Origin of the sequence: Flavobacterium anhuiense (genome assembly GCF_050990855.1) — a bacterium.
Taxonomy (GTDB): Bacteria; Bacteroidota; Bacteroidia; order Flavobacteriales; family Flavobacteriaceae; genus Flavobacterium; species Flavobacterium anhuiense_C.
Map to the genome: position 1 here is coordinate 5,210,390 of NZ_CP158861.1, position 57,671 is coordinate 5,268,060.

At 33.7% G+C, this 57,671-nt stretch carries 55 protein-coding genes (2 of these 55 running past the window's edge); 39 read left to right on the top strand and 16 right to left on the bottom strand.

What is annotated here, in order from left to right; all coding sequences use genetic code 11:
- The 23 genes from ABTV69_RS22345 to ABTV69_RS22455 form a co-directional block, all read left to right on the top strand.
- Nucleotides 1-690 carry the 3' end of an MBL fold metallo-hydrolase gene (locus ABTV69_RS22345; RefSeq protein ID WP_433832821.1) on the top strand. The gene continues 726 nt to the left of window position 1, outside the view, so the window shows 690 of its 1,416 coding nt (coding positions 727-1,416); the start codon falls outside the window, past its left edge; it ends in the stop codon at nt 688-690.
- Between the two features lie 87 nt (nt 691-777).
- On the top strand, nt 778-1,341 hold the full coding sequence (locus ABTV69_RS22350; protein WP_433832823.1) for a YeeE/YedE family protein: 564 nt from the start codon (nt 778-780) through the stop codon (nt 1,339-1,341).
- 10 nt (nt 1,342-1,351) lie between these two features.
- Nucleotides 1,352-1,828, top strand: coding sequence for a DUF6691 family protein (locus tag ABTV69_RS22355; protein WP_433832825.1), 477 nt, complete (start codon nt 1,352-1,354; stop codon nt 1,826-1,828).
- A 493-nt stretch (nt 1,829-2,321) separates the two neighbouring features.
- Nucleotides 2,322-3,938, top strand: a complete 1,617-nt coding sequence (locus ABTV69_RS22360) for an FAD-dependent oxidoreductase (RefSeq protein WP_433832827.1) — start codon at nt 2,322-2,324, stop codon at nt 3,936-3,938.
- A 250-nt stretch (nt 3,939-4,188) separates the two neighbouring features.
- The gene (locus ABTV69_RS22365; protein ID WP_433832829.1) at nt 4,189-4,647 is read left to right on the top strand and encodes a MarR family winged helix-turn-helix transcriptional regulator; all 459 of its coding nucleotides are present in this window, start codon (nt 4,189-4,191) and stop codon (nt 4,645-4,647) included.
- 14 nt (nt 4,648-4,661) lie between these two features.
- Nucleotides 4,662-5,294: an NAD(P)H-dependent oxidoreductase gene (locus ABTV69_RS22370; RefSeq protein ID WP_433832831.1), complete on the top strand. Its 633-nt coding sequence runs from the start codon at nt 4,662-4,664 to the stop codon at nt 5,292-5,294.
- A 39-nt stretch (nt 5,295-5,333) separates the two neighbouring features.
- Nucleotides 5,334-5,900: a YceI family protein gene (locus ABTV69_RS22375; protein WP_433832833.1), complete on the top strand. Its 567-nt coding sequence runs from the start codon at nt 5,334-5,336 to the stop codon at nt 5,898-5,900.
- Between the two features lie 207 nt (nt 5,901-6,107).
- Nucleotides 6,108-7,388 (top strand): hypothetical protein, encoded by a 1,281-nt coding sequence (locus tag ABTV69_RS22380; RefSeq protein ID WP_433832835.1) that lies wholly within the window; start codon nt 6,108-6,110, stop codon nt 7,386-7,388.
- Between the two features lie 297 nt (nt 7,389-7,685).
- The gene (locus tag ABTV69_RS22385) at nt 7,686-9,086 is read left to right on the top strand and encodes an anthranilate synthase component I family protein (protein ID WP_433832837.1); all 1,401 of its coding nucleotides are present in this window, start codon (nt 7,686-7,688) and stop codon (nt 9,084-9,086) included.
- Between the two features lie 122 nt (nt 9,087-9,208).
- Nucleotides 9,209-9,652, top strand: a complete 444-nt coding sequence (locus tag ABTV69_RS22390) for a hypothetical protein (protein WP_433832839.1) — start codon at nt 9,209-9,211, stop codon at nt 9,650-9,652.
- 119 nt (nt 9,653-9,771) lie between these two features.
- Complete coding sequence (locus ABTV69_RS22395; protein ID WP_433832841.1) at nt 9,772-10,338, top strand: anthranilate synthase component II; 567 nt, start codon at nt 9,772-9,774, stop codon at nt 10,336-10,338.
- A 148-nt stretch (nt 10,339-10,486) separates the two neighbouring features.
- Nucleotides 10,487-11,479, top strand: a complete 993-nt coding sequence (trpD, locus tag ABTV69_RS22400; RefSeq protein WP_433832843.1) for an anthranilate phosphoribosyltransferase — start codon at nt 10,487-10,489, stop codon at nt 11,477-11,479.
- Nucleotides 11,480-11,559: 80 nt separating this feature from the next.
- The gene (gene trpC, locus ABTV69_RS22405; protein WP_433832845.1) at nt 11,560-12,339 is read left to right on the top strand and encodes an indole-3-glycerol phosphate synthase TrpC; all 780 of its coding nucleotides are present in this window, start codon (nt 11,560-11,562) and stop codon (nt 12,337-12,339) included.
- 165 nt (nt 12,340-12,504) lie between these two features.
- Complete coding sequence (locus ABTV69_RS22410; RefSeq protein WP_433832847.1) at nt 12,505-13,137, top strand: phosphoribosylanthranilate isomerase; 633 nt, start codon at nt 12,505-12,507, stop codon at nt 13,135-13,137.
- Between the two features lie 12 nt (nt 13,138-13,149).
- Entirely contained in the window at nt 13,150-14,331 is a 1,182-nt protein-coding gene (gene trpB / locus ABTV69_RS22415) for a tryptophan synthase subunit beta (RefSeq protein WP_354589310.1), read from the top strand.
- 126 nt (nt 14,332-14,457) lie between these two features.
- Complete coding sequence (locus ABTV69_RS22420) at nt 14,458-14,778, top strand: gamma-glutamylcyclotransferase family protein (RefSeq protein WP_433832850.1); 321 nt, start codon at nt 14,458-14,460, stop codon at nt 14,776-14,778.
- A gap of 6 nt (nt 14,779-14,784) precedes the next feature.
- Entirely contained in the window at nt 14,785-15,522 is a 738-nt protein-coding gene (locus ABTV69_RS22425; RefSeq protein WP_433832852.1) for a carbon-nitrogen hydrolase family protein, read from the top strand.
- A 193-nt stretch (nt 15,523-15,715) separates the two neighbouring features.
- Complete coding sequence (gene trpA / locus ABTV69_RS22430) at nt 15,716-16,477, top strand: tryptophan synthase subunit alpha (RefSeq protein ID WP_433832854.1); 762 nt, start codon at nt 15,716-15,718, stop codon at nt 16,475-16,477.
- Nucleotides 16,478-16,570: 93 nt separating this feature from the next.
- On the top strand, nt 16,571-18,193 hold the full coding sequence (locus ABTV69_RS22435) for a M1 family metallopeptidase (protein WP_433832856.1): 1,623 nt from the start codon (nt 16,571-16,573) through the stop codon (nt 18,191-18,193).
- A 133-nt stretch (nt 18,194-18,326) separates the two neighbouring features.
- Complete coding sequence (locus ABTV69_RS22440; protein WP_433832858.1) at nt 18,327-18,956, top strand: TetR/AcrR family transcriptional regulator; 630 nt, start codon at nt 18,327-18,329, stop codon at nt 18,954-18,956.
- The gene (locus tag ABTV69_RS22445; RefSeq protein ID WP_433832860.1) at nt 18,946-20,265 is read left to right on the top strand and encodes a TolC family protein; all 1,320 of its coding nucleotides are present in this window, start codon (nt 18,946-18,948) and stop codon (nt 20,263-20,265) included. The genes ABTV69_RS22440 and ABTV69_RS22445 overlap by 11 nt, the downstream gene beginning before the upstream one ends.
- A 12-nt stretch (nt 20,266-20,277) precedes the next feature.
- Nucleotides 20,278-21,357 carry an HlyD family secretion protein gene (locus tag ABTV69_RS22450; protein WP_433832862.1) on the top strand — a complete coding sequence of 360 codons (1,080 nt, stop codon included), beginning with the start codon at nt 20,278-20,280 and terminating at the stop codon, nt 21,355-21,357.
- 4 nt (nt 21,358-21,361) lie between these two features.
- Nucleotides 21,362-22,948, top strand: a complete 1,587-nt coding sequence (locus tag ABTV69_RS22455; protein ID WP_433832864.1) for an MDR family MFS transporter — start codon at nt 21,362-21,364, stop codon at nt 22,946-22,948.
- 353 nt (nt 22,949-23,301) lie between these two features.
- On the opposite strand, the gene yaaA is transcribed toward ABTV69_RS22455, so the two are convergent.
- Nucleotides 23,302-24,060: a peroxide stress protein YaaA gene (yaaA, locus tag ABTV69_RS22460; protein WP_433832866.1), complete on the bottom strand. Its 759-nt coding sequence runs from the start codon at nt 24,058-24,060 to the stop codon at nt 23,302-23,304.
- Nucleotides 24,061-24,508: 448 nt separating this feature from the next.
- On the opposite strand from yaaA, the gene ABTV69_RS22465 reads away from it, so the two are divergent.
- Nucleotides 24,509-25,972, top strand: a complete 1,464-nt coding sequence (locus tag ABTV69_RS22465) for a CCA tRNA nucleotidyltransferase (RefSeq protein ID WP_433832868.1) — start codon at nt 24,509-24,511, stop codon at nt 25,970-25,972.
- 15 nt (nt 25,973-25,987) lie between these two features.
- Nucleotides 25,988-27,013, top strand: coding sequence for a COX15/CtaA family protein (locus tag ABTV69_RS22470; RefSeq protein WP_433832870.1), 1,026 nt, complete (start codon nt 25,988-25,990; stop codon nt 27,011-27,013).
- A 227-nt stretch (nt 27,014-27,240) separates the two neighbouring features.
- On the opposite strand, the gene ABTV69_RS22475 is transcribed toward ABTV69_RS22470, so the two are convergent.
- From ABTV69_RS22475 to ABTV69_RS22515, 9 genes are all read right to left on the bottom strand, one after another.
- Complete coding sequence (locus ABTV69_RS22475; protein ID WP_433832872.1) at nt 27,241-28,008, bottom strand: LytR/AlgR family response regulator transcription factor; 768 nt, start codon at nt 28,006-28,008, stop codon at nt 27,241-27,243.
- Nucleotides 28,009-28,047: 39 nt separating this feature from the next.
- Nucleotides 28,048-28,428, bottom strand: coding sequence for a 2TM domain-containing protein (locus ABTV69_RS22480; RefSeq protein ID WP_433832874.1), 381 nt, complete (start codon nt 28,426-28,428; stop codon nt 28,048-28,050).
- Between the two features lie 14 nt (nt 28,429-28,442).
- On the bottom strand, nt 28,443-28,760 hold the full coding sequence (locus ABTV69_RS22485; protein ID WP_433832876.1) for a 2TM domain-containing protein: 318 nt from the start codon (nt 28,758-28,760) through the stop codon (nt 28,443-28,445).
- Entirely contained in the window at nt 28,751-29,080 is a 330-nt protein-coding gene (locus tag ABTV69_RS22490) for a 2TM domain-containing protein (protein ID WP_433832878.1), read from the bottom strand. The genes ABTV69_RS22485 and ABTV69_RS22490 overlap by 10 nt, the downstream gene beginning before the upstream one ends.
- On the bottom strand, nt 29,061-29,384 hold the full coding sequence (locus tag ABTV69_RS22495; protein ID WP_433832880.1) for a 2TM domain-containing protein: 324 nt from the start codon (nt 29,382-29,384) through the stop codon (nt 29,061-29,063). Before ABTV69_RS22495 ends, ABTV69_RS22490 begins: the two co-directional genes overlap by 20 nt.
- Nucleotides 29,384-30,721, bottom strand: a complete 1,338-nt coding sequence (locus tag ABTV69_RS22500; protein WP_433832882.1) for a 2TM domain-containing protein — start codon at nt 30,719-30,721, stop codon at nt 29,384-29,386. The genes ABTV69_RS22495 and ABTV69_RS22500 overlap by 1 nt, the downstream gene beginning before the upstream one ends.
- Before the next feature lie 20 nt (nt 30,722-30,741).
- Entirely contained in the window at nt 30,742-31,362 is a 621-nt protein-coding gene (locus ABTV69_RS22505) for a hypothetical protein (RefSeq protein WP_433832884.1), read from the bottom strand.
- A gap of 43 nt (nt 31,363-31,405) precedes the next feature.
- On the bottom strand, nt 31,406-31,813 hold the full coding sequence (locus ABTV69_RS22510) for a DUF2141 domain-containing protein (RefSeq protein ID WP_433832886.1): 408 nt from the start codon (nt 31,811-31,813) through the stop codon (nt 31,406-31,408).
- 365 nt (nt 31,814-32,178) lie between these two features.
- On the bottom strand, nt 32,179-34,344 hold the full coding sequence (locus ABTV69_RS22515) for a TonB-dependent receptor (RefSeq protein ID WP_433832888.1): 2,166 nt from the start codon (nt 34,342-34,344) through the stop codon (nt 32,179-32,181).
- 141 nt (nt 34,345-34,485) lie between these two features.
- On the opposite strand from ABTV69_RS22515, the gene ABTV69_RS22520 reads away from it, so the two are divergent.
- The 9 genes from ABTV69_RS22520 to ABTV69_RS22560 all read left to right on the top strand — a co-directional run bounded on the left by ABTV69_RS22520 (nt 34,486) and on the right by ABTV69_RS22560 (nt 40,907).
- A complete protein-coding gene (locus ABTV69_RS22520) occupies nt 34,486-34,944 on the top strand; it encodes a DinB family protein (RefSeq protein ID WP_433832890.1) in 459 nt (152 codons plus the stop codon).
- A gap of 12 nt (nt 34,945-34,956) precedes the next feature.
- Entirely contained in the window at nt 34,957-35,415 is a 459-nt protein-coding gene (locus ABTV69_RS22525) for a YciI family protein (protein WP_433832892.1), read from the top strand.
- Nucleotides 35,416-35,417: 2 nt separating this feature from the next.
- Nucleotides 35,418-35,993: a sugar O-acetyltransferase gene (locus ABTV69_RS22530; RefSeq protein ID WP_433832894.1), complete on the top strand. Its 576-nt coding sequence runs from the start codon at nt 35,418-35,420 to the stop codon at nt 35,991-35,993.
- On the top strand, nt 35,993-36,382 hold the full coding sequence (gene gloA2 / locus ABTV69_RS22535; RefSeq protein WP_433832896.1) for an SMU1112c/YaeR family gloxylase I-like metalloprotein: 390 nt from the start codon (nt 35,993-35,995) through the stop codon (nt 36,380-36,382). The genes ABTV69_RS22530 and gloA2 overlap by 1 nt, the downstream gene beginning before the upstream one ends.
- Before the next feature lie 227 nt (nt 36,383-36,609).
- The gene (locus ABTV69_RS22540) at nt 36,610-37,914 is read left to right on the top strand and encodes a chloride channel protein (protein WP_433832898.1); all 1,305 of its coding nucleotides are present in this window, start codon (nt 36,610-36,612) and stop codon (nt 37,912-37,914) included.
- Between the two features lie 84 nt (nt 37,915-37,998).
- Nucleotides 37,999-38,598 carry an HPP family protein gene (locus ABTV69_RS22545; protein WP_433832900.1) on the top strand — a complete coding sequence of 200 codons (600 nt, stop codon included), beginning with the start codon at nt 37,999-38,001 and terminating at the stop codon, nt 38,596-38,598.
- 211 nt (nt 38,599-38,809) lie between these two features.
- A complete protein-coding gene (locus tag ABTV69_RS22550; RefSeq protein WP_125719847.1) occupies nt 38,810-39,352 on the top strand; it encodes an IS1096 element passenger TnpR family protein in 543 nt (180 codons plus the stop codon).
- Between the two features lie 92 nt (nt 39,353-39,444).
- Entirely contained in the window at nt 39,445-39,804 is a 360-nt protein-coding gene (locus tag ABTV69_RS22555) for a four helix bundle protein (protein WP_433832902.1), read from the top strand.
- A 44-nt stretch (nt 39,805-39,848) separates the two neighbouring features.
- Nucleotides 39,849-40,907, top strand: coding sequence for a nucleoid-associated protein (locus ABTV69_RS22560; protein WP_433832904.1), 1,059 nt, complete (start codon nt 39,849-39,851; stop codon nt 40,905-40,907).
- Between the two features lie 85 nt (nt 40,908-40,992).
- Here the strand turns inward: ABTV69_RS22560 and ABTV69_RS22565 are convergent, their stop codons facing one another.
- Together ABTV69_RS22565 and ABTV69_RS22570 are read right to left on the bottom strand one after the other, a co-directional pair.
- Complete coding sequence (locus tag ABTV69_RS22565; protein ID WP_433832906.1) at nt 40,993-41,574, bottom strand: TetR/AcrR family transcriptional regulator; 582 nt, start codon at nt 41,572-41,574, stop codon at nt 40,993-40,995.
- A 71-nt stretch (nt 41,575-41,645) separates the two neighbouring features.
- A complete protein-coding gene (locus ABTV69_RS22570) occupies nt 41,646-42,398 on the bottom strand; it encodes an SDR family oxidoreductase (protein ID WP_433832908.1) in 753 nt (250 codons plus the stop codon).
- A gap of 228 nt (nt 42,399-42,626) precedes the next feature.
- Between ABTV69_RS22570 and ABTV69_RS22575 the strand changes: the two genes are divergently transcribed.
- The gene (locus ABTV69_RS22575; protein WP_433832910.1) at nt 42,627-44,996 is read left to right on the top strand and encodes a GAF domain-containing protein; all 2,370 of its coding nucleotides are present in this window, start codon (nt 42,627-42,629) and stop codon (nt 44,994-44,996) included.
- 213 nt (nt 44,997-45,209) lie between these two features.
- Here the strand turns inward: ABTV69_RS22575 and ABTV69_RS22580 are convergent, their stop codons facing one another.
- On the bottom strand, nt 45,210-46,397 hold the full coding sequence (locus ABTV69_RS22580) for a Pycsar system effector family protein (RefSeq protein WP_433832912.1): 1,188 nt from the start codon (nt 46,395-46,397) through the stop codon (nt 45,210-45,212).
- 26 nt (nt 46,398-46,423) lie between these two features.
- On the opposite strand from ABTV69_RS22580, the gene ABTV69_RS22585 reads away from it, so the two are divergent.
- Nucleotides 46,424-50,155 carry a metallophosphoesterase gene (locus tag ABTV69_RS22585; RefSeq protein ID WP_433832914.1) on the top strand — a complete coding sequence of 1,244 codons (3,732 nt, stop codon included), beginning with the start codon at nt 46,424-46,426 and terminating at the stop codon, nt 50,153-50,155.
- 115 nt (nt 50,156-50,270) lie between these two features.
- On the opposite strand, the gene ABTV69_RS22590 is transcribed toward ABTV69_RS22585, so the two are convergent.
- Nucleotides 50,271-51,137 (bottom strand): hypothetical protein, encoded by an 867-nt coding sequence (locus tag ABTV69_RS22590; protein ID WP_433832916.1) that lies wholly within the window; start codon nt 51,135-51,137, stop codon nt 50,271-50,273.
- 89 nt (nt 51,138-51,226) lie between these two features.
- A complete protein-coding gene (locus tag ABTV69_RS22595) occupies nt 51,227-52,279 on the bottom strand; it encodes a hypothetical protein (protein WP_433832918.1) in 1,053 nt (350 codons plus the stop codon).
- Between the two features lie 107 nt (nt 52,280-52,386).
- On the opposite strand from ABTV69_RS22595, the gene ABTV69_RS22600 reads away from it, so the two are divergent.
- From ABTV69_RS22600 to ABTV69_RS22610, 3 genes are read left to right on the top strand one after another with little or no spacing between them, the layout of a single operon-like run.
- Complete coding sequence (locus tag ABTV69_RS22600) at nt 52,387-53,298, top strand: ABC transporter ATP-binding protein (RefSeq protein ID WP_433832920.1); 912 nt, start codon at nt 52,387-52,389, stop codon at nt 53,296-53,298.
- Nucleotides 53,299-53,301: 3 nt separating this feature from the next.
- The gene (locus tag ABTV69_RS22605; RefSeq protein ID WP_433832922.1) at nt 53,302-54,138 is read left to right on the top strand and encodes an ABC transporter permease; all 837 of its coding nucleotides are present in this window, start codon (nt 53,302-53,304) and stop codon (nt 54,136-54,138) included.
- A gap of 13 nt (nt 54,139-54,151) precedes the next feature.
- A complete protein-coding gene (locus tag ABTV69_RS22610; protein ID WP_433832924.1) occupies nt 54,152-56,500 on the top strand; it encodes a choice-of-anchor L domain-containing protein in 2,349 nt (782 codons plus the stop codon).
- Nucleotides 56,501-56,614: 114 nt separating this feature from the next.
- Here ABTV69_RS22610 and typA read toward each other — a convergent pair whose 3' ends face one another.
- Nucleotides 56,615-57,671, bottom strand: partial view of a translational GTPase TypA gene (typA, locus tag ABTV69_RS22615; protein WP_091492101.1) — the 3' portion only. The gene runs 740 nt beyond the window's last position; 1,057 of the gene's 1,797 nt are visible here — the last part of the coding sequence; its start codon lies off the right edge, out of view — the gene reads right to left on this strand; its stop codon occupies nt 56,615-56,617.

The following is a 57,671-nucleotide window of genomic DNA, read 5'->3' on the forward strand; positions in this document are numbered from 1 at the left end:
CAAGGTTACGAAAGCTTTGAAACGGTTTTACACAACGGAATGAAAGCTATAAACGTAAAAGAATTCGAATCAGTTGCAGAAGAAACAGGAGCTTTAATTCTAGACACAAGAAGCGCCGCAGATTTCAGTAAAGGATTTATCCCACAATCTATTAATATAGGTATCAATGGAGATTTTGCCCCTTGGGTTGGAACTTTGATTGCTAATGTAAAACAGCCTATTGTTTTGGTTACGGCAGCTGGCATGGAAGAAGAAACGGTAACTCGTTTAAGCCGTGTTGGATTTGATACGATTATAGGACATTTAGAAGGCGGTTTTGAAGCTTGGCAAAATGCAGGTTTCGAAATTGATTCTGTAAATAGAATTACAGCGGAACAATTTGCCAACGAATTTAAATTCGGAGAAGATAAAGTTGTCGATATTCGTAAAGAAACAGAATACGAAGCAGAGCATATTGATGAAGCTTATAGCAAACCTCTAGCTTATATTAATGACTGGGTAAAAGATATTGATCCCAATGAACATTTTTATCTACATTGCGCTGGCGGTTACAGAAGTATGATTGCGGCTTCTATTCTTCAAGCAAGAGGTTTCAGAAATTTCTCTGAAGTGGAAGGCGGTTTTGGAGCAATTTCGAAAACAACTGTTCCAAAATCAGATTTTGTTTGTCAAAGTAAAGTATTAAAATAAATAAAGATGCTGAGTTGCTAAGATTCTAAGGTTCTAAGTTTTAACCTTAGCAACTTAGTATCTTAGCCACTTAGAACCTTAAAAAATATGTTAGAAATTATAAGAGAACCTTGGCCTTGGTATGTTGCAGGTCCGTTGATTGGATTAACTGTTCCAATTTTATTAATTATTGGTAATAAATCTTTTGGAATTAGTTCGTCTCTTCGTCATATTTGTGCGGCTTGTATTCCTGCTAATATTTCGTTTTTTAAATACGATTGGAAGAAAGAAAGCTGGAATTTATTCTTTGTTTTAGGAATATTTCTTGGAGGATTTATCGCTGCTTATTTCTTATCAAATCCAAATCCAGTGGAAATTGCGCCTGAATTATCAGAGAAACTAGCCACTTACGGAATCACAGATCACAGCGGTTTAGTTCCGTCACAGTTATTCTCTTGGGAAAGTTTACTGACGCTTCGCGGATTTATTATGATGGTTGTGGGAGGATTTTTAGTTGGTTTTGGAACTCGTTACGCCGGCGGATGTACGAGCGGACACGCTATTATGGGATTATCAAACTTGCAATGGCCTTCATTAGTAGCCACAATCTGTTTCATGATTGGTGGTTTTGTAATGTCCCTTTTGATTTTACCTTATATTCTTTCACTTTAAAATTTCAAAAATGAGTTTAGAAAATACAAATATCGACGGCGAAGGAATCAACGCAAGCCAGAAAAAAGAAAACGCATTTGCAAACCTTAAATATTTAATTGTCGGCATCTTTTTCGGAATTGTATTCGTAAAAGCAGAAATCATCAGCTGGTTTCGTATTCAGGAAATGTTTCATTTGGAATCATTTCATATGTATGGCGTAATTGGATGCGCTGTTGCTGTTGGATTGATTTCGGTTCAATTAATTAAAAAATTCAACATCAAAACTCTTGATGGCGAAAAAATCGAAATTCAGCCAAAGACTTTTAACAAAGGACAAATCTATGGCGGACTTATGTTCGGCTTCGGATGGGCAATTACAGGAGCTTGTCCTGGTCCTCTTTTCGCTCAAATTGGTACAGGTGCAACTGTAATTGTGGTTACTTTAGTTAGTGCAATTGCTGGAACTTGGGTTTACGGTTTAATTAAAGATAAGCTTCCTCATTAATAATTTGTTTCAGGTTTTATTTGTTTCAAGTTTCAGGTTGATATACTTTGAACACAATTTAACCGCAAAGCACACAAAGACATACGCAAAGTTCGCAAAGTTTTATTTACAAAGCTTTGCGAACTTTGCGCTTTATAAAAGCCATATCGCAAATAACCTTGCTCCCGATAGCTCTCGGGATTGCGGTTAAATATGTTTCAAGTTTGTTTAACCGCAAAGCACACAAAGATATACGCAAAGTTCGCAAAGTTTTATTTACAAAGCTTTGCGAACTTTGCGCTTTATAAAAGCCATATCGCAAATAACCTTGCTCCCGATAGCTCTCGGGATTGCGGTTAAATATATTCAAAACTAATCAACTTGAAACCTGAAACTTGAAACCTGAAACTTAAAACAAAAAACAACTCGATTTTTTTCTTCATCAATTTTTAATTTCATTTCCTTAAGTTTGCTTCTAACAACGTTTTCCCAAAAACAAACCTAAAAGCCATATATGAATCGTTCCGAACAATTATCCAAACTACAGAATACCGAAAAATGGGAAGTCATAATAATTGGCGGAGGAGCAAGCGGACTCGGGACTGCTGTTGATGCAGCAAGTCGCGGTTACAAAACGATCTTATTTGAAGCTGTAGATTTTGCAAAAGGAACTTCGAGCAGAAGTACTAAATTGGTTCATGGTGGTGTACGTTATTTGGCACAAGGTGATATTCATTTGGTCAGAGAAGCATTAAAAGAAAGAGGATTACTAGCTCAAAATGCAAGTCATTTAGTTAAAAATCAATCTTTTGTCATTCCAAACTATGATTGGTTTAGTGGTTATTTTTATACCATCGGATTAAAAATTTACGATTTGCTATCCGGTTTTCTGAGTTTGGGAAGTTCACAATATCTTTCGAAAAAAAGAACTATTGAATTGCTTCCAAACGTAGAAGAAAACGGTTTAGTAAATGGCGTTATTTATCACGACGGGCAATTTGACGATTCTCGTTTAGCTATTAATCTTGCTCAAACGGCTATAGAAAACGGAGCCTGTCTTTTAAACTATGTAAAAGTGGTCAATTTATTAAAAGATGATAAAAAACAAATTATTGGGGTTCAAGTCCAAGATCAGGAAAACGGAATTAAATATGAGGTAAAAGGTTCTGTTGTCATAAACGCAACAGGAGTTTTCACCAATGCGATCATGAAACTGAATGATAATGTTTATAAAAAATACATTGTTCCTAGTCAGGGAATTCACTTGGTGTTTGACAAATCTTTTCTTCCTGGCGAAAATGCTTTAATGATTCCGAAGACCAAAGACGGAAGAGTTTTGTTTGCCGTTCCGTGGCACAATCGAATTGTAGTTGGAACGACTGACACTTTAATTAAAAAACAAAGTTTAGAACCTATTGCATTAGAAAGCGAAATTCAATTTGTTTTGGAAACTGCACAACGTTTTCTAGCCAAGAAACCAACAAGAGCAGACGTACTTTCTGTTTTTGCAGGATTGCGTCCGTTGGCTGCGCCGAAGGAAGAAGGAAAAAGTACCAAAGAAGTTTCTAGAAGCCACAAAATTATAGTTTCAGAAACTGGTCTAATTACGATTACTGGAGGAAAATGGACAACCTACCGAAAAATTGCTGAAGACATTATAAATAAAGCTATAAAAACAGGAAAATTATCGAATAAAGAATGTACAACGGAACATCTTTCCATTCATGGGAATCAACCAACGAATGCTGCAGACAGAGAAAATCACCTTTATATATATGGTTCTGATATTCCGAAAATAATGACATTGCAAGAAACCGAACCTCAATTAAAAGAAAAACTGCATCCTAATCATGAATTTACAATGGCAGAAGTCGTTTGGGCTATTCGTTACGAAATGGCAAGAACGGTTGATGATATTTTGTCAAGACGAGTTCGTTTATTATTCTTAGATGCGAGAGCTGCAATCGAAGTTTCTGAAAAAACGGCAAGAGTACTTGCTAAAGAATTAGGACATGATGAAGCATGGATCAACACAGAAGTTGCCAATTTCAGACAAATTGCAAAAGGTTTTCTTCTTCCTGAATACCAAAAAAATGTCAATTCGACTGATTTTGAGGATCATTTGATTTAAAACTATCTTACAAAAAGTCATTTGAAAAATATTTCAAACCAAAACTACTACTCGACTTTAAAAAATAATTAATTAACAATATATCAATACGTTATATTTAAAAATTACTTTAATTTTAATATCGGAAAACTACCTTTTTGGTTCTTTCAAAAAGTGCACTTATTTATATTAACAAATAATTAACACAACATTTGTATATACAACTATTAAAAGTTATACATTTGTATATACAAATTATACACTTACGACTATGACAATTGAAGAGGTTATTAAGAGTACGGTTAAGATGGATAATGCGAAAAAAGTTATTCTGAATATCATGTACACGCAAAATGTGATTCAGGATCATTTCAACGAGTTGATCAAACCGTATGATTTATCTGGAGAACAGTATAATGTGTTACGTATATTAAGAGGACAAAAAGGAAAGCCTGCTAATATGTGCGTGATACAAGAGCGAATGCTTGCTAAAACAAGCAACACAACACGTTTGGTAGACAAACTATTATTAAAAGATTTTGTGACGAGAAATGTCTGTCCAGATAATCGACGAAAAATTGAAGTTTCAATTACGCAGAAAGGATTAGACGTTTTAAAAGAGCTAGATCCAAAGGTTGATGAGCACGAACAAACGTTTTCAAACAATTTAAAACCTGAAGAACTGGTTTTCTTAAATCAATTATTAGAAAAATATAGAACCAACAAATAAAAATAATAAAAACTATGAGCAATTTTTTAGACAATCAAAATTGGAGATACGCAACTAAACAGTTTGATGCTTCAAAAAAGATAGCAGATGCTGATTTAAATACATTAAAGGAAGCAGTTAGATTAAGTGCTTCTTCATATGGATTACAACCGTACAAAGTAATTATTGTTGAAAATCCAGAATTAAGAGAACAATTAAAAGGTGCAGCTTGGGGACAAACCCAAATTACAGACGCTTCTCATCTATTCATTTTTGCAAACGACTTAAACCTTGACGCTGGTTCTGTTGACAAATACATCAGCAATATTAGCGAAGTAAGAGGCGTTCCAACTGAAGCTTTAGGCGGATTTAGCGATATGATGAAAGGTGTAATTGCAAATTTATCTGAAGATGCAAAACACATCTGGACTGCAAAACAAACGTATTTAGCTTTAGGAAACTTATTAAACGCTGCCGCTGAATTAAAAATTGATGCTACTCCAATGGAAGGTTTCAACGCAGCTCAATTTAATGAAATTTTAGGTTTTGACAAATTAGGTCTTAACGCTTCAGTAATTGCAACTGTAGGTTACAGACACGAAGATGACAAATCGCAGCACAGCAAAAAAGTTAGAAAATCACACGAAGAATTATTTATCACTCTATAATTATTTATTAATCAAATTCAAATTTTAATTTTAAAACACATGAAAAATTTAAAAACTATTGCAATAGCATTATTCGTAGCAGCAGCTGGTATTTCAGTAAACGCTCAAACTAAAAAAATCGACGTAAAAGCATCTACTATTAAATGGGTAGGTAAAAAAGTAACTGGAGAGCACTCTGGAACTGTAAACTTCAAAGATGGAGCTGTAGTTTTCAAAGGAAAAAAATTAGCTGGCGGTAACTTTACAGTTGATATGACTTCATTAACTGCTACAGATTTAACTGGAGAATACCAAGGAAAATTAAACGGGCACTTAAAAGCTGACGATTTCTTCGGAACTGATAAATTCCCAACTTCAAAATTAGTTTTCAAAACTATCGGTGCAAAATCTGCTGACGTTTACACTGTAACTGCAGACTTAACTATCAAAGGTATCACTAAACCAGTAACTTTTGATATCACTGTAAAAGGAAACACTGCTACAACTGCTTTCAAAGTTGACAGAACGAAATACGATATTAAATACGGTTCAGGAAGCTTCTTCGACGGTTTAGGAGATAAAACTATCAACGACGAATTCGAATTGGCTGTAGCTTTAAAATTCTAATATTTCAGTCTTACTAATTCAGAAATACAATAAACCCCGACGGTGCAAAACTGTCGGGGTTTGTTTTTTATCAAAACTTTCCACAATCTTAACATTCTTAATACTAAAATAACGCTTTCGTAATAAGCATCAGGACTTTGATTAACATACGGCTTCTATTTTTGGGACAATTAAAAAAATCAAAAACTAGAAATTAAAATCATAGTTATGAAAACAAAACTACGCATTGCATCTATATTATTCATTATCAGCTTTTTCGCACAAGCCCAACAACAACCAAAAGGAATCATTGGTACAAACAACTGGATGACCAACTGGACGAGCTTTAAACCTGCTGGAAATGACTATGGAGAAGCAACCAATATAATTGCTGGAACAATTGATAAAGACACTAAACTAGTAAAACGAAATATTTATCATTTAGTTGGCGTTGTGTATGTTACCAATAATGCAACTTTGACTATCGAGCCTGGAACTGTTATACGAGGCGATGATAAAACCTGCGGAACACTTGTAATTACAAATGGAGCTAAAATTATGGCCGAAGGATTGGAAACTGATCCAATTATCTTTACCTCAGAAAATGAAATAAACAATAGAAAACCAGGCGACTGGGGCGGAATTATTGTTTTAGGAAAAGCTCCAATAAACTCTCTTGGAGGCATTCATACTTTACCTTTCGACTTAGATCCAACTTTAAACCACTACGGAGGTCAAGATCCTGAGGATAATTCAGGCATTCTAAAATATGTGAGGATCGAATATGCAGGGAGAAAATTAAGTGCTTCTAAAGAATTAAATGGCCTTTCTCTAGCTGGTGTTGGAAGAAAAACAACGGTTAGCCATGTTCAAATTAGTTTTTCAAACGATGATTCTTTTGAATGTTATGGTGGAGATTTGAATCTTAGCAATTTAATTTCATTTAGAACAACAGACGATGATTTTGATTTTACGCAAGGTGCTCAAATCACCATTAACAATAGTATTGCTGTTCGTCATCCGTTTTCTTCAGATATTTCAGGTTCAAGATGCTTTGAAGTAGATTCTTACGAGAAAGTGGCTACTACAGATATGACTAAAAAAATGACTAAAATAAATGCCAATAACATTACCTTAGTTAATTTAGAAGAAAACAATCAAGGTTTGGTTAGAGAAGCTGCTTACATTAGAGAAAACACTTTTTTCAACCTTACCAATAGTGTAGTTTCAGGATTTGCACCATTCATTTTATTGGAAGGAAATATCGGAAATGGGGAAGCCAACCTGTCAAAAATTACTTTTAAAAATGTGGTAGCAAATAATTGTCAAGGTGAAATTGAAAGCGAATCTGGAAGCAATATTCCAGGCATAAAAAACTATTATGGCAATCCAGCTTACGGAATAGAATATACTAAAATGAAACTTAATGAGTTATTTGCGCTTCCAAACATCAAAGGAAATCCAGATTTCAGATTAAATGTAAACAACACGATAGCTAGTGGAAATTAAGGAGTTATAGAGATGTTTTGAATTAAAATTTAACAAATTTCAAGATTTCGAAAAGTTTTTTTTGAAAATTTATGTATTCTAATTCAAATTACATTTATATCTTTGTCACATCAAAATAAAGAAATGAGAACAATATTAAACAATACTTGGTGGTGGAGTAATTTACGTCAGACGTCGTGAACGAAGCTTCCTATGGTATTGTAAAAACTATAAAATTTAAAGGGCTTGTCATCACGACAAGCCCTTTTTTTTTGATCCAATTGAAACAAATTAACGAACAAAATAAAACTTAATATTTTGAAACCTTTTATTCTTAATACACACTACAAACAAATTCTGGCAGATACGGTAACGCCAGTAAGCATTTATTTCAAAATCAGAGATAAATTCCCAAATAGTTTATTACTAGAAAGTAGTGATTATCACGGAAATGACAACAGTTTCTCTTACATTTGCTGCAATCCGATTGCTACAATCAAAATCGAAAACGAAGTTATCTCTAAAACTTTTCCTGACGGAACTTCAGAAAAAATCGCAATTGATGCTTCAACCAATATTCCGCAGGTAATTCAGGAATTTTCAAGTCAGTTTAAATCAGAAAAAAACGATTTTAAATTCATCAATAATGGTTTGTTCGGATACATTTCTTACGATGCCGTTCGTTATTTTGAGAAAGTTTCGATTGCAAAAAAAGACAATGCGACTTCTATTCCAGATGTTTTTTATGCTGTTTATCAAAACATTATCGCTATCAATCACTTCAAAAATGAAGCATATATCTTCTGTCACAGCGTAGATAACAAAAACAATATTGCAGAAATCGAGCAATTACTGCAATCTAGAAATATTGCTTCTTATAAATTCTCTAAAGAAGGTGAAGGTTTCTCCAATCTAACTGACGAAGAGTTTAAAGCAAATGTGGCTTTAGCCAAAAAACACTGCTACCGTGGAGATGTTTTCCAATTGGTTCTTTCTCGCCGATTTACTCAAGGTTTTAAAGGGGATGAATTTAATGTTTATAGAGCTTTAAGAAGCATCAACCCTTCTCCGTATTTATTCTTTTTTGATTACGGAGATTTCAAAATATTCGGTTCTTCGCCAGAAGCGCAAATTATCGTAAAAGATAGAAAAGCTGAAATTCACCCAATTGCAGGAACTTTCAAAAGAACTGGAAATGACGAACGCGACGCGCTTTTAGCAAAAGAACTTTCGGAAGATAAAAAAGAAAACAGCGAACACGTTATGTTGGTTGACTTAGCAAGAAACGACTTAAGCAGAAACGGACACGATGTGAATGTAGAAAAATACAGAGAAGTTCAGTTTTTCTCTCACGTAATTCACTTGGTTTCGAAAGTTACGGGACATTTGCATGACAAAGCCACTACAATGCAAGTTGTAGCAGATACTTTCCCAGCGGGAACTTTGAGCGGTGCTCCAAAACATAGAGCGATGCAATTAATCGAAGACTGCGAAAAAACAAATCGTAATTTTTACGGAGGCGCCATCGGAGTTATGGATTTTGATGGAAACTTTAATCACGCGATTATGATTCGAACTTTCCTTTCAAAAAACCACCAATTACATTGTCAAGCAGGAGCCGGAATCGTAGCAAGCTCTGACGAAGAAAGCGAAATGCAAGAAGTTTATAATAAGTTAAGAGCATTAAACACAGCGCTAGAAATGGCAGAGAAAATTTAAATTTTGTTTCATGTTTTCTTTGTTTAAAGTTTCAAGTTTGTTGAAACCTGAAACTTGAAACTTGAAACTTGAAACTTGAAACTTGAAACCTGAAAAACAATTAACCACAAACTATAAAACCCATGAAAAAAGCAGTATCAATTTTTATTTTAATTATTACGTTGACATCTTGTAATTCAGAAAAAAAGAACAATCCGATTGAAGGAACCTGGCGTCTTATATCAGCTGAAACGACAGAGAAAGATTCCACGTTTTCTACTTTCAATACAAAAACAAAAATGATTAAAATTATAAATGATACACATTTTGCTTTTATGAATCATGATTTAAAAAATGGTAAAGACTCAACATCAGCACTGTATTTTGCTGGAGGCGGAAAATACACTTTGAAAGACAGTATTTATACCGAAAATCTAGAGTTCTTCAACAACCGTGATTGGGAAAACAACAAATTTGAATTTGTAGTGAAAGTTCAAAACGACACTTTAATTCAAAAAGGAATAGAAAAAATAGAAAAATTAGGCGTAGATCGAGTTATTATCGAAAAATACGTTCGAGAAAAATAAGAAAATTTAGTTTCAAGTTTTCTTCGTTTCAAGTTTGCTTCGCCAGTTCGCTATCGCTCGGGTCAAGTTGTTAGAACGTGAAACTTGAAACCTGAAACTTTGAAACAAAAAACAACACAATGAAAAAGATTTTAGTTATAGACAATTACGATAGTTTCACTTACAACTTAGTGCACTATCTAGAAGATTTAAACTGCGAAGTTACTGTTTACAGAAACGACGAATTTGATATTGATGAAATTGCTTCTTTCGAGAAAATATTGCTTTCTCCTGGACCTGGAATTCCAGATGAAGCAGGCTTATTAAAAGCAGTAATCGAAAAATACAGTCCAACGAAAAGTATTCTTGGAGTTTGTTTAGGACAGCAAGCAATCGGAGAAGTTTTTGGCGGAACACTTTCAAATCTTGATAAAGTATATCACGGAGTAGCAACAAACGTAAAAACAGTAGTTTCAGATGAAATTTTGTTTGAAGGTTTAGGAAACGAATTCGAAGTAGGAAGATACCATTCTTGGGTGGTAGACGCTAATTTACCAGACGACTTAGAAGCAACTTCTGTTGACGAAAACGGACAAATTATGTCTCTAAGACACAAAAACTTTGACGTAAGAGGTGTTCAGTTTCACCCAGAAAGCGTTCTGACACCAAACGGAAAAAGGATTTTAGAGAATTGGATTAATAGTTAAATGTTAGTCGAAAGTTTTAAAGTCGAAAGTCATAAAGTCAAAAAAAAGACTTTCGCCATTTAAAACGATAAAAAATCCAAGCAAAAAAATAAATTACAAAGTCAAGGACTTTAAGACCTTCGACTTTAGACTTTAAGACTAAAATTCAATGAAAACTATATTAAACAAATTAATCAACCACGAAGTGCTTACAAAAGAAGAAGCAAAAAACGTATTGATTAATATTTCAAGCGGTCAATATAATCCAAGTCAAATTTCGGCTTTTTTGACTGTTTTTATGATGCGAAGCATTACCATTGACGAACTTTCTGGCTTTCGCGAAGCATTATTAGATTTATGTATTCGCGTCGATTTATCAGCCTATAACACAATCGATTTATGCGGAACAGGCGGTGACGGAAAAGACACTTTCAACATTTCAACTTTAGCTTCATTTGTTTCAGCTGGAGCTGGAATAAAAGTGGCAAAACACGGAAATTACGGAGTTTCTTCGATTTCTGGATCAAGCAACGTAATGGAAAAAATGGGAATCAAATTCAGCAACGATCCTTCATTTCTAGAAAAATGCATCGATCAGGCTGGAATCTGTGTATTGCATGCTCCCTTATTTCACCCAGCAATGAAAAATGTTGGTCCAATTAGAAAAGAATTGGCGGTAAAAACCTTCTTCAATATGTTAGGCCCAATGGTAAATCCAGCATTTCCACAGAATCAACTGGTTGGAGTTTTCAACTTAGAATTGGCGAGAATGTATGCGTATCTATATCAAAATACAGATACTAATTTCACGATCCTACATTCGCTTGACGGATATGATGAAATTTCATTGACTGGTCCAACCAAAACAATTTCCAATCATATGGAAGGAATGTTGAATCCAGAAGATTTTGGCGTTCGTCTCTTATCGCAAACCGAAATTGAAGGCGGAAAAACAATTGAAGAATCTGCTGACATTTTCACCAATATCATTTCAGGAAAAGGAAACGAAGCACAAAATAATGTGGTTTGCGCCAATGCAGCAATGGCGATTGCAACCGTTACAAAATGTTCTCCACAAGAAGGATTTGAACTAGCGAAAGAAAGCTTGCTATCTGGAAAAGGATTAAAAGCATTACAAAAATTACAAGAGCTAAGCCGTTAAAAAATTGTTTCAAGTTTCAGGTTTCAAGTTTCACGTTGTTGAAATGAACCTGAAACTTGAAACCTGAAACAAAACATACAATGAACATACTTGATAAAATAATCATAGACAAAAAACAAGAAGTGATTTTGAAGAAATCGATTATTCCGGTTTCGCAGTTGGAAGCTTCAGTATTTTTTGGAAAACAGACGATTTCTCTTAGTCAGAAATTAAAAGAAAGTAATTCTGGAATTATTGCAGAACACAAACGCCGTTCACCTTCAAAATCAATTATCAACAATAATTTTACAGTTGAAGAGGTGGTTAAAGGTTACGAAAATGCTGGCGCTTGCGGAATCTCAGTTTTAACAGACGGAAAATATTTCGGCGGATCTTTGGACGATTTACTTTTAGCAAGAGCATCTGTAAATATTCCGCTTTTGCGAAAAGAATTTATTGTAGACGAATATCAAATTTTAGAAGCAAAAGCACACGGAGCCGATTTGATTTTATTGATCGCAGCGGTTTTAACTCGTGAAGAAATCAAATCATTATCTGAATTTGCCAAGAAACTAGGTTTAGAAGTTCTTTTGGAAGTTCACAATCAAGAAGAACTGGAAAAATCAATTATGCCAACTTTAGACATGATTGGCGTGAATAACAGAAACTTGAAAACATTTGAAGTTAGCTTGGATTTCAGTAAAGAATTGGCTTCACAAATTCCGAATGATTTTGTGAAAGTATCTGAAAGCGGAATTTCATCAATCGAAGCAATCCAAGAACTAAAACCTTACGGATACAAAGGTTTCCTAATTGGAGAAAACTTCATGAAAACCGATAACGCCGGACTTGCAGCAACAGAATTTATTAAACAGTTATAAAAAGTTGCCACAGATTCCACAGATTAAAAGGATTTTTTAATCTGTGGAAATCCATTAATCTGTAGCAAAAAAAATTCATCACAAAGCTTTGCGAACTTTGCGTTTTTAAGCACAATCAAAAGCAAAAAACCTTAGCGCACTTTGCGGTAAAAACACACAACGAAAATGAAACTCAAAATATGCGGCATGAAATATCCAGAAAATATCCTCGAAGTAGGCGCGCTCCTACCCGATTATATGGGATTTATTTTCTGGGAAAAATCTGCTAGATATTGCAATGGGAACGTTCCCGAATTGATAAAAACAATCAAAAAAGTAGGCGTTTTTGTCAATCAAAGTCAGGAAGAAATTCTGGAAAAAGTCGAAAAATACAACTTGCAAGCCGTACAATTACACGGAGAAGAATCAGTTGAATTTTGTTCTACTTTAAAAGAAAAACTTCCAAAAAAAATCGAAATTATCAAAGTCTTTTCTGCCGATGAAAATTTTGATTTTGAAATAATTAAACCTTTTGAAAATGTCTGCGATTATTTTCTGTTTGACACAAAAGGAAAACTTCCAGGCGGAAACGGAACAACTTTCGACTGGACCATATTAAAAAAATACAATTCGAAAAAACCTTTCTTTTTAAGTGGTGGAATCGGAATGAATGAATTAAAAGCTATTGAAGAAATTTCAAAAACCAATTTGCCTATTTATGCTGTCGATGTAAATAGTAAATTTGAAATCGAACCAGGGCTGAAAAATAAAAATAGATTAAGCAATTTCAAACGCAAATTTGATGTTGCCAACTTTTAAAATTTAAATAAAATGAGTTTTAACGTTAACGAAAAAGGATATTACGGAGAATTTGGAGGAGCTTACATTCCAGAAATGCTATATCCAAACGTAGAAGAATTACGTCAGAAATATTTAAGCATAATGGACGAACCTGATTTTAAAGCAGAGTTCAACCAACTGCTGAAAGATTACGTTGGGCGCCCTAGTCCGTTGTATTTTGCTAAGCGTTTGTCTGAAAAATACAATACCAAAGTTTACTTGAAAAGAGAAGACTTAAACCATACAGGAGCACACAAAGTAAACAACACTATCGGGCAAATCTTATTGGCAAAACGTTTAGGCAAAAAAAGAATTATTGCTGAGACTGGAGCGGGACAACACGGTGTGGCAACAGCAACAGTTTGCGCTTTAATGGGAATTGAATGCATCGTGTACATGGGTGAAATCGACATTGCTCGTCAAGCACCAAACGTAGCTCGTATGAAAATGTTGGGTGCAGAAGTTCGTCCAGCACTTTCGGGCTCAAGAACTTTAAAAGATGCTACAAACGAAGCAATTCGTGACTGGATTAATAATCCTGTTGACACGCATTATATTATCGGATCGGCAATTGGACCGCACCCTTATCCCGATATGGTGACGCGTTTTCAAAGCATTATTTCTGAGGAAATTAAATGGCAATTGAAAGAAAAAGAAGGGCGTGAAAATCCTGATTACGTTGTAGCTTGTATTGGTGGCGGAAGTAATGCGGCTGGAACATACTATCATTTCTTGCACGAACCAGAAGTTGGAATTATTGCTGTTGAAGCAGCAGGAAAAGGTGTTGATAGCGGACACAGCGCTGCAACAAGTAAATTAGGAAAAGTTGGTGTTATTCACGGTTGTAAAACTCTTTTAATGCAAACTCCAGATGGGCAAATTACAGAACCTTATTCTATTTCTGCAGGATTAGATTATCCAGGAGTTGGACCTTTACACGCGCATTTAGCTCAATCAGGAAGAGGAGAATTTTTCTCTGTTACCGATGACGACGCAATGAATGCAGGTCTTCAATTGACAAAACTGGAAGGAATTATTCCTGCAATTGAAAGTGCACACGCTTTTGCTGTTTTGGATCAGAAGAAATTTAAGCCTACAGACGTTGTGGTAATCAGCCTTTCTGGTCGTGGCGACAAAGATTTAGATAATTATATAGATTACTTTAAATTGTAATAAAAGTTGTAATTTGGGCGTTCCCTACGGGCGGGCTGTCCGCTGTATCTTTTTATTTTTAAAGAAAAAATAAAAAGGATGCCGCTCCCATCCCTAACGCTAACAAATAAAGAGAAAATCATAATTATGGAACTATTATTCTCATACGGAACATTAAGATCGAAACAAATTCAGATGCAGATTTTTAATAAAGTTTTAAGCGGAACTCCAGATCAAATTTTGGGTTTCAAACTTAAAAGTTTACAAATTGAAGAAGAATTTGGAATGGCAGATTATGTTGTAGCTGTACCAAGCGAAAGTTTGGAAGACGTTATACATGGTGTCGTTTTTGAAGTTACCAATCCAGAATTGTTAAAAGTCGATCAATTCGAATCGAATTCATACAAAAGAGTGCAAGTTAAACTGCAATCAGGAAGAACGGCTTGGGTTTATACAGAAAATAAATAATAAAAAATGATTTTAGCGGCAGCGCAAACCAAACCAAAACGCGGAGATATCTCTGCCAATTTACTGAATCACTATCAGCTCATTGAATTGGCTGCTGAAAACGGAGCTAGTTTAATTGCTTTTCCAGAATTATCTATCACAGGTTACGAAAGAGAAAATGCAGAAGCTTTAGTTTTTACAGAAGACGATTATAGAATTGATCATTTAAAAGAGTTGTCGGTCAGAAATAACATTGTCATTATCGCTGGCGCACCAATTAAAATAGATTCAAAACTTTTTATTGGCGAATTTATTATAGCTCCAGACGATACGGTTTCTATTTATACGAAACAATTTTTGCATGAAGGAGAAGATGAGTTTTACGATTCTTCTTTCGATTACAATCCGATGCTGACCATTGAAGATCAAAATGTTTCTCTTGCCATTTGTGCTGATATCGATAATCCGTTGCATCCTGAAAACGCGGCTAAAAATGACACTGATATTTATGTAGCGAGTATTTTCTTTTCGCCAAACGGAATTCCGAATGCGTACAGAAATTTGCAAAATTATGCTCAAAAACATAAAATGAATGTATTGATGTCTAATTTCAGCGGAGAATCTTGGGGATCGCCTTCAGCGGGACAAAGTGCTTTTTGGAACAACAAAGGGAAATTAGTCGCTCAAATGAACGATTCTGACTCTGGATTATTGATTGTTGAAAAACAAGACGATGATTGGACGAGTAAGATTATAAAGTTTTAAAAAGAACGATAGAATTACAAAGATTAAAAATTGTTTCACGCAGATTTAGCAGATTTAAAACTAAAAAAATCTGCGCAAATCAGCTTAAATCATTTTGAAATCTGCGTGAAATAAGCTTTTAATCTTTGACTAAAACAAAACATAAACATACCTAACAGGTTCTTGAAAACCTGTTAGGATAAAAAATATTAAAATGAACAGAATAACTCAGAAATTACAAGAAGATAAAAAGATACTTTCTATTTATTTTTCTGCCGGATATCCGAACTTAAATGATACGGTGCAGATGATTCAGGATTTAGAAAAAAATGGAGTAGATTTAATCGAAATCGGACTTCCATTTAGTGATCCTTTGGCAGACGGACCAACTATTCAGGCGAGTTCTACACAGGCGCTTCATAACGGAATGACAACTCAAATCCTTTTCGATCAGCTAAAGAACATTCGCGAAAGCGTAAAAATTCCATTAATTATTATGGGATATTTTAACCCAATGTTACAATACGGAGTTGAAGCTTTCTGCCAAAAATGCGCTGAAATTGGAATTGACGGTTTAATTATTCCAGATCTTCCAGTTGATGTTTATGCTGACGAATACAAAGCTATTTTCGAAAAATATGGTCTAATCAATGTATTTTTGATTACACCTCAAACTTCAGACGAAAGAATTCGTTTTATTGACAGCGTTTCAAACGGATTTATTTATATGGTAAGTTCTGCAAGCGTAACAGGATCTCAAGCTGGTTTTGGAAATACTCAAGAAACGTATTTCGAAAGAATTGCAGCTATGAATTTGAAAAATCCTCAAATTGTTGGTTTCGGAATTTCAAATAAAGAAACTTTCAGCCAAGCAACTAAATATGCTAAAGGGGCAATTATTGGAAGTGCTTTTATTAAACATTTGGCAGAAAATGGAAGCGGAAAAATTGCTGAGTTTGTTGGAGAGATTCGATAATTAAACGTAAATTACACGGTATCTAATTTTACAAATCGTGTTATGCGTAAAAATTATTCAACAAAAGTACTTTTCATATTTATCTTAAATTTAATGTTTTGTTTGGTATATGCACAAGAAAATGCAACAACGCATATACCAACAAAACAAGATACATTAAACGGTTCTATTACTTCTGAAAGAATCTGGTGGGACATTCAACATTATGATCTCACAATAAAACCTGATTACAATACCAAAACAATATCAGGAAAAAATACAATTGAATATACTATCGTTAACAAAAATCATTCTGATTTAATGCAGATTGATCTTGTAGCTCCTCTAAAAATTGACAGTATTTTTCAGAAAGGAAAAAAGATAAATTATACCCAGAATGAAAACATCTGGTACGCAAAACTTCCCAAAAACCTGCTATCTAAGAAAAACCAGATTACCATTTATTATTCTGGAAAACCGACAGAATCTATTAAACCACCTTGGGATGGAGGTTTAGTCTGGTCTAAAGATTCTTTAAATCGACCTTGGATTTCTGTAGCGTGTCAATATAAAGGTGCAAGTCTGTGGTTTCCTTGTAAAAATACTCTTTATGATGAACCTGATAAAGGTGCTAGAATACATGTTATTGCTCCTGAAGGTTTAATGGCAGTTTCGAACGGGCGTTTGCAATCAAAAATAAAAAATAATGATACTACGTCAACATATTCTTGGGAAGTCAAAAATCCGATTAATCATTACGGAATTACCTTTTATATTGGAAATTATGTAAACCTAAATGGCAGCTTTAATGGAGAAAAAGGAAAACTAAATATGGATTATTGGGTATTGGATTATAATAAACAAAAAGCTGAAAACCATATGATTCCAGAAGTTACTATAACTATGAAATCTCTAGAAAGCTGGTTTGGCCCCTACCCTTTTTATGAAGACGGCTTTAAAATGGTTGAAGCTCCTTATATCGGAATGGAACATCAGAGCGCAATTGCTTATGGCAGTTCGTACAAAAAAGGAACAAATAAAAAAGGAGGCGATATTTCTAATACGGGTTGGGGCAAAAAAACAGATAAAATTATAGTTCATGAAATTGCTCACGAATGGTTTGGAAATAATATTACAGCAAGTGACATTGCCGACCGCTGGATACAGGAAGGATTTGCAGGTTTGGCAGAAGAGCTTGTAATAGCCGATTTATGCGGAAAACAAGCTGGAAATGAATTCATGAACGGAAGATTTAGAACTATAGAAAATGACAAGCCTGTTATAGGCAGATATGGAATAAATGAAGATGGCAGCAATGATAATTATGTTAAAGGCTGGGCAGTGATGCACATGATAAAATCTATTATAAATGATGATATTAAATTCAGAGAAATTCTCCGCGGACTCAATCATGATTTTCATAATAAAGTGGTAACTACAAAAGAAACAGAACGTTACATTAATAAGAAAGCGGGAATTGAATTTAGCTATTTGTTCGATCAATATCTACGAACAAATAAATTCCCTGTTTTAGAATACAGTTACAAAAATGAAGAATTAAATTATCGTTATTCTAGCTGTAACGATAATTTCTCAATGCCAATTAAAACAAACTGGACAAAAGAAAATTGGCTACATCCAACAACGTTATGGCAGTCTATAAAAATAGAAAAGATAAGTACTGTGCAAGATCTAAAGGTAGACATTAACTTTTACGTACAGCTCTCAAAGTCTTAATAACATTGGTAATAACGTGTTTTTCCTGATAATTTAACCACATCGTTTAATGTTAATATTATGTTAAAATAAAATTAAACAAGTGTTTAAATTAAACAAGTGTTTAATTTTGCATCCGATTAGAAACAATACCATGTCAGACATCGAATTAAACGATAAAAAAATTCAGATTCTTAACGTCGCTGAAAAGCTGTTTTCTGAGAAGGGATTTGAGGGCACATCGATACGGGATATTTCCAAAGAGGCAAAAATCAACATTGCCATGGTCTCGTATTATTTTGGTTCAAAAGAAAGGCTTCTGGAAGCTCTAATTTTTTACAAAACTGTTGATTTAAAATTACAGCTCGAAAATTTATTACAAGAAAATCTTCAACCTCTTGAAAAAGTCAATAAATTAATCGAAATTTACATTAACAGAATTTGCCTTAACAAGGGGATTTACAGAGTGTTACATTTCGAACTTTATAATAAAAAGAGAGAAAAGAGCCTTCAAGCTTTTACAGAATTAAAAAAGGGAAACTTAAAATCTGTCGAAAGCATTATTAACCAAGGACAAGCGCAAGGCGTTTTTAGAAAGGATATTAATATCCAACTTATTACACCAACGATTATTGGAACCTTTTTTCACTTTCACATGAATCGCTCTTTCTTCGAAGAATTATTGGATTTAAAATCAGAAGAAAAGTTTAACAATTACATTAAAAACGATCTTACAAAGCACATTCAACAAACTATAAAAGCGCTACTTGTTTATGAAAATTAGTCAATTAATGCTCTTTGGAGTTTTCTTTATCGGGATTTCTTCAATAGAAGCACAAGAAAAAACAAGTTTAACCTTGGGAGAGGCCGTACAAATGGCTTGGGAAAAGAGTAACGAAGTTACGCTTGCCAACACTAAGGTAAACACAAAAATGTACGAATTAAAAACCGTAAAAAACAATCAATACCCAGATCTTAAAATTTCTGGTCAATATCAGCGCCTTACTAAAGCATCGATTGATTTGCCTAATCAAGATGCTAGTGCTTCTCTAGCTTCTCCAGACAGAGCTATGTTAGGAATGGCCAATTTAAGTCTTCCTATTTTTGCTGGTTTCAAAATTCAAAGCAGCATTGATGCGTATGAAGGGATGTACGAGGCAGAAACTGCTAATGCCGCAAAAACTAAAGAAGATGTTGCTTTAAAAGCAATCACTTATTACACTGCATTGTACAAAGCACAAAAAACGTTAGATGTCTTAAACGAAAATCAAAAAAGTGCAAAGCAACGTGTTACTGACTTTACAGAGTTGGAGAAAAACGGAATCATTCCTAGAAATGATTTATTAAAAGCACAATTATTGGTTTCTAAAACGCAATTATCTATCGATGAAGCTAATAATAATATTAATAACATCAATTACTACCTCACTACATTGCTTAAATTAGATCCTAATGTAAAAATTCAGGTAAATGAAGAGGATTTCTTTAATTTAAAAACAAGTAATTCTATTACATCTGATGCTGTTGCACTTGAGAACAGAAAAGATCTAGAAGCAATAAGATTACAAGGAAAAGCTTCTGAAGCTAATATTAAAGTAGCAAAAGCAGGATATTATCCAGCAATTTCGTTGCTTGGTGGTTACACAGCATTAGATTTAAAAGATATTGTAACTGTGAAATATGCTATGAATTTCGGAATTGGATTATCTTATGATTTATCAGGAATTCTAAAAAACAATGTGCACGTTAAAGAGGCAGAAAGTAGAGCTCTGGAAGTAAAAAATACTGAGGCTATTATGACTGACAAAATTAAGGTTGAAGTTCAGAAATCTATTGAAGATTACGACTTAGCCATCAACCAAAGTGTTGTTTATGACGAAGCGCTTCAGCAAGCTGCAGAAAACTACAGATTGGTAAAAGATAAATTCGACAACGGTTTATCTGACACTAATGATTTGGTAGAAGCCGATGTAGAACATTTAAATGCCAAAATTCAAACTGCTTTATCTAAAGCAACCATTATTCAAAAATATTACGAATTACTTTCAGTATCAGGACAATTATCACAATCATTCAATCTTTCTAAAATATAATCGATAGCTCTCATGGAAAAGAAAAAGACAAATAAAAAATTCATCATCATACTAACCGTAATGGTTTTATTGGGAGGAACTTACGGAATATCAAAATACTTACACGGCCAAGCTCACGAAGAAACAGATGATGCTCAAATCGAGAAAAAAATGAATCCGATTATTCCTAGAGTATCAGGATATATCAGCAAAGTTTATGTGAAAGATAATGATTATGTAAAAAAAGGAGATACTTTATTTACTATCGACAAGAGAGATTACCAATTGAAGATTGATGAAGCTAACGCTGCATTATTAGGAGCTGAAGGCCAATACGAAGCGGCAAAAGCTGATATTGGAAGTGCTTACGCAAGTATTTCTGTTTCAGATGCTCAAATGAGATCTGCAAGCGGTTCTATAGAAAGTGCAAAAATTAGATTGAGACAGCTTACAAACGATTATAACCGTTACAATAACTTGTACAAAACTCATACTATCACAAAACAACAATATGAGCAAGCTTTATCAGCAAAAGAAGAAGCTGAAAACCAAGTACGTGTTTTAGAACAACAACAAAAAGCTACTTCTTATCAAAAATCTGTTATTCAGTCAAAATCTAAAGTTTCAGACAAACAAACAGAAGTTGCTGCTGCAAATATCAAAAAAGCAAAAACGATGCTTGATGTTGCTCACTTAAACCTTTCTTATACTGTAGTTACAGCTGCAATTGATGGTCAGGTTTCTAAAGTTGATATTCAGCCAGGACAATTAGTTCAGCCGGGACAATCTTTATTCTACATCATTAACAATAACGAAGCTTGGGTTGTAGCTAACTTTAAAGAAACACAATTAAACAAAATGGTTGTGGGGCAAAAAGTAAGCTTAAAAGTTGATGCTTATCCAAACTACGAATTCAAAGGAACTGTAACATCATTTTCTCCTGCAACAGGATCTCGTTTTTCTTTGCTACCTCCTGATAACGCAACAGGAAACTTCGTAAAAACAATTCAGAGATTACCAGTAAAAATTAGTTTAGATCAATCAAACGATCCTGAAAAAGTAAAATTATTACGCCCAGGAATGAACGTTGATGTAGATGTACATGTAAAATAAATAAATGGCAACAGCAGTACAAGATGACGATTTAGTAGAATACGGTTTCAGACGTGTTGTCATTACGATTACGGCAGTACTTTGTGCATTGCTGGAAATTGTTGACACGACGATTGTAAACGTTGCACTAACAGACATGCGCGGGAGTCTTGGTGCTACCTTGACCGACGTTGCATGGGTAATTACAGCATACGCAATTGCGAATGTTATTGTAATTCCGATGACAAGCTGGCTATCGCAGCAATTTGGAAGACGAAATTATTTTGTGGCTTCGATCATAATATTTACAGTCTGTTCCTTCTTGTGTGGTAATGCCACAAATATATGGGAACTAGTAGCCTTCCGATTCGTACAAGGTATGGGTGGTGGAGCACTTCTAGTAACAGCCCAAACGATTATTACAGAAAGTTACCCCGTAGCAAAACGTGGAATGGCGCAAGCGATTTACGGAATGGGTGTAATTGTTGGACCAACTCTTGGACCACCTTTAGGAGGTTACTTGGTTGATAATTATTCTTGGCCTTATATTTTCTACATCAATATTCCGCTAGGGATTATTGCAACTATTTTGGCTTTAACTTTCGTTAGAAGTCCGAAATATGGAGAAAAATTGAAAGCAAATCAGGTTGACTGGTGGGGAATTATTTTGTTGAGTACCTTTATTGGTTCTTTACAATTCGTATTGGAACATGGACAGCAAGACGACTGGTTTAACGATTCTTTAATTGTAACCTTAAGTGTTGTAACAGTTTTAGGATTGGTTTTATTTATATGGAGAGAGCTTACTTATAAATATCCAATCGTGAATTTAAGTGTTTTAAAAGACGGAAACTTAAGAATCGGAACCATAATGTGTTTTATTCTTGGTTTTGGTTTGTACGGATCAACATTAATTATCCCGATTTACACGCAATCTATTTTAGGATGGACAGCAACTGATGCCGGTTTATTATTAATCCCAGGATCTATTACAACGGCAATCATGATGCCATTTGTTGGAAATATGATTCAGAAAGGCGTTCCTCAAGGTTATATGGTTGGAGTAGGATTTTTAGTTTTCTTCTTCTTTACCTTTATGATGTACAGCCGTATGACGCCAGACACAGGAGTTGAACACATGTATTGGCCTTTAATTTTAAGAGGGATTGGTTTAGGATTGCTTTTCGTGCCTATTACAACACTTTCTCTTTCTACTTTGAAAGGAAAACAAATTGGTGAAGGAGCAGCATTTACAGGAATGATGCGTCAGTTAGGCGGATCTTTTGGTATTGCCATCATTACTACTTTCATCACACGTTTTAGCCAATCGCACAGAGTAGATTTAATTAATAACCTAGATCCTGCCAAATTTGAAGTACAGCAGCGAATTGCAGGAATGCAACACGCCTTCATGGCAAAAGGATACAGTGCCGATGTGGCTTTGAAAAAAGCATATCAAGCCATAGAATATTCAATAATGAAGCAAAGTACAGTAATGGCTTACATGGATATATTCCTTTATCTAGGAATTATGTTTTTATGTTGCATACCGATTATTCTCTTTATTAAAAAAGGGAAGAACAAAATTAGTGCAGCCGACGCAATGCATTAATAATAATAAATTTATAATACGCATAAACGCCGAATTCTTAATTGAATTCGGCGTTGTTTTTTATTGCTATTTATATTTATAATCGTAAATTCCAAGAATTGGAATCCATGGTCGCAATAACATTCATCTGCAGGGATTGAAATCCCTGCCTACAATATGTATCGAGCCTCCGGCTCTTTTTAAAAACTTAGAATCTTAACAACTTAGAGCCTCAGAACCTTCAAAAAAAACTATCTCGTAAAAACTTAATAGGCAGGGTTTTAAATCCCTATCTATAATATGTATCGAGCCTCCGACTCTTTTTAAAAACTTAGAATCTTAGCAACTTAGAACCTTAGCATCTTTAAAAAAAACTATCTTGTAAAAACCAAATGATTTCCTTTAGAAAGATTCGCGTCAAACTGATATCCGTCGTAATTAAAACCTTTTAGATCCTCAATAGTTTCTGCATTGGTATCGATAATATAACGCACCATCATACCTCTCGCCTTTTTTGCAAAAAAACTAATCATTTTTAGTTTTCCGTCTTTATAATCTTTAAAATCTGGAGTAATTACAGGTACTTTCAAAGCTTTTACATCAACAGCTGAAAAGTATTCATTACTCGCCAAATTCACGAATAACTCCTCTTTTTTCAATTCTTTATTTAAAGCTTTTGTAACCGTTGGTTTCCAAAATTCATGCAAGTTTTTAGATTCTCCTACTGGCATTTTAGTTCCCATTTCCAAACGATAAGCCTGCATTAAATCAAGAGGTTTTAAAAGTCCGTAAAGGCCTGATAAAATTCTAAGTTTATCTTGAAGCACATCTAATTTTTCTAACGGAATTGTATAAGCATCCAATCCTGTATAAACATCGCCATCAAAAGTATAAACTGCTGGGCGTGCATTTTCTGGAGTAAAAGGCGTTTTCCAATCCTGATTTCTTTTCCAGTTTAAATCGGCTAGTTTGTCTGAGATCGACATTAATTCTGATAATTCAGCTGGCTTTTTTTCCTTAACTACTTTGTGAACCACTCTTGCTTCCTTTAAAAAAGACGGCTCTGTATATTGAGATGTTGGTAATTCTTTTTCGAAATTCAATGATTTCGCTGGAGATATAACAATTTTCATTTGTACGTTTTTCTATGTTTCAAAAATACAAATTGAAATTCTAAAAACAGATTATCGCAATTGATTTGTTCTATGAGCGTATATTTTTTTTCTGCCACGAATTTCACGAATTGCACTAATTTTTCTTGCCACAGATTAAAGGATTAAAAATGATTCTTTTTTAGTTAAAAATAAAATTCGTGGTAATTCATGAAATTCGCAGCAATCCTTTTTTGAGTGCAAGTTGCACCATTATCCAAGAAATAAAAAATCCTTTTTAATCCTTTAATCTGCGGCTATAAAAAAATAAATTCGAGCAATTCGTGTAATTCGTGGCAACCCCTTTTTGCATTTTCACAAAAATCAACATCAAAAACTACTAATTTCTTCAAAAAAATCGGCTGTAGATTATTATAGGCATTTTCTATGTTGTAAATTTGCGTGCATTTTATTTCGACTGAAATTTGAAATGCATTTTTACTCAAAAATTAGTGAATTCGTGGCTATACAAACAAACTATAAAACTGCTTTACAAAACAAAATCTTCGATATTATTTCGAAAGCTTCTCAAGAATTAAACGTTGACTCTTATGTGATTGGCGGATTTGTTCGTGATTTGCTTTTAAACAGAGGTTCTAAAAAAGACATCGATGTTGTAGCGGTTGGAAGCGGAATTGAATTAGCGCTTAAAGTTTCTGATTTACTTCCGAACAAACCAAAAGTTCAGGTTTTTAAAAGTTACGGAACAGCAATGCTTCGTTTTGAAGATACCGATATTGAATTTGTAGGCGCACGAAAAGAATCTTATAGCCGTGATAGCCGAAATCCGATTGTAGAAAACGGAACTTTACAAGATGATCAAAATCGTCGTGATTTTACGATCAATGCTTTTGCTTTGTCTTTAAATCAAAATAATTTCGGAGATCTTTTAGACCCTTTTGATGGTTTAACAGATTTAGAAAACAAAACAATCAAAACGCCTTTGGATCCGGATATTACGTATTCTGATGATCCTTTGCGTATGCTTCGCGCGATTCGTTTTGCAACTCAATTGAATTTCGAAATTGAAGAAAATTCATTGAATGCGATTGCAAAAAATGCAGAACGAATCAAAATTATTTCTGGCGAAAGAATCGTTGACGAATTAAACAAAATCCTTATGACGGATAAACCTTCAACTGGATTTTTGCTTTTATACAAAACAGGACTTCTAGATATTATTTTACCTGAATTAACAGCTTTGAATCAGGTGGAAGAAATTGAAGGTCATACGCATAAAAACAATTTTTACCACACGCTAGAAGTTGTCGATAATATTTGCCCAAATACTGATGATGTTTGGTTACGCTGGTCGGCTTTATTGCATGATATCGGAAAAGCACCTACAAAACGTTTTACCAAAAAACAAGGATGGACTTTTCACGGTCATGAATTTCTTGGTGGAAAAATGGCTAAGAAAATATTCGAACGTTTGCACATGCCTCTAAACCATAAAATGAAATTCGTTCAAAAAATGGTGATCATGAGTTCTCGCCCGATTGTTTTGGCGCAGGACATTGTAACTGACAGCGCTGTTCGTCGTTTGGTTTTTGATGCTGGCGAAGACGTTGAGAATTTGATGACTTTATGTGAAGCGGATATCACAACAAAAAATCCGTCAAAATTTAAAAAGTATCACAAAAACTTCGAGCTTGTTCGCAAGAAAATTGTTGAAGTTGAAGAGCGTGATCATGTTCGTAATTTCCAACCGCCAATTACAGGAGAAGAAATTATGGAAATGTTTGATTTAAAACCTTCGCGCGAAATTGGAGTTTTGAAAGAAGCGGTAAAAGAAGCGATTTTAGAAGGTGTTATTCCTAATGAATATCAAGCTGCTTACGACTTTGTGATTAAAAGAGCTGAGAAATTAGGCTTAAAAAAAGTTGAGAAATAAGTATTATTTAATAAAATGAAAAAAGAAAATAAATCAGTAATCATTTGGTTACTATCGGGTTGTGTTTTATTATTTTTAATGGTTGTCGTGGGTGGCATCACACGTTTAACCAATTCAGGTTTATCTATGACCGACTGGCATTTGGTAACCGACACTTTTCCTCCTTTAACTGAGGCAAAATGGCAAGCTGCTTTTGATGAATACAAAAAGTTTCCAGAATATCAGAAAATCAATATTCACAACGATTTTCAATTAGCAGATTATAAATTTATTTACTTCTGGGAATGGTTTCACCGTTTTATCGGCCGTATTATTGGTTTGGTTTTCTTTGTACCGTTTGTTTACTTTTTAGCTAAAAAGAAATTAGATACAGATACTATCAAAAAATGTATCGTTCTTTTGGCAATGGGAGGTTTCCAAGGTTTCTTAGGATGGTTTATGGTAAGAAGCGGATTAATTGACAATCCAGATGTGAGCCATTTCAGACTTTCATTACACTTAACTTTTGCGTTTATCACTTTCGCCTATACGCTGTGGGTGGCATTAGATTTAATTTATCCGGAAAGAAATATCAATAAGATTTTACCGCTTCGAAATATTGCTCGTTATGCTTTAGTCGCTTTATTAATCCAAATTATTTACGGCGGATTTGTCGCTGGTTTAAATGCAGGATTAATTCACAATCACTGGCCTTTAATGAGTGATGGCGAATTCATTCACGAATCGGTTTTTATTGAGCAATCTTCTTTAGTTAAAAACTTAATTGAAGGAAAAAGCGGTGTTCAATTTGTGCACAGAACTTTTGCTTATGTAGTTGTAGCCATGATTCTTTTCCTTTTCTTCAAAAGCAAAAAATATACACTTACCAACACACAATCAAACGGAATCAAAACTCTTGTAGCTTTTGTTTTCATTCAGTTTGCACTTGGAGTTTTCACTTTATTGTACAGCGTTCCATTGGCTTTAGGATTAATCCACCAAATTATGGCATTTTTCCTTTTAAGTGCCATGACGTATACATTGCATAGATTGAGCAAATAAAAATCAAATATTAAAACATAAAAAAGAGCCAATTTGGCTCTTTTTTATTTATTGGTATGCTTTTATATCTAAACCGAAACCGGATTAAAATCCGGCCCTACAATATGTATCGAGCCGATGGCTCTTTTTCTAAAAATCTATTAATTCAAAATGCAGATTTTCCAAAATCCCCTAGGAACAACATTTTCTTTCTTCTTTCTTCTTCCCTCTTACATCTCACAAAAACTCTATCCCAGCCAACTTTTAAAATCCTGCACTTTTTCTCGACTCACAATAACCTCATCTTCTTTGTAAGTTGGTAAAATCACTTTTAAACGAGAATTGGTATAAACCTGAATTTCTTTAATCGCTTTTAATGGAACAATAAATTTTCTGCTTACGCGAAAGAAATCCTTCTTATCGAGTTCTTGTTCTAAAATCTCCAAAGTCGAATCAATCAAATAATCTCGATTGTCGTACGTGTGAATGTAAGTTCCTTTGTTTTCACTAAAAAAACATTCAATTTCTTCTGTTGTGATTACTTTTAAATGTTGCCCGATTTTAACGGTAAATCTTTTTTTATAAGTTTTCTCAAAAGGATTTGACAGCATTTGACGTATCTGCTCAAAATCTAATTGCATATTTGAAGATTCTGCCGCAACTTTTGGCAAACGAGATTTAAATTTCGAAACCGCAGTTTCCAGATCATCTTCGTCAATTGGTTTTAGAAGATAATCGATACTGTTTAATTTGAAAGCCTTTAAAGCATATTCATCATACGCTGTTGTAAAAATGATCGCACTTTTTATGTCTATTTTTTCAAAAATTTCAAAAGATAACCCATCTGACAGCTGAATATCCAGAAAAATTAAATCGGGATGCGAATTGTTTTCAAACCATTGAACAGCTTCTTCAACAGAATGAAGCATAGTTTCTACTTTTACATCTAACTTTTCAAGCTTTCTTTGCAGCAACCTTGCAGCTGGTTTTTCGTCTTCTATAATTAAAGTGATCATTTACTATATTGTAAAAAAATGAAAAATATTAGTTCAAATTTACTCCCATTTATTTTTATTTGCGGCTTCTCTCTCCATATATTTCTGAATTTTCTTTTTTTCCCAATCTTGACCGAAAAAAATGTTAGTTCCAAAAACAGATAATCCGTGCGCTAGTAAACCGATTCCCCAGAAAAATGCGGTCGAATAAGTATGCCATTCTGCTAAACCGCTAAAATTTAATCCTCCGTGAAAACTATCCCGAGTTATACTAGATACAATGATAATAATGTTTACGATAATGTAAACTTTAACATGCGAGTAAAATCCTTTCAATTTTTTTACTTTTCTATACGCCGCATTATAATTTTCATCATTAGCATATTCTCCAAAATGCTGGCTTGTATAATCTTCGTAACTATTTCTTCTAAAACGTCCCATAATTTTATTTTAAATTATTCCCACTTATTTTTATTCTGTTTTTCTTTTTCCATAAACTCTTGGATTTTCCTTTCTTCCCATTCTTTTCCCATTCCTGGAAAAACTTCAAAGACTTTCAATCCGTGAAAAATAAGACCAACGCCCCACCATAATAAAGGCCAGAAAAACCATAAATAATTTGGTGATGTATACAAATTGATGAAAATTAAAATGGCATTTACCAATACGAAAGCCAAAAGATTTCCATAAAATCCTTTAATTTTTTCTACCTTTTTTTTGGCTTGCATGTATTTTTCCTCGTCGCTTAAATTCCTTTCCATGATTATTCCCATTTTTGTTTTTTATACTTTTTTTCTAAAATACTTCTTAGTTTTCGTTCTTCCCATTCGTGCCCAAAAATTTTATACGAAGCAAACAAATCGATTGCAGAACCTACAATTACAGCTGTCCAAATAATTACAACAACCCAGTTGAGATATTTTATTGGAAAAAATTGCAAGGGCAGATTCGTATATTCTTTTAAAACAAAAACAATCATTGCAATGGTATAAACGAACAAATGTTTGTAAAAGGATTTCAGCTGAAGTACTTTTTTACTTGCTAATTCCTGCAATATTACTTGTTCTTGATTGTTACTCAAATTTGTTTCCATGATTATTTTCTAATCGTTGTCTATTTTCTTTTTCTAGAATTTCCTGAATCTTTTTCTGCTCCCACTTCTTATTAAAAAAAGGCGGAAAACTAAAAACTTTCAATCCGTGTAGAACAATTGCTATTCCCCAGCCCATTACAGACCAAATCCACCATAGGTATTCTGGAGAAGTCATATAATTGACCACAATCACAATCGGATTACATAAAACGTACACTGTCAGATGCTCGTAAAATTCTCTTATGTCTTTTACTTTTTTCTGAGCATCATAATAACGATCTGCCTCTGTGAAGTTATTTTCCATTATTTCCACGTCTTTTGTTTGTTATCTTTCTCTAAAATTTCGCGAATTTTTCTTTCTTCCCAATCTGAGCTGTAACCAAAAACTTTAAAAGCATGCATTGCAAGTCCGAATCCCCACCCTAAAGCTGAAAACCAAAACCATTGAAATTCTGGTGAAAATTTTAGATTTATAAAAATTAAAAACGGAATTATACAACAATATGAAATTAAATTTCCATAAAATCCTTTTAGTTCCTGAACTCGTTTTTTAGCTCTGTAATAAGCTTTTGCTTCATCTGTATATTCTGCACTCATCTCCATAACTGCAATTTGCTTGGTTAAAATTGGAATTCTAACTGTGAAATTCTTCTCGTCTTCCTGAACTTTCACTTTCCTATCGGTTATAATTCCGTATCTGTTTACAATATTCTGCAGTCCCACACCTTGTCTGTCCTGCAAAACTTCTTTTTTCTGTAGATCATTTTGAATTGCCAAATAATCTTTATCAATAAATATTCTAATATGAAGTGGTTTTTGCTCGCTAACCACATTGTGTTTCACCGTGTTTTCTAATAAAAGCTGTAAAGAAAGCGGCACTACTTTAGCTTCTGGGCTTATGTTTTCTGTTGGCAATTCGTAAAACAAACTATTTTCGAAACGCATCTTCAGCAGATTCATATAAGTTTTGGCAAATGACAACTCGTCTTCAACCGAAACCAGTTCTTTGTCTTTTTGTTCTAAAACGTATCGGTAAATTTTAGATAATGAAGTGGTAAATCGTTGTGCATTATCTGGATTTTCTTCGATCAAAGAACTTAAAACATTTAAACTATTAAAAAGAAAATGCGGATCGATCTGATTTTTTAAACTTTCAAATTTGGCATTTGCAGTTCCTGCAATGATTTTTTGCTGTGTAACCTTGCTTTCCTGATAGAGCTTGTAAAAATTAAGCCCATGGAAAAACAAGAGCACAATAAAAGTCATAACTGCAGATTCTATATAATAAGATGCTCTTTCATTGGCTAGAAAGCCTATTATAGTCTTATTATCGATTATTACACTTGTAAATAAGCGCAATACTCCAATTATAATCATCGATATGAAAAATGAACTTACAAAACCAGTTAAGATTCTCTTCATCGAATATGGATTTTCTCTGAAGACTCTATCTAAAAATTCAAAAAGAATAACGTTTACGATATACAAAACCACACTGTAAAGCATGCAGTACAAGAAATAAATGTAAAGATTCTTAGTAAAGACTGCTGTTCCTAGTGAAGCAAACCGAATTAGAAAAGAAAATAAAAATACTACCCCTCCAACTAAACATGCTTTTAACAAATTAGGCTTTAATATCATAACGATTTGTAACTGCTAGATTATTTACAAGTTTTTTGAATTTCTAACGCTCTTTCTAATCCCCATTTTGGAGAATAAGGCGTTGCTGGTTTAAAAGTATTAAAAAGTTCAATAGATTTATCAACTTGTGCGCATAAAGGTTTTGTGTCAACTCCTGTCCATTTTGCACCGCCCAGTTGGTAATCTGCTTCACCAAAAACCGCTCTCGGATTGTTTGGGTCTAATGCTTTAGCCTTCGCGTAAGCTTCCATCACTTTTCCAGAATATTTCATTCCGTTTGTCATTGGATCGGCTACAACATATCCAGTGTAAATTAAAGCCTGCATTACATACAACTCAGAATTTGCTTGATCTTTAATCAATTCTACATCTAAAGCATCTTGTGCTTTTGTCAATAACAAATCGATTTTTGTTTTGTCTTTTTCTGTAAAAACTTGTGTTGCATTAATTAAAGCTATATAATAATTTGGCAGATAACTGTTTTTTTCGGCAGCGGCAATTCTTTCAAACAAAGCAGAAGCTTCTGTATTTTTTCCTTCTTTCCAAAGTCCGAACGCTTTATTCATTCCTTGTTCAAATTGTGTTTGCGCTGATGCAATTGCTACTGCAAATAATGCGATTAAAGTGATGACCTTTTTCATATTATAAGTTATTTAATGGTTTGTTATATGGATTAGTTATTTATTAGAATGTAATTTCAATTTTTGAATCTTTACTGACAGCAAATTTAGCATCGGCATACGAAGGAGGTCCCATAAATCCTTTTGCATTGTTTGATGCCGCATAATCTTCTGATGGAATTCCCATCACATTTTTATCGAGCTTTTCATTGTTGTTCTCATCATGAAAAACTGAAACGGCATATTCTCCCGCAGGAAGACCTGTAAAAGTTATTAATGCTTTGTTATTTTTAATTTCAGAAGAAAAACTTTTATAAGCAGTTTTAAGAAATGCTTTATCTGAGTTATACAATCCTACTCTTATAGTTCCCTCATTATTTTTTATCCCTGAAATGGCTACCGTTAGCTTTGAATTCTGAGCAGACATTAAGCCGCAGATAAACAACATTGTAATTGTAATAATTTTGATCATGGTTTTCTTTTTTTAGGTTCTGAGTTGTTAAGGTTCTAAGATTCTAAGTTTTTTTATTGATGATTAAAACTTCTTTTTTAAGGATCAAAGGTTCAAAGCTGCAAAGTGGCAAAGGCTTTTCTAATTATTGCGCTTCAAAAACTTTGAACCTTTGTACCTCTGAACCTCTGTTCCTTTTAATTTACACTTCAAAAGTATATTGGTTTTTAGTCTTTTAAAATTAAATGATACTGAGTTGTTGATTTTGGTTACTGAATTGTTTCTTTTTGAGTTACAAAGGTTCAGAGGTGCAAAGCGACAAAGGTTTCTTTGCGAATTCTAGAGGGCCTTTGCTCCTTTGAGCTTCTGAACCTTTGTCCCTTTAATTAAAGATTTTTCAATTGATTCTCATTCTTATTCTGGCTGATGGTCCAGAAGAAACCAACGAAGAAGAATCTGTCTGCTGTTGGCACTACGGCTTGTCTTTGATATACTCCGCTTGGATCTGGATTTCTGGCATAATCGTATCCGAAAACATTTTTTGTTCCTAAAACATTCGAAACAGAGAAATAAAGAATTTTTTGTGTTGTTAATAAATACGCCCAGTTGAAACTCAAACTATTGTATGATTTTGTTTTTCCGTTCATAAATTGTGTTTGGTTTGGGTCATTGTACGGACGTCCTGTGCTGAAACTATTTGTAAATCCAACTTGCGATTTCCAATCGGTAATAAAGTATTTAGTCACAACAGATAAATTATGGTTGGCAATAAAACTTGGAGTAGCCATGTTTGGAAAGTTTTTATACTGTCTTTCAGAATCGATATAAGAGTATGAAATCCAATATTCTAAGTTTTTGTACAAATTGCTGTCTCTCCAAAAAACATCTAATCCTTTTGCGTAACCTGATCCGTTGTTATTGAAAACCGAATTGTACTGAATGTCTTTTGTATTGTACTGCACCAAATTCCTGTAATCTTTGTAATAAGCCTCAGCTCTTAGTGTTTGCCCAGGTCTTGTAAACGTATAATTTAAGATATAATGGCTTGCCTTTTCGCTTTCAAACTGATGGTATTTAGAAAATTTAATATAATCTACCACAGGTGTTTGAGTAAAATCTCCATAAGCAAAAGAAAACTGACTGCTTTTTGAAACTTTATAACCTAATGAAGCTCTTGGCGCAATGTTGTTTTCGTTTAGCAAACTATTATTAGAATATCTCAAACCAACTTTCAATGCTAAGTTTTTAGAGATTGAAATATCTCCTTCTGTATACGCAGCAAAAATGTTAGAATCGTAACCGTTTGTAATATCAAGCGAAACATTGTCAACTACATCTTCATTATATTTTGTAATGAAATAATCAGATCCAAAAGACAATCTGAAATAGTTTGAAAACTTCTTGCTTAATTTTAATTTCAATTGAGTTGCATTTTCTATACTGTTAACTCCAGTAATATCATATTTTAATTTGTTATTGCTATAACCATAACTAACCCCCGAAGTTAATGTCCAACCTGTTCCAAAACTTCCTTTGTATGAAGAATTCAAATAGAAGTTATTATTGTTCATATCAGTTCGAATCGGATTTTCGAAATTGACATTTTTCTGATTTAAATCAAATTTTTCTGAATCGAATGACGCGTACAATTTGAAAATTCCGTTTGTAAAATTATATCTATAAACCGTTTCGCCACCAAGCGATTGATAAGGATTATTCCAATCTACATTTTGCGGAACAACAGCTTGATATGGAGCCAAATTCACATACATCATATTTACGCTTAAAGAGCTTTTTTTGAATTTCTGAGTATTTCCTAAACTCAAACCAACCGTCATTAATCCGATATCTGTTTTCTCGTGATCTTCTTCGTCTTGTGTATTTAAAAGCAAAACACTCGATAAAGCTTCACCATATTCTGCAGAATAACCTCCAGTAGAAAATGCGATTCCGCTAAATAAGAAAGGAGAAAAACGGCTTCTTGTTGGTAAATTATTAGTTGTTGCACCGTAAGGCTGTGCTACGCGAATTCCATCCACAAAAGTTTGAGTTTCGCTAGCCTCACCTCCACGTACAAACAAACGTCCATCTTCTCCAACTGTCTGCGTTCCTGGCAAAGTCTGTAAAGCTGCTACGATATTTCCTGCAGAACCTGCAGTCGTAACAATATCTAAAGGTTTTAAAACCGAAACTCTTGCTTTGTCTCCAGATTCTAAAGTCCCCGCTGTAATAACAACCGCATCCAGAGCATTAACGTTATCTCTTAATTTTACGGTCTGATCTTTATAATTGGCTACATCAATTTCTTGCTTGAAAGTTTCGAAAAGCAAAAAACTAATTACTAAAAATTTGTTTCCTGTTTCTGCTGTTTCAAAAGAAAAATCTCCCGTTTCAGAACTTGTAGCTCCGTCGTAAGTTCCGTCAATATATATGTTTGCGCCTGCAACTGGTTTTCCTTTTTGATCTACTACTTTTCCCGAAATCGTATTTTGAGCAAAAATCAATGCTGTAAAAAATAAAAAGCTAAGCGTAAAAAATAATTTGGTTTTCATGTCATCTTTGGTTTTGATGAGGCAAATGTATTTTAACATTAAACGTTAAAAAATATATAATAACCCAATTGTAGAATTTCGAGGATGAGTTGTAAATGACTAATTTGTATCTTAGCTAGGAATTCCAAAAAATTACCATTTATGTCAGAAAGCACCAGAATTTCAAATTTATATCAATCCATTTATAATGGAAATCCATGGCTAGAAGTGAATCTAGACAATACTTTAAAGAATATAACCGCAGAACAAGCATACCGAAAAATAAATCCGAATTTGAATACGATTTGGGAAATTGTAAATCATTTGATTCAATGGAGAAGAAACATTTTAGAGCGTATGCAAGGAGAAGTTATTAAAACTCCAGATCACAACTATTTTGTTCCCGTTTTAGATCCTTCTGAGGTCGCTTGGGAACAATCGCTTCAAACTCTAGCAAAATCTCAAGATTCTTGGACCGCTTTTTTTGAAAATTTTGATGATGCTGATTTAGCAAAAATATATGTGAATAATGGTCACACGTACTACGAACACCTGCACGGAATTATTCAGCACGATGTGTATCATTTAGGGCAGATTGTTATTTTGAAGAAACTACTTTAATATTCCATTCCTATGAAAACTTCAATTTTTATTCTAGCATTTTTACTTTTTAGTACCATCAGTTTTTCCCAAGAAACCGAAGCGAAATACGATGAAGCTTTAGCAAAATCGCTTCATGCTGACGAATACGGAATGAAGAAATATGTTTTTTGTCTCTTAAAATCTGGAACTAATAAAACAGCATCGAAAGAAGAAACCAAAAAACTTTTTGAAGGTCATATGGAAAACATTGGAAAATTAGCCAAAGAAGGAAAACTTGTTGTGGCTGGACCTTTCATGAAAAATGACCGAAACTATCGCGGTATTTATATTTTTAATGTAGAAACCTTAGAAGAAGCCAAAGCTCTTGTTGCCACCGACCCGGCAATAAAAGCCAATTTACTCGAAGCCGAATTAACGCCTTGGTATTGTACTGCCGCTTTGCAGGAAACTGTAAAAATACACGACAAAATCGCCAAGACGAAAATGTAAATATGAAAACAGAAAAAGAAAAAATGATCTCTAGCGAATATTACAACGCTTTTGATACAGAATTAGTTAAAGGCCGCCGTGCCGCAAAAAACCTTTTACATAGCTTGAATGTAAAAGAATATAGAGTTACCAAAAAAGCAAAAGAAATTTTAGCAACATTAATTCCAAATGCTGGAGATGGTTTATATATTGAACCGCCTTTTCATTGCGATTATGGTTATAATATTTTCTGTGGAGAAAACGTTTATTTCAATGTGAATTGTGTGGTTTTAGACTGCGCGCCTGTAAATATCGGATCGAATGTTTTTATTGCACCGAATGTTCAAATTTATACCGCTTCTCATCCGCTTGACGCTGAATTAAGAAAATCACTAGAAAATGCTTATCCAGTTACCATTGGAGACGATTGTTGGATTGGCGGAAATTCGGTTATTTGCCCTGGGGTAACCATCGGAAAAGGTTGCGTTATTGGAGCTGGATCTGTTGTTACAAAAGATATTCCAGACAATTCATTAGCAGTTGGAAATCCTGCGAAAGTTATTCGAAAATTAAATCAAGAACCTGAATCACAAAAATAATGCTTACCCTTAATAAAGTCCATCATATTGCCATTTTATGTTCCGATTACGAAAAATCGAAATATTTCTATACTCAAATTTTAGGTTTGACTATTATTCGTGAAATCTATCGTGAAGAACGGCAATCGTATAAATTAGACTTGGCTCTAAATGGCACTTATGTTGTCGAACTATTCTCCTTTCCTAATCCGCCACAAAGGCCTTCACGTCCTGAAGCTGTAGGTTTACGCCATTTAGCTTTTGAAGTGATTAATTTAGAAGAAACAATCGCTTTTTTAACTTCAAAAAATATAGAAGCGGAACCGATCCGAATTGATGAAACAACTGAAAAACGTTTCACTTTTATTGCTGATCCAGATTTATTGCCGATTGAGTTTTACGAGAGATAGTATTGCCGCGAAGGCACTAAGACGCAAAGTTTTTTTTAAAATTTAGTAATACACAGTTTGTCATTTGAGGTATGCTAGAAAAAGAAAACTTTGTGCCTTAGCGCCTTTGCGGCCAACCAGCAAACTGAAAGATTTTTCCTGTTTATATCAGTTTTAACACAGTAAAATGAAGATTTCCTAGAAAAAACCGATTTTGATGCTTAATTTTGTAACCCGCAGAAAAAAAAATGCGGATCTTCAAATTTATAGTGATGAACAAAACGGCGCAAATCAAAAAAAATCATCAATTAATCAAATTCCGAAAATTAGTAATTGTTTCTATTTTAATTGGCTTTCTTTCAGCTTTCCTCGGAATTTCACTAAAGAAAATAACTGAATATTACGAAGAAATCTTCTTTCACGAAGTATCAGTTCACCCAATATTCTATATTGTTTTTCCAGTTTTCGGATTATCAGTTATTTATTTCCTAAGACAATATCTTTTCAAGAAAAAAGAAAACAAAGGAATTAAAGAAGTTTTTGAAAGTACAGCATCAAAATCTAAAAATCTTCCTTCTTATAAAATTCCATCTCACTTCATAAACGGATTATTGACTGTTATTTTTGGAGGTTCAACAGGAATCGAAGTTTCTACAGTTGTCGCTACAGCAACAATCGGTTCAGTTGCTCATGAAAAGGAAAATGTTTTCCGTCAATATAAAACCGAACTAATCTGTGCTGGTGTTGCGGCAGGTGTTACAGCATTATTCAGCAGTCCGATAGCAGGAATTTTATTTGCTTTCGAAGTAATCTCCAGAAAAGTAACTCGTGCCTTTATCATTTCAAATTTAATTGCAGTTTCTATCGCATTTGGTTTGTTGACCATTTTAAAGGAAGAACCATTATTTGCAGTTTCAATTGCAACTTGGAATTTAAAAGCAATTCCATACTTCATTCTTTTAGGAATTTTAGCAGGAATGAATTCGGTTTACCTTACTCGTTGCGTTTTATTCTTCAAATCACAATTCGGTAAAATTGACACACATTATTATAAAATCATTTTAGGATCTATCGTTTTAAGTGCTTCATTATTCATGTTCCCGCAATTGTACGGAGAAGGTTATCATGCCATAAAAGGAATTTTTGGAGGAGCTGCACAAATGCAGTTGACTATAACTTTAGCCTTGACATTTATCGGAATCTTAATTCTAAAACCAATTGTTACTTCCATAACATTGGCTTCTGGCGGTGACGGAGGTGTTTTTGCACCAAGTTTATTCATCGGAGCGTTTTTAGGATTATTATTGGCTTCGATCTTAAATAGCTTTTTCCACGTAAATGTAATTCCGATCAACTTTATGATTATCGGAATGGCAGCGGTTTTAAGTGCTAGTATTCACGCCCCTTTTACAGCAATATTTTTAGTTTGCGGATTAACAAACGATTACACTTTGTTTTTCCCAATTTTGGTAGTTTGTTTGATTTCAAAATACACTGCAAAAACAATTTATCCGTATACCGTTTATAGTTATTCTCCAAGTTTAGTTAAATAATTTCAGATTAGTACAATCTGAACATAGAAGACATACAGCAAAGTATATTTAAAAGCATAACGAATAAAATATAATACCACAATAATGCCAACCGAAAAAATTAAAAGAAGCTATCGCAAGACACGTTACATCCTTTACAAAGAAACCTTAATTGATTATAAAGAACACTTTTGGTCATTTTTAGGTTCTTTCGTCGGAATTGGAATTCTGGCTTATGTACAATCCATACATTTTTCTGGTCCTGATGCGGTTTATTTGATTGGTTCTTTCGGAGCATCTAGTGTTTTAGTTTACGGAATTATTCAGAGTCCGTTTTCTCAGCCACGTAATTTAGTTGGCGGTCACGTCATTTCAGCTCTTGTCGGGGTTACAGTCAATAAATTGGTTCCAGACATTATGTGGGTCGCCGCACCTCTGGCGGTTTCATTTGCCATCATTTTAATGCAGATTACTAAAACGCTTCACCCGCCTGGAGGAGCAACAGCTTTAATTGCAGTTATCGGAACAGAAAAAGTAAAAGCTTTAGGTTATATGTATGTTCTTTCTCCGGTTTTCACAGGAGTTCTGATTTTACTTTTAACGGCTTTGATTTTTAATAATATGACTTCAAGCAGAAGTTATCCAAGTCACAGCACTTATCACAAACATTATCATAAGATTCGAAAAAGATTGGCGAGAAAGTAATTTTCGTTCTCTTCCTACAAGGTTTTAAAAACCTTGTAGGTATAAACTCCAGCATTAATAAAACCTACGAGGTTTTGAAAACCTTACAGGATCACAAAACAATTAAGATACAGAAAAACAAGAGATTAAAATCTTTTCAACAAATCGTAATTCATAATTCGTATTTCGTTTTTTATATTTTACCTTTGACCTCTCAATAAAAACAAAGATTATGGTTTATAAATTTAGAGTTATTCTAGACGCCGAAGAAGATATTTTCAGAGACATTGCTATTCTTGAGGAAGATACCCTTGAAGATTTACACAATGCAATCTTCAACTCTTTTGGCTTTGACGGATCAGAAGTGGCTTCATTTTATACTTGTGATGATACTTGGAATCAAGAAGATGAAATTCCGCTTTTCGATACAGGAGATGTTCCTGGCGAAATAAGAACCATGAACGATTATCCGTTATCTAGTATTTTAGATAAAGAAAATACAAAGATTATCTACGTTTATGACTTCATCAGCATGTGGACTTTCTTAGTTGAATTGGCTGCTGTAGAAGATGAACAAGTTGGAGTTACTTACCCAGAAACTTTATTCTCTCACGGTGAAATGCCAGCAGATGCGATCGAAAAAAACTTCGAAGCCGATGACATGCACGACGATATCTACGGAGAATTTGAAGACGACCTAGACGAAGACGATCTAGACATGTTCGAAGGCGATGACAGCTTTGAGGATTACGGATTTGAGGAGAATTGGAACTAACGCTAAGTTGCTAAGTGCGGAGATTCTAAGATTCTAAGTTTTTACAAATTGAAAGATTTTTCTTATTTTTAAATAATTTTTAAAAATAAGAAATGAGTCATTTTAGAAAAATCTTAGTTTGGCAGAAATCAATTTCCTTAGTTACCAAAATCTATAAAACAACAAAAACTTTTCCGAAAGAAGAAACTTTCGGATTGACTTCACAGATACGTCGAAGTTCTATATCAATATCAAGTAACATCGCAGAAGGATCTGGGAGAGAAAGTACTAAAGATTTTTTACGATTTTTATATATTTCTCTTGGCTCTTTGTTTGAAATGCAGACTCAACTTGAAATTGCAAAAAATATAATTTACATAAACGAAGAAGAATTTAACAACTTATACGAGGACAGTCGAGAGATTGAAAGAATGTTAGCTTCATTAATTAAAAAATTAAAAGAAACTATATAAAAAACTTAGAATCTTAGAAACTTAGAATCTCAGCAACTCAAAATATGATCAATTTATTCAACACTCACATCGACACGCTGGCGATACACCGCGTAGGAAACAAAAGCCGTAATGAGGCTATTTTTTTATCAGAGCAGCCATTTAACTTAAATGATGAGATTGTTCCTTTGATTAAAGAATTCTTTTTTAAGCCTTTTAGAGAAAAAGAAGAAAACTATTATCAGTTTGCACACGAAGTGGACTTGGATTACAACGACATGTTCAAATATGCAACTGAGATTTTTGCTAATCCAGCGAATGTTCATGAGGTTTCTAAAAAAATCACAAAACATTTATACGAGCAATCCAATCACCCGCACATTAAGAACGGTGAGGTTTATGTAACGTATTTGACCAACCTAAGTATTGACAACAACGTTGTTGATGCAATCGGAATTTTTAAAAGCGAATTACAAGCCGACTTCTTACAGTTTGAAGAAAACGGAAGCAACCTTGAAATGATTTTACAGCAAGGTATCAACTTGAGTAAATTGGATAAAGGATGTTTGATCTTTAACTACAAAAAAGAAGAAGGATACAAAATCTTGACTGTTGACAGCAACCGTTACGATGCAAGATATTGGTTAGAGCACTTTTTATCTGTTGACGCTTTTGAAGATGAAAATTTCATCACTAAAAAATATTTAAAATTCTGTCAAAACTTCGCAAAAGACGTTGTTTTGCCAGCAGAAGACAAGAAAGAGGAAGTAATGTTTATGAACCGATCTGTGAATTATTTCGCTAAAAACGATCAGTTTGAAGAGCAAAATTTCTTGAATGAAGTACTAGACAATCCTGATTTGATTCCTGAATTTAAAAACTATAAAGTTGATAAAGGAGAAAAATACAGCATCGAAGATGTTACCTCATTCCCAATTGCCAACGCAGCAGTTTCTGACGCTAGAAAATCGATTAAAAACGTAATTAATTTGGATACTCACATTCAAATTAAAATGGATTTCATTAATCCAGAAAGTGCAGAAAAATTTGTTGAAAAAGGCTGGGATGAAGAAAAACAAATGTATTACTACTTGGTTTACTTCAACAAAGAAGAGAAGAACTAAGGGTTTTCATTTTCTATTACTTACTTAAAAACAAAAAAAGGCAGTTACATATGTAATTGCCTTTTTTTATTTGTTTCAATTTGCTTTAAAATAAAGCAAAAATCGATTTTAAAATATCATCATAAACCTGTTTATCTCGCTCTCCTGACCTTGCTAAAACTCGGATTCCTGAGTAATTATTAAAGATAAAACGAGCTAAAGAACGAGCTTCTTGCTTATCAGAAATCTGGCCTAAATCCTGTCCTTTTTTTATAGCTTGACAAAAAATATCTTCAACCATTTTTTGATTATCGTGAACAATCTTTGCAATTTCTGGATCGTGCATCGCCAATTCAACTGATGAGTTTACCATAAAACAGCCTTTTGTAATTCGGTCTTGAAGACTTTCTATAACTGCTTGCTTAAAAATATCAGTAAAAGCCGTTTTTATATTTGGAGCATTTTCTAGAAGTTCTATCAGAATTTCATGATTTTGCTGCTGATATCTTTTTAGTGACTTCACAAACAGTTTTTGCTTGTCGCCAAAAGTATCATACAAACTCGAACGGCTTAATCCTAAATGATTGACCAAATCCTGAGCCGAAGTTCCGTTGTAACCTTTGTGCCAAAAAATCTCAATTGCTTTATCTAAAGCCTGATCTTCATTAAATTCTTTCGTTCTAGCCATGACATTCAAATTAAATTTCAACACAAAGATACAAAAATACGGAACAATCGTTCCTGAATTAGTCAAAAAAATTATACAACAGCATTTACAGTAAGTCCACCATCGACCACAATTTCAGTTCCGGTAATGAATGATGCATCATCTGACGCTAAGAACGAAACAGTTTTTGCAATTTCTGAAGATTGAGCAAAACGTTTCAATAAAATTTTCTCACCCAAAATAGTTCCAAATCCTTCTACTTCTTCCTTTTGCAAACCTAATTTTCCGTAAAGCGGAGTTTCAACTGGTCCAGGAGAAACAGCATTTACTCTAATTTTTCTTGGTGCTAATTCGGTAGCAAATACTTTGTTTAAAGATAATACTGCTGCTTTACTTGCGGCGTAAACACTAGAATTTGGCATTCCAACGTGAGCATTTATTGAAGTATTAAATATAATAGAACCACCGTCATTTAAAATTGGCAATACTTTTTGCACTGTAAAATAAACTCCTTTTACGTTCACATTCATGATACTGTCATAATGATCTTCTGAGGCAGATTCAATTGGAGCAAAAGAAGCAACTCCGGCATTCAAAAATAAAATATCAATTTTTCCGAATTTAGCTTTTACTTCTTCAACCAAAGTGTCAATTGATTTTAAATCAGATTGATCAGCTACAATTCCTGTCACGTTCAATTCTGTTTCCACTTTCGCTAAAGCTTCTTTGTTTCTTCCTGTTACAATTACTTTCGCACCTTTTGCTACTAAATCAGCTGCTGCTGCATATCCGATTCCACTGTTTCCACCTGTTACTATAGCAACTTTGTTTTCTAAATTTTTCATTTTTATTTGATTTTAAGTTATTGATTATTCAATTATTATGGCACAAAGATATAATAACGGAACGGTCGTTCCGTTATTTATAATGTTAATTTTTAGTTAAAATAAAGAAGGACTTTTCGAAAGCCTTTAATTATAAGGGAAACAACTATTTAACTATAAAGGAAAGAGATTATAAAATGTCGTGCATTCTTAATTTATGCTTAATTTTGCATTAAAAAATTACTACAGATGGATATTCAATTTTTTAAAGAAAGTCCTTTTACCACCATAATTTCATTTCACAAGCTAATCGAATCTTTTGAAGAAATTGCCTTGTCTGACGTTGATTATAGATCCAACTATGCAAAAGCGATTTTAGAACAGATTGAATTGATTCCAGAACTTCGAACTGGAATTCTAGATTATGCTGTTATCAAAGAAAATGAAGCTTTAATCAAAAATATACTGGCTGATTTGTTTCCGACTGCCTTGACGCATAACGAAATAAAAGCGGTTACGATTCCATTTCAAAATATCTCTTTCAATTATACAGAGCGTTTCAAGAAAATATTGAAAAATGCAGGAGACGAATTTTACATGGAAATTCGTGACTTTAGCGATCATCAATTCTATATCAACAACTGCTGTTTGATTTTAAGCTCTTATTACAATCAAAACATATATTTCAATCAGCCTTTTTTCTATGATATTCCAGATGAAAATGGTGTAGAAAAGCATTATAGAATTTTATACAATGCCGATTTCATGGAAATTATTCCAACTGAAAACTCTATTCCACTAACTCAAGAAGATATTGATCAATTAATTGATAATTATAACGATATTGATTTATGGAAATCTAAATTTCCCGCGGGAAGCTGGATTTTAAGAGGTTTCGGAATTGTTTCTTTATTTGATGCTACAACAGAAAGTGCTATTTCGATTTTAAAAAGCAATTTGCTGAAACCAGGCCCCAAAACGGTTAATACCGATCAGGAAATTTCTAATATTTTCCAATCAATCTTTAATCTTCCAAACTTAAAAGTCGGATTTATTATTTATAACCCTGAGGAAGAAAAGTTTATAAGACCCGCCAAATACCAAAATCAAATGAAGAGCTTTTTACTTTCTGCTGATCAGGAAGTAGATTGCAAAAATGCATTTTTTGGATGTTCATTTGAAAATCTGTTAGATAAGAATGAGCCATTTGTTATTTCTAATGTCAGCAAATTTATCGAACAATCAACAAACAAAAGACTTGGCGAACATTTACAGTCACAAGGCATTCAGAGCTGTATTTTTGCACCAGTTATAAAAAACGACCACTTACTGGGCGTTGTCGAATTGGTTTCTGAAAATCCACGAGATTTAAATACTGTAAATGCGACTAAACTAGATTTGGTTCTTCCATATTTGACAGATACGATTGATCGCTACAATACAGATATGCAGCATCAGATCGAAGCGATTATTCAACGAGAATATACAACGATTCACCCAAGCGTTTATTGGAAATTCAAAAGAGAATCACAGAACTATTTTCAGCATATGAACCAAACAACGGACTATATTTTTAAAGAAATTGTCTTTAAAAATGTTTATCCACTTTACGGTCAAATTGACATTAAAGGTTCATCTGAACATCGAAACGAAACAGTTAAAATTGATTTGAAAAATCAACTTACAGCGCTTTTGGAGATTTTCGACAATCAAGAATCTAATTCGAACCTTGTTCTTTTGGAACAGCGAAAATTCGAATTGGAATCGCTTAAAAGTGAATTGGATTTTCCTTTAAAAGCCGACACCGAACAACATGTTCAGCGTTATATTGAAGATGAAATCCACCCGATTTTAAAGAATACCAAAAGCAGTGCGAAAAGCGAACAGTTAGCAGAACTGTACTTTGAAAATCTGGATGAAAAAACGGGAATGTTTTATCAGGAAAGAAAAAAGTTCGACAATGCAATGTCGATTATCAATAAAAGATTGGCTACAGTTTTAGATCGAAAACAAGTTGAAGCACAGCAGATTTATCCTCATTATTACGAACGCTTTAAAACAGATGGTGTAGAACACAATTTATATATTGGAGCTTCAATTTCGCCAACCAAACCATTCGATATCATGTATTTGCATAATCTTCGTTTATGGCAATTGCAAACGTTGTGCGAAATGGAATTGGAACATCACGAACTTAAAGCTTCGTTACCGTACCAATTGGATGTTACGTCATTGATTTTAGTTTTCAGCTCTGCTCTTTCAATCCGTTTTAGAATGGATGAAAAACGCTTTGATGTTGACGGAACTTACAACGCGAGATATGAAGTTGTTAAAAAACGAATTGACAAATCGCATATAAAAGGAACAAACGAAAGAATTACAGAGAAAGAGAAAATCACGATCGTATATTCTCAAAATAGTGAAGAAGCAGAATATTTAAAATACATTAAATACCTGCAACACAAAAAAATTCTGGAACCTTCAATTGAACAATTTGAAGTAGAAGATCTTCAAGGTGTTTCTGGTTTGAGAGCCATTCGTGTTAAAGTCATCAATAATGATTCAAACTCAGAAGTTAAAAAAATAACTTATCAGGATTTATTGGATGAAATCAACTAATTGGTTGACTTGATTGAACGCGGATGAAACGGGTTCGCTATCGCGAAAACGCTGATAAAAACGGATTTTTAATTTTTTAATAAACTAAAAAAGCTTTGACAAAGTTTTAAACTTTGACAAAGCTTTCTGTTTTTCTAGCTATATGTGAGAAACTAGCTTCTTTCTTTATTCTTTTAGATGTAGAAAAATCTATGTTTATATGTGTTTAAAAAATTAAATCGACTTAAAAGCAATCACAAATGCAATTACCGTTATAATAATTCCGAACATGAAAAAGTTGTACGCAATTCGGAGTAAATTATATTTTCGCTGTAAAACCAATCCTAAATAATACAAATCTTTAATCATGGTTGAATACAAATAATCTCGGTCTTTCATCATTTCATTCATAGCCCAATCATAATCTTCCAAAGGCATTTTATAGAAATTCCCAAAAAACATTAAATTGACTTTTTTGTCTTCAACATCAGTTCGGGTAAAAAATCCTGAAGTTACTTTTGGACGTGTAGAAAGAATCGCAAAAATAATCGTAATCACACTCGACATCAGCATGATAAAAGTGGGAACTACTAAATGCGCATTTTTGGGACTATCCAATTTTGGAATAATAGACGATAAAGCGATCGAAATAATAATCGCATTTACAGACAGTAATATATTGGCTTTACTATCTGCAATTCCGCTTAAACGCGTATGATTTCCAAGTGTAACTCGAAATAAAGTGTCGATTCCGCGATCTGGCTTATCGGCTTTTTCTGCTTTTTCTCTTTTTTTATTCTCTTCTTCGATTGCAGCCGCAGCTTTCAATTCCTGCTTATTGATCTTTTTCTGAATCAGTAATAGGTTTTTCTCTTTCAAAGGTTGCCATTTTCTTAGAGCGTAATCCGTATAAAAACGATGTTTGTTCAACAAGAAATTTAAGTTTTCTCTTGTCCATTCCGCATTCGAAAAACTAACAATTCCAGCATTTTTCAATTCCAAACGAAGCAATTCGCAAGTTGTAGCATATTCTGCTCCCATTAAATGAGCATAATCTGCATCACGAATAATTTTTTCTAAATGCGTTCTCGGCTCATATTCTTTAACGGTAGCCAAAATCAAACTAGAAACAAGTGCTATAAACTCTTCCGATTTTCCTTTTTCACGCAAAAATGCAGCGGCAATCTCGGTACTTTTCTTTTCATGATTTTCATACCCTTCAATATATCCAGTATCATGAAACCATGCAGCGACCATAAGCGCCTCTTTGTCCTCTCCTTCTACATCTTCTTTTTTACAAAGTTCTTTTACCGCTGTAACCACTGTAAAAGTATGATTAAAATTATGATAAGAATATAAATTAGAAAGTTTATCTTTGAGTAAATTACCGACAAAATCCTCGGATTGTTCTATTAGATTCATAAAGAATATTTTTATACCACTAAATTATGAAATTGTTTTTGGATAATCATTTTATTGCCAAGATTAAAAACTTTTCTTTGGCAATTATGGCCTTATTGATCGTCTACGCCTGTTCAACGAGCAAAGCGCAGTATGGAAAAAACGTTAGCGCCAACGAAACAGAAAACGCAACTGACACTATAAAAATTGCACATACTTTTTTTCTTGTTGGCGACGCCGGAAATGCTGATGAAGAACAAGCACAGCAAACTCTAGAACTTTTGCATCAAAAGCTAAAAAAGGCAAACAAAAAATCGACACTTCTTTTCTTAGGAGACAATATTTATCCGAAAGGTTTTCCGAGTGACAAACACTCAGAAGACAAGACTTTGGCCGAAACTAAATTAACCAATCAATTAAAGCTAACTAAAGGCTTTAAAGGAAGAACAATTGTAATTCCTGGAAATCACGATTGGTACAGCGGCATTAAAGGTTTAGAACGTCAGGCTGATTTTGTAACCAAATATTTGAACGATAAAAAAGCTTTTCTTCCTAGAAAATCATGTCCGATTGAAGATGTAAAAATTGATAGCGTTACAACTTTGATAGCTGTTGATAGTGAATGGTTTTTGGAAGATTGGAACGATCATCCAACGATAAATGACAATTGCGAAATCAAAACCAGAGAAGCTTTTTTTGAAGAATTAGAAGGCCTTTTAAACAAAAATCAAGAGAAAACGGTTGTCTTGGCAATTCACCATCCATTATTGAGTAATGGAACACATGGCGGACAATTTTCGTTAGAAAAACAATTATTCCCTTTAGAGCAGAAAATTCCGCTTCCTGTAATCGGGTCTTTCATCAATTTGGTTCGAAAAACAGGAGGTGTTAGTCCGCAGGATATTCAAAATAAGCAATATACTATTTATGCTAAAAGGATAAAAACGCTTTTGCAAAAGCAGAAAAATGTAATTGTTGTTTCAGGACACGATCATAACTTACAATACATCAGCAAAGAAAATATTCAGCAAATTATTAGTGGAGCTGGATCAAAATCAGAAGCAGCAAGAGCGATAAATCCTTATGATTTTTCGTATGGCGGAAATGGCTATGCTGTTTTAACAATGTTTAAAAGTGGAGATGCAAAAGTTTCTTATTATGGAAATGAAAATAATAGAGAGAAATTGCTTTTTGAACGCGAAATCATAAAAGCCAAAGAAATCAATTGGGCTTCAGATATACCGAATAAGTTTCCTGCAAAGGTAACCACTTCAATTTATTCACCGAAAATGACTCAAAAAGGAGCATTCCATAAATTTTTATTTGGACAACATTACAGAAAATATTACAGTCTACCTATTGAAGCAACAACTGCAACTGTAGACACTTTAAAAGGCGGTTTGAAACCTATTCGCGAAGGCGGCGGACATCAATCGGTTTCTTTAAGAATGTCTGATCCTCAAGGTCGTGAATTTATAATGCGTGCCATGAAAAAAAGTGCGACAGTATTTTTACAATCTGTTGCTTTTAAAGATCAATATGTGGTAAACGACTTTGACAAAACGTATGTTGAAGATTTCTTATTTGATTTTTACACCACTTCTCACCCTTATTCTTCTTTTGCAATTGGCAGCATGTCGGATCAAATTGGTTTGAGACATACGAATCCGACATTATATTATATTCCGAAACAAAATGGCTTGGGAGAATTTAATGCAAGCTTTGGAGATCAATTGTATATGGTGGAAGAAAGACCCGCTGACAATCATTTGGATGGAAAAAACTTCGGAAAACCTAACAATATTATCGGCACAGATGACATGATGCTGAATCTCCATAAAGATGAAAAATATGTTGTGGATGAAAAAGAATACATCAAAGCGCGTTTGTTTGACATTCTTCTAGGAGATTGGGACAGACATAGCGATCAATGGCGCTGGGCTGAATATAAAGAAGATGGCAAAGTTGTGTACAGACCAATTCCGAGAGATCGCGATCAGGCGTTTGTAAAATATGATGGCGCTTTGCTTTCACTTCTAATGAATATGCCTCCGCTTCGTCATATGCGTTCTTTTAAAGGTGACCGAATCAATGTAAAATGGCTTGGAAGAGAACCTTACCCAATGGATTTGGCATTTTTAAGAACAGCTCAAGAAAAAGATTGGGTCGAAGAGGCTAAATATATTCAAGAAAATCTGACGGATGCAGAAATCGACAAGGCTTTCAAAAACATGCCAAAAGAAGTTCAGGATGAAACTGTTGACGAAATAAAAGCAAAACTAAAACAAAGAAAAAAAGATCTTCAAAAGTATGCTCGTGAATATTCTGATGTCTTAAGCAAAACGGTCATGATTGCGGGAACAGACAAAAAAGACAAGTTTGTTTTGAATCATAATGTAAAAAAAGGAATTGAAATTCAGGTTTTCAGAGTTAAAAAAGAAGGCGACGAATTGGTTTACACTAAAAACGTAACCGATAATAAAACCAAAAATCTTTGGATTTACGGATTAGATGACAATGACATTTTTGAAGTAAAAGGAAATGAGAAATCAAATATCAAAATTCGTTTGCTTGGCGGTCAGAACAATGATACTTACAACATTGAAAACGGAAGAAAAGTTATTGTTTACGATTTCAAATCAAAAGAGAATACTTATAATCTCGATTCTAAAACGCAAACACAGTTAACCGACGATTATGATGTGAATGCTTATAACTACGAAAAACCGAAATACAATGTAATTGCGGGACTTCCAAACATTGGATTTAATCCTGATGATGGTGTAAAAGTAGGAGTTAATTTAAATTATACGGTTAATAATTTTAAGCAGAATCCGTATACGCAAAGACATATTTTTAATGCATTCTATTATTTTGCGACCGGCGGTTTAGAATTTAATTATGCGGCTCATTTCCCTGGATTGTTAGGTAAGTGGGTTATTGATGTGGAGTCTTTATATACGACTCCAAATTTTGCCATGAACTATTTTGGTTACGGAAACGAATCTCAATACGATGATGACGTAGATATGGATTATAATCGTGTTCGCATCAGAAAATTTAATGCTTCAGGCGCAATTAGACATGTGGGAAGATATGGAAGTGAATTTAGCATTCAGCCTATTTTCCAAAGAATGACAGTTGAAGAAACTGAAAATAGATACATTAACATCCCTGGAATTGTAAATCCTGATGTATTTGATAGCCAGAATTTTGGAAGTTTAAAAGTGAAATATTTATTTAAAAATTCTGATTTTGCCGCGAAACCAACTTTAGGAATGGCCTTTATGCTAGCTGCAACTTGGACTACTAATTTAGATGACACTAAGAAAAACTTCCCAACGCTTGAAAGCTTTTTAGGATTTACCCATAGAATTGATCATAACGGAAAATTGATTCTGGCAACTTATTTAAAAGGAAAAGCTATTTTAAACAACAACTACGAGTTCTACCAAGGAGCTTCGTTAGGTGGCGATACTGATTTACGCGGTTTTAGAAACGAACGTTTCTTAGGAAATTCGTATTTCTCTCAAAGCTCAGATTTACGCCTAAGCATTGGAAAAATACGTAAAACAATTGTTCCTTTTACTTACGGGATTCTAGGTGGTTTCGACTACGGAAGAGTTTGGCTTGATGGTGAAGATTCAAAAAAATGGCATCACGATTACGGCGGCGGACTTTGGTTAAACGCTATTAATGTTATAACGGCTAGAATCTCTTATTTCAAATCTCCTGACGAAATTGGAAGGGTGATTTTTGGAGCAGCATATAGTTTTTAAGATGCTAAGACACTAAGTTTCTAAGATTCTAAGTTTTTTTTAGCCACGAATTCACGAATTTTAATTAAAATCTTTCGTGAATTCGTGGCTATTTTTTTCTTAGCATCTTAGAAACTTAGTGACTTAGAAGCTTAAATTCATAAACCTTTCCTCCTATTTTATTTGTTTTTTCGTCGGCGATTAATAAAGTATTATTGTCTTTAAAAACGATGGCTTCTTTTTGGGAGAAATGATTTAGATTTAGTTCTGTATGTGTTCCTTTATGGAATAAATCTCCTTTAAAATCTTTAAATAAAAGCACTTTATCATGACTTAATAAAGCTACTTTTTTTCCGTCTGGACTTATTGTCGCGCTTGTCAATACGCAATGATTGTAATTGCTGCATGTTTTGAATTCGCCAATTTTTACTGCTTTTTGAGTTCCTGCAGCGTTTTTGATTTTATAAATAAATGCTGTTCCGTCAAAACCTTTACTTCTGTTTTTAGTAAAAAGATAGAAATAACCGTTCTGTTCAAAAAAACCTTCAACATCATAAAACATTTCTTTTTTCTTTGGAGGAAATTCTTTTTGCTCTGGATATGAAAATGAGATTTTATATTCGGCTTTAGCCAAATCATTATTCAGCTGATTTTTTGCCACTTTATAAATGCATAAATCTCGTCTTTCGTTATCATTATTTCCAAAATCGCCAATGTAGATATTTCCAAATTTGTCTTTTGTAATGTCTTCCCAATCGACATTTGTAGCGTTTGAAATTGTAATTGTTTTGGCTAATTTCCCATTAGAATCGATCGCATAAATAGCATTTTTATTTCCGCTATCTTCTAGAGTATAAAGAATATTGGTTTCAGGAAAATAGGCAATTCCCGAAACTTCCTTTAATTTTTTCGGAAGCGAATACAATTCTTTTAAATCAGAACCAGATTGTTTCTGGCACGCTAATAAAACAATTGAACAAATAACTAAAAAAGATTTTTTCATATAAACTATAGTTTTAAACCATATAAGTCATCTAAGTTCAATAAAGCAGAGCATCTTAAATTAGTTATATAACTTATATGGTGAAATTTTTAAACCAAATTGGTGTTTTTGAAATTACGTGTAATAAACTCAAATGCAGCATGCATGACGTGTCCCATCGATTTTGCATTTTTGAATTTCATGTCGTTCGTATAACGGTACAATTCCATTTTTAATTGCATCAAATGTTCGTGTGTCGAAATCGTATCGTGGCACATAATATTCAGCAATTTTTTAATTCTGGTTTCGGCTGAATGAATACGTTTTGCTAAAATAGCCCTTTCTTCATCTTTATACTGAATAATTGAACGCTCCTCGAGTTTCTCTTTAATCAATTGAATCATGGGAAAATTTTCCTTGAAAAACTGCGGGCGATAAACTTTAAAATTCCCTTCATAACATTGCTGATCAAAATCGATCGGACGAATTTTATATACAACCTGATCAAAATCATGAATTGGAACAATTACATAATTATAAGCGCGCATATCTCCCAAAAGACGAATCATGCAACGCTCGTTAAACTTGACAAACTCCTTTGCAATTTGGGCTTTTTCCATTTCACTGCACTGATCAAGCAATGTATCCATAAAAACATCACCCGGAATTCCGATAATATGTTCTTCAATCAAAGTATCCTTATACACCAGAAAGTTGATTTTGTCTGGTGAAAGAATATCTTCCAATTCCAATCCGTAGATACGAGAAGCATCTGCTTTTTTAATATAAAAGTGAACGTAGTTATCATTCAGAATATTTCGAACTTTAATTCTAAACGGTTTCGAATTTCCAAACGTACAATAATCAATTGCATCAACATTCAGGTATTGAATAATTTCGCTATTTCCATCAGAATGCAGTAATGAGTAGATTTTTTTTAGATTTAAATCAATTTCATTTCGTTCAAATTCACCATAATATACTCGAATCCAGAGTGTATCATTATCATGTTTATCATAAACATTTATAGATCCCGAAAAACGAAGCAAGTCATCATAAAACACAGAAACTTTAGAAATACGTTCGTATCGTTCTAAGTAATTTAAAAGTGGCTGTGTTAAAGGGTAAGACGGTTTTTTTAAAACCATTAAGGGCTCGCTCATTTTGAATATCTTTATTACAAATTTACGTCAATACGTTTTAAAGTTAGAATTTTAAAGTAACAAAAAACAATTTGATTCGTCATACTAAAAACTAAAACCAGAAAAATTTGGAAACCATATTAACCATTGAGAATTTAAGCAAAAGATACGGTCGCATCCAAGCTCTAAAAAATGTATCTTTTCAAATACAAAAGGGTCGTGTTTATGGCATTCTAGGGCCAAACGGCAGCGGAAAATCGACTACATTAGGAATTGTATTAAATGTTGTCAACAAGTCTTCTGGCCAGTATCGCTGGTTTGACGGTAATATAGAAACGCATGATGCCTTAAAAAAAGTTGGCGCGATTATAGAAAGACCCAATTTTTATCCGTACATGACAGCCGAGCAAAACCTGAAATTAGTTTGCAAAATCAAAAACATTAACTATTCTAAAGTGAATGAAAAACTAGAGCTTGTGGGTTTAATCGAAAGAAAAGACAGCAAATTCAGCACTTTTTCTTTAGGAATGAAACAACGTTTGGCCATCGCTTCGGCACTTTTAAACGATCCTGAAATTCTAATTTTAGATGAACCAACCAACGGATTAGATCCTCAAGGAATTCATCAAATTCGAGATATCATAAAGAAAATTGCCTCGCAGGGAACGACTATTTTATTGGCTTCTCATCTACTAGATGAAGTAGAAAAAGTCTGCTCGCAGGTAATTGTTTTAAGAAAAGGCGAAGTTTTATATTCTGGGCCTGTTGATGCAATGTCTGCTAACGAAGGTTTCTTTGAACTGCAAGCCGATGATAATGCAGTCTTAAAATCAGTTTTAACAGAACATCCTGCAGTGGATCGAATTTCTGAAGAAGAGGGCAAAGTTATAGTGCACCTAAATTCTAATTTGTCCGCTTCAGAATTAAATCAATTTTTATTTTCTAAAAACATTGTTTTAAGCCATTTAGTAAAGCGTAAAAACAGTTTAGAAGCTCAATTTTTAGAACTAACCAAAAATGCCATCGCCCAAAAAAACTAAATTATGAAAAGACTTCTTTCTATAGAATTGCAAAAAATCTGGATGAACAAGGCCAGCCGTATATTAACCCTAACCTATTTTATACTACTTTCTTTTATAGCCTTAATTGCTGTCATAAAATTTGACATTGGGCCTTTTAAATTTCATTTGGCAGAAATGGGAATTTTTAACTTCCCTTACATTTGGCATTTCAACTCCTATATTGCAATTTATTTTAAACTTTTTCTAGCTATCGTAATTGTTTCTATGATGGCCAATGAATACACATATGGCACATTAAAACAAAATCTAATTGACGGCCTCAGCAAGAAGGAATTTATTTTTTCCAAATTTTTAACTGTGCTTTTATTTGCCTTAGGGTCTACTATTTTTGTTTTTATAATGAGCTTGATCTTAGGATTATTTTACTCTTCTTATACAGAATTTGGTATTATTTTTAGTGATTTAAGTTATCCTTTGGCCTTTTTTGTAAACTTATTAGGTTTCTTTTCTTTCTGTTTATTTATTGGAATTTTAGTAAAACGATCTGCTTTCGCCTTAGGATTTCTGCTAATATGGTATTTTATAGAAGGCATTATAACACTAACCCTAAGATTTATTCTTTTCTCGGGTTCAGACAAATATACCTACTTCACCCAATTTCTTCCTTTAGAATCGATGTCTAATTTAATTGCAGAACCCTTTACAAGATTATCAGCAATTAAAAATGTTCAGAGCCAAATGGGAATAGAAAATATGGGAGATTATAGCGTAAATTATTTTACTATTTTAATCGTTTTGGCTTGGACATTTTTATTTATCTATTTTTCTTACAAATTATTAAAAAATAGAGATTTGTAGTATATTTGTTACTATGAGTCAACTAAGAAATCTACTAATTTTAATTTTGTGCTGTTTTTGCTATAAAACCAGTGCACAGAATATTTCTGTTAATGATGTAGCAACGCCAACAGATTTAATTCAAAATGTTTTAATTAATAGTTCTTGTGTTGATGTCGAAAGTGTAAGTGCAACGGGAAATCCAACTCCAAATGAACAGAGTTACGGTTCTTTTACTGCTGGTGCAAACTTTCCTTTCACAGCCGGAATCGTTTTAAGCACTTCTCCCAGTAAAAATGCAGAAGGCCCTTATAATCAGCAAGGTTCTAAAGGCACACAAATTAGATCTTGGAATGGAGATGCAGATTTGAATACTGCGTTAGGAATTACCAATAGTACGCAAGCAACCGTTTTAGAATTTGATTTTATAGCGTTGACGAACTCAATTAGCTTCAATTATATTTTTGCTTCGAATGAGTATCAAAATAACTTTCCCTGCATTTATTCCGACGGATTTGCTTTCTTAATTAAAGAAGCTGGAAGTAGTGAAAATTACAAAAATCTTGCGGTTTTGCCCAATACGACTACTGCAGTTTCAGCAACAACGGTTCATCCAAAAATAAACACCATAAATGGGAGTGGCGGAGAACCATTAGTAGGTTGTGAAGCTATAAACGAAAATTATTTCAACGGTTACAATACAGCTGCGAGTCCAATTAATTATGCTGGTCAAACAGTAGTAATGAATGCTTCTACCGATGTAACTCCTAATAAAAAATACCATTTAAAGCTGGTAGTTGCCGATGATGTCACCAGACAATATAATTCGGCAGTTTTTATTGAGGCTGGCAGTTTTGTGACTAAAATTAATTTTGGCGAAGACAGAACGGTCGCTAATAATAATCCTGTTTGTTTTGGGGAAAATTTTGCGTTAGAAACCAATTTAAGTGCAACAGCGTATACTTTTAAATGGTTCAAAAAAGACGCTTCCAATACTTACGTTGAAATTCCAGGTGCGATAGCTCCATCTTATCCTGTACCATCATCAGGAATATATAAAGTTGAAGCGACCATGAACAATACCACATGTGTATCTATAGGAGAAATTACCGTTGAATTTTCTTCTGAAATTCCATCAACTGACACTTCGCTACTGCAATGTGATGATGATGCGGATGACATTACCATTTTTGATTTGACTAAAGCAGCTAATATTGTAAAAAACAACAACTCTCAGATTATCAATCAAGGATACTATGAAACTTTAGTAGATGCGCAAGCCAAAACAAATCCAATTACAAATCCACAGCGCTATACCAACAAAACTCCAAATCAAATCATTTTTGCACGAATTGAGAATACGTTTGGCTGTAGTTCAATACCTGAAATCACATTAAATGTTTCTAATTCTGTTATACCAAACCAAGCTCCAATAGCGACTTGTGATGGAGACGATACGCAAGATGGTTTATATCAATTTGATTTAAGCGCGCAAGTAACCCCTCAAATTTTGAATGGTTTACCAACAGGTTTGGTAATTAATTACTTTTTAACCGCTACTGATGCTATTACAGAAACCAATCCGTTGCCGAATATTTTCAAAAATACAACTCCAAACAGTCAGACTATTTATGCACGTGCTGCAAATGGACCTAATTGTTATGATATAACTCCTGTCGAACTGGTTGTAAATACTTTTGACCCACCTAATTTTGAAGACGAAACGCATTATCTGTGCAACGGAAACGAAATAACGTTAACTGTAGCTACAGGATTTAGCAGTTATGCATGGTCTAATGGAAGTGCTACAAACACTACATTAATTAATAGTGCAGGAGATTACTCGGTGACCGTCAAAGATCCAAATGGTTGCGAAAAAACTAAAAAATTTGAAATAATTTTATCAGAGCCAGCAACAATTACAGGAGCAGATGTAAAAGATTTTTCTGGAACTGACAATACAGTACAAATTCAATTTACTGGGGTAGGAAATTATGAATTTTCTCTTGACGGAATTGTTTATCAAGACAGTCCAACTTTTACACAAGTAAGTCCAGGTGTTTATAATGCAATTGCGAAAGATAAAAATGGTTGTGGTCCGTCTAACATATTTCAAGTCTATGTCTTAGATTATCCACGTTTCTTTACTCCAAACGGAGACGGTTTCAATGATTTATGGGTAATTAAAAACATTGATCAAATGCCAGATTATACTATTTCTATTTTTGATCGTTATGGAAAATTATTAAAACAAATGAGTCAAAATGGCACGGGCTGGAACGGCATCTTCAACGGAAGAGAAATGCCTTCTGATGATTATTGGTTTACGCTTCTTTTTGTGAATGGAAAAAATGTCAAAGGACACTTTAGTTTGAAAAGATAAGCTTTCAAAAATTCCAATTCTTAAAATCCAAATTCCAAAAAAAGATAAATAATAAAAAAATCCCAAACTCCAGATTGGAATTTGGGATTTTTAATATTGAAATTTAAAATATAATTAGATTTTATATCTTTTTCTATCTGTTTCGCTTAAGTAAATTTTTCTTAAACGTAAAGATTTTGGAGTAACTTCAACGTATTCATCTTTTTGAATGTACTCTAAAGCTTCTTCTAATGAGAATTTGATAGCAGGAATAATTCTTGCTTTATCATCAGCTCCAGAAGAACGTACGTTAGAAAGTTTTTTCGTTTTAGTAACGTTAACAGTCATATCGTCGCTACGAGTATTTTCTCCAATTACCTGACCTTCATAGATATCCTCATTAGGATCAACGAAGAATTTACCACGATCTTGTAATTTATCGATAGAGTAAGGAATAGCTTTTCCATTTTCCATAGAGATCAATGAACCGTTATTACGTCCAGGAATTTCTCCTTTGTATGGTTCGTATCCGATGAAACGGTGTGCCATAATAGCTTCACCAGCAGTAGCAGTAAGCAATTGATTTCTTAAACCAATGATTCCACGAGATGGAATATTGAATTTAATGATCATACGCTCCCCTTTACCTTCCATAGAAAGCATTTCACCTTTACGGATTGTTACGAACTCAACCGCTCTACCTGAAAGATTTTCTGGCAAGTCGATAGTCAATTCCTCAATTGGCTCACATTTAACACCATCAACTTCTTTGATGATTACTTGTGGCTGACCAATTTGAAGCTCGTACCCTTCTCTTCTCATCGTTTCAATAAGAACAGATAAGTGAAGTACACCACGACCAAACACCATGAATTTATCAGCTGAATCAGTTTCACCAACTTTCATCGCTAAGTTTTTCTCTAACTCTTTTGTTAATCTTTCACGGATGTGTCTAGAAGTAACAAATTTACCTTCTTTACCAAAGAAAGGAGAATCGTTAATTGTAAACAACATACTCATTGTTGGCTCGTCAATAGCAATTGTTTGTAAAGCTTCTGGATTCTCAAAATCAGCGATAGTATCACCAATTTCAAAACCTTCAATACCTACAACAGCACAAATATCACCAGCTACAACTTCTTCAACTTTTCTACGGCCTAAACCTTCAAAAGTGTGTAATTCTTTAATTCTA

What these genes read in the sequence shown, in the direction of transcription:
- trpC (WP_433832845.1), top strand. Translation starts at nt 11,560, where the DNA reads ATGAACATACTTGATAAAATAATCATAGACAAAAAACAAGAAGTGATT.
- ABTV69_RS22355 (WP_433832825.1), top strand. Translation starts at nt 1,352, where the DNA reads ATGAGTTTAGAAAATACAAATATCGACGGCGAAGGAATCAACGCAAGC.
- ABTV69_RS22510 (WP_433832886.1), bottom strand. Translation starts at nt 31,813, where the DNA reads ATGATCAAAATTATTACAATTACAATGTTGTTTATCTGCGGCTTAATG.
- ABTV69_RS22480 (WP_433832874.1), bottom strand. Translation starts at nt 28,428, where the DNA reads ATGGGACGTTTTAGAAGAAATAGTTACGAAGATTATACAAGCCAGCAT.
- ABTV69_RS22360 (WP_433832827.1), top strand. Translation starts at nt 2,322, where the DNA reads ATGAATCGTTCCGAACAATTATCCAAACTACAGAATACCGAAAAATGG.
- ABTV69_RS22565 (WP_433832906.1), bottom strand. Translation starts at nt 41,574, where the DNA reads ATGGCTAGAACGAAAGAATTTAATGAAGATCAGGCTTTAGATAAAGCA.
- ABTV69_RS22365 (WP_433832829.1), top strand. Translation starts at nt 4,189, where the DNA reads ATGACAATTGAAGAGGTTATTAAGAGTACGGTTAAGATGGATAATGCG.
- ABTV69_RS22580 (WP_433832912.1), bottom strand. Translation starts at nt 46,397, where the DNA reads ATGAATCTAATAGAACAATCCGAGGATTTTGTCGGTAATTTACTCAAA.
- ABTV69_RS22420 (WP_433832850.1), top strand. Translation starts at nt 14,458, where the DNA reads ATGGAACTATTATTCTCATACGGAACATTAAGATCGAAACAAATTCAG.
- ABTV69_RS22450 (WP_433832862.1), top strand. Translation starts at nt 20,278, where the DNA reads ATGGAAAAGAAAAAGACAAATAAAAAATTCATCATCATACTAACCGTA.
- ABTV69_RS22610 (WP_433832924.1), top strand. Translation starts at nt 54,152, where the DNA reads ATGAGTCAACTAAGAAATCTACTAATTTTAATTTTGTGCTGTTTTTGC.
- ABTV69_RS22495 (WP_433832880.1), bottom strand. Translation starts at nt 29,384, where the DNA reads ATGGAAAATAACTTCACAGAGGCAGATCGTTATTATGATGCTCAGAAA.
- ABTV69_RS22575 (WP_433832910.1), top strand. Translation starts at nt 42,627, where the DNA reads ATGGATATTCAATTTTTTAAAGAAAGTCCTTTTACCACCATAATTTCA.
- ABTV69_RS22530 (WP_433832894.1), top strand. Translation starts at nt 35,418, where the DNA reads ATGAAAACAGAAAAAGAAAAAATGATCTCTAGCGAATATTACAACGCT.
- ABTV69_RS22410 (WP_433832847.1), top strand. Translation starts at nt 12,505, where the DNA reads ATGAAACTCAAAATATGCGGCATGAAATATCCAGAAAATATCCTCGAA.
- ABTV69_RS22505 (WP_433832884.1), bottom strand. Translation starts at nt 31,362, where the DNA reads ATGAAAAAGGTCATCACTTTAATCGCATTATTTGCAGTAGCAATTGCA.
- ABTV69_RS22515 (WP_433832888.1), bottom strand. Translation starts at nt 34,344, where the DNA reads ATGAAAACCAAATTATTTTTTACGCTTAGCTTTTTATTTTTTACAGCA.
- yaaA (WP_433832866.1), bottom strand. Translation starts at nt 24,060, where the DNA reads ATGAAAATTGTTATATCTCCAGCGAAATCATTGAATTTCGAAAAAGAA.
- ABTV69_RS22595 (WP_433832918.1), bottom strand. Translation starts at nt 52,279, where the DNA reads ATGAGCGAGCCCTTAATGGTTTTAAAAAAACCGTCTTACCCTTTAACA.
- ABTV69_RS22425 (WP_433832852.1), top strand. Translation starts at nt 14,785, where the DNA reads ATGATTTTAGCGGCAGCGCAAACCAAACCAAAACGCGGAGATATCTCT.
- ABTV69_RS22555 (WP_433832902.1), top strand. Translation starts at nt 39,445, where the DNA reads ATGAGTCATTTTAGAAAAATCTTAGTTTGGCAGAAATCAATTTCCTTA.
- ABTV69_RS22370 (WP_433832831.1), top strand. Translation starts at nt 4,662, where the DNA reads ATGAGCAATTTTTTAGACAATCAAAATTGGAGATACGCAACTAAACAG.
- ABTV69_RS22455 (WP_433832864.1), top strand. Translation starts at nt 21,362, where the DNA reads ATGGCAACAGCAGTACAAGATGACGATTTAGTAGAATACGGTTTCAGA.
- ABTV69_RS22470 (WP_433832870.1), top strand. Translation starts at nt 25,988, where the DNA reads ATGAAAAAAGAAAATAAATCAGTAATCATTTGGTTACTATCGGGTTGT.
- ABTV69_RS22380 (WP_433832835.1), top strand. Translation starts at nt 6,108, where the DNA reads ATGAAAACAAAACTACGCATTGCATCTATATTATTCATTATCAGCTTT.
- trpA (WP_433832854.1), top strand. Translation starts at nt 15,716, where the DNA reads ATGAACAGAATAACTCAGAAATTACAAGAAGATAAAAAGATACTTTCT.
- ABTV69_RS22550 (WP_125719847.1), top strand. Translation starts at nt 38,810, where the DNA reads ATGGTTTATAAATTTAGAGTTATTCTAGACGCCGAAGAAGATATTTTC.
- ABTV69_RS22520 (WP_433832890.1), top strand. Translation starts at nt 34,486, where the DNA reads ATGTCAGAAAGCACCAGAATTTCAAATTTATATCAATCCATTTATAAT.
- ABTV69_RS22465 (WP_433832868.1), top strand. Translation starts at nt 24,509, where the DNA reads ATGCATTTTTACTCAAAAATTAGTGAATTCGTGGCTATACAAACAAAC.
- ABTV69_RS22475 (WP_433832872.1), bottom strand. Translation starts at nt 28,008, where the DNA reads ATGATCACTTTAATTATAGAAGACGAAAAACCAGCTGCAAGGTTGCTG.
- ABTV69_RS22395 (WP_433832841.1), top strand. Translation starts at nt 9,772, where the DNA reads ATGAAAAAGATTTTAGTTATAGACAATTACGATAGTTTCACTTACAAC.
- ABTV69_RS22605 (WP_433832922.1), top strand. Translation starts at nt 53,302, where the DNA reads ATGAAAAGACTTCTTTCTATAGAATTGCAAAAAATCTGGATGAACAAG.
- ABTV69_RS22590 (WP_433832916.1), bottom strand. Translation starts at nt 51,137, where the DNA reads ATGAAAAAATCTTTTTTAGTTATTTGTTCAATTGTTTTATTAGCGTGC.
- gloA2 (WP_433832896.1), top strand. Translation starts at nt 35,993, where the DNA reads ATGCTTACCCTTAATAAAGTCCATCATATTGCCATTTTATGTTCCGAT.
- trpB (WP_354589310.1), top strand. Translation starts at nt 13,150, where the DNA reads ATGAGTTTTAACGTTAACGAAAAAGGATATTACGGAGAATTTGGAGGA.
- ABTV69_RS22525 (WP_433832892.1), top strand. Translation starts at nt 34,957, where the DNA reads ATGAAAACTTCAATTTTTATTCTAGCATTTTTACTTTTTAGTACCATC.
- ABTV69_RS22585 (WP_433832914.1), top strand. Translation starts at nt 46,424, where the DNA reads ATGAAATTGTTTTTGGATAATCATTTTATTGCCAAGATTAAAAACTTT.
- ABTV69_RS22545 (WP_433832900.1), top strand. Translation starts at nt 37,999, where the DNA reads ATGCCAACCGAAAAAATTAAAAGAAGCTATCGCAAGACACGTTACATC.
- trpD (WP_433832843.1), top strand. Translation starts at nt 10,487, where the DNA reads ATGAAAACTATATTAAACAAATTAATCAACCACGAAGTGCTTACAAAA.
- ABTV69_RS22540 (WP_433832898.1), top strand. Translation starts at nt 36,610, where the DNA reads ATGCGGATCTTCAAATTTATAGTGATGAACAAAACGGCGCAAATCAAA.
- ABTV69_RS22500 (WP_433832882.1), bottom strand. Translation starts at nt 30,721, where the DNA reads ATGATATTAAAGCCTAATTTGTTAAAAGCATGTTTAGTTGGAGGGGTA.
- ABTV69_RS22485 (WP_433832876.1), bottom strand. Translation starts at nt 28,760, where the DNA reads ATGGGAATAATCATGGAAAGGAATTTAAGCGACGAGGAAAAATACATG.
- ABTV69_RS22390 (WP_433832839.1), top strand. Translation starts at nt 9,209, where the DNA reads ATGAAAAAAGCAGTATCAATTTTTATTTTAATTATTACGTTGACATCT.
- ABTV69_RS22560 (WP_433832904.1), top strand. Translation starts at nt 39,849, where the DNA reads ATGATCAATTTATTCAACACTCACATCGACACGCTGGCGATACACCGC.
- ABTV69_RS22435 (WP_433832856.1), top strand. Translation starts at nt 16,571, where the DNA reads ATGTTTTGTTTGGTATATGCACAAGAAAATGCAACAACGCATATACCA.
- ABTV69_RS22375 (WP_433832833.1), top strand. Translation starts at nt 5,334, where the DNA reads ATGAAAAATTTAAAAACTATTGCAATAGCATTATTCGTAGCAGCAGCT.
- ABTV69_RS22445 (WP_433832860.1), top strand. Translation starts at nt 18,946, where the DNA reads ATGAAAATTAGTCAATTAATGCTCTTTGGAGTTTTCTTTATCGGGATT.
- ABTV69_RS22350 (WP_433832823.1), top strand. Translation starts at nt 778, where the DNA reads ATGTTAGAAATTATAAGAGAACCTTGGCCTTGGTATGTTGCAGGTCCG.
- ABTV69_RS22570 (WP_433832908.1), bottom strand. Translation starts at nt 42,398, where the DNA reads ATGAAAAATTTAGAAAACAAAGTTGCTATAGTAACAGGTGGAAACAGT.
- ABTV69_RS22440 (WP_433832858.1), top strand. Translation starts at nt 18,327, where the DNA reads ATGTCAGACATCGAATTAAACGATAAAAAAATTCAGATTCTTAACGTC.
- ABTV69_RS22490 (WP_433832878.1), bottom strand. Translation starts at nt 29,080, where the DNA reads ATGGAAACAAATTTGAGTAACAATCAAGAACAAGTAATATTGCAGGAA.